Here is a 57,671-nt window from a genome sequence, read left to right on the forward strand (position 1 = left end):
AGAAGAAGCGAAAAAATAACACAAACGATTTCCCTACAACGCCTAGCTGTAAAATCGTAATGATTGAAAGTGCAAAAAGAGCCAAACCGACGATTTCATAATATAGAGTTGGCTTTATCGTACGTCTTGCCTTTGCCTTCGTCCCTCTTTGCTTTTGTTTTGCCATTTCTTCACCTCGTGTTCTACATATAAATAAGGACAACCTCTAAAAAAACTCTACTTATATGTCTGTTTTCTCTATTCTTTCAGGTCTTTATCTCTTCTATTTTTACACTTCTTGTAAAATGTTAAATAAACAGAAGAAAGCAGCCCCCTACTCATGGCTGCTCAACCGTCTTGTTTTTTATATTATACCATAGCTTCTGAACAAAATCCTTCTTTTTGCTAAAAGGTTATTTTCTGACCAGGCTCATACTCTAAGTAGTGAAATGGATTCGTACTTAACACACGCACAATAGAATAACACCCATGTTCCTCTTCAGAAACCATCAATTCAACACCATGTATATTTACAACTTTTTGACTTTCACATTGCGAATAATCGGCAGGGTATACAAGTTGCTCTGGCATAATTGTATATAGAATCATTGTAGCATCGTTCCTTCTGCATTATCATCTGCGCGAGCCTCTATTAATTCGTTTAGTTTTTGAAGTGCACTCCCAATGCCACCCACATCATCAATAAGACCATACTTCACTGCATCTCCACCAATTACATTCGTCCCAATATCTCGGGTCAAATTCCCTTTCGCAAACATAAGTTCTTTAAAACGATCTTCCGTTACTTTCGAATGTTTCGTCACAAATCGAATGACTCTTTCTTGCATTTTATCCAAATACTCAAATGTTTGCGGCACACCTATAACAAGACCGGTTAAACGAATTGGGTGAATCGTCATCGTCGCTGTTTCTGCAATAAATGAATAATCAGTCGAAACTGCAATTGGTACACCAATCGAATGCCCTCCGCCTAAAACAAGAGATACCGTCGGTTTCGAAAGCGAAGCTACCATCTCAGAAATCGCTAGCCCTGCTTCAACGTCTCCTCCAACTGTGTTTAATATTAAAAGCAAACCTTCAATTTTCGGATTTTGCTCAATCGCGACAATTTGCGGGATAATGTGCTCATATTTTGTTGTTTTATTTTGCGGTGGCAACTGAACATGACCTTCCACCTGTCCAATGATTGTTAAACAATGAATACGTGATTCATTCATTTGCGGCACATTCGTTTGTCCAAGCTGTTGAATTTTCTCCACTATTGAAGCTTCTTTCGGAACTTCTTTCGGCCCAGCTTCTTTTTCTTCATTTGTATAACGATCACGTTCTGTCATATCGCATCCCCTTTCACTCGTATATAACTATTATTTCTTAAGTTATAAATTTCATTCGATAGGGTTTAAAAAGAAAAAAGATCACCCGTAAAGGTGATCTTTTTTACACTTCCATAATAATCGGTAAAATCATAGGTTTTCTCTTTGTCTCTTCGTACAAGAACTGCCCTAATAATTCACGAATATTTTGTTTTAACATAGACCATTCAATTGAATATTCTTTAATTGATTGCTCAACAATCATGCGTACAATCTCTGTAGATCGCTCAATTAATGCTTCTGATTCACGAACATATACAAAACCACGTGAAATGATTTCTGGACCAGAGATAATTTTCTTCTCATCTTTACCAAGTGTTACAACAACTACTAATATTCCATCTTGAGATAACATCTTTCTATCTCGAAGAACGATATTACCAACGTCACCTACACCTAATCCATCAATTAAGACATTACCAGCTTGCACTTTACCAACTAAGTTTGCTTCATTATCACCAAAAGCAATTACATCGCCTTTTTCTACGATAAAAATATTTTCTCTTGTAATACCTACATCTTCAGCTAAATATGCATGTGCTTTTTGCATACGAAACTCACCATGTACGGGTACAAAATACTTAGGTTTCATTAAATTTAACATTAGTTTTAATTCTTCTTGACTACCATGACCTGAAACGTGAACTTTTCTTTCACCGTAATAAATAACTTCAGCTCCAGCTCTAAATAACAAATCAATAATTTTCGATACAGATATTTCATTCCCCGGAATTGGAGAAGCTGCAATAATAACAGTATCACCTTTACGAATTGAAATTTGTTTATGAGCTTGCTTCGCCATTCTAGAAAGTGCTGCCATCGGTTCCCCTTGACTACCTGTCGTTAAAATAGCTACCTTTTTCTCTGGGAAGTTGTCTACTTCTTGTAATGAAATAACCATACCTTCTGGAACATCTAAATAACCAAGACGTCTTGCAATGTCTACTACTTTCACCATACTACGTCCTACTACCGCTACTTTTCTTCCTGTTTCGGCAGCCGCGTCAAATACTTGTTGAATACGATGTACGTTCGATGCAAATGAAGCAACGATAATACGACCTTCTGCACCGTAGAACACTTTAGAAATTTCTACACCAACTTCTTTTTCCGAACCTGTATAGCCTGGACGCTCAGCGTTTGTACTATCAGATAATAAGCAAAGTACGCCTTCATTTCCGATTTGTGCCATTTTCCCAAGATCTGCTCCATTATTTCCAATTGGAGTTTGATCAAATTTAAAGTCTCCTGTATACACTACAGCACCTTTTGATGTATGGAAACAAACACCAACAGAATCCGGAATACTATGTGTCGTTCCAAAGAATGACACTGTTGTAGTATTAAACTCTACTGTTGAATTTGAATCGATTGTTTTTAAGTCCACACGGCCTAACATGCCCGCTTCACCAAGTTTTTCTTGTATAAGTCCTACCGTTAATTTCGTTGCATACACTGGAATAGATAATTTACGAAGTACATAAACAATTCCACCAATATGATCTTCATGACCGTGAGTAATAAATAAACCTTTTACTCGCTCTTGATTTTCCACTAAGTATGTAATATCAGGAATAACGATATCAATCCCAAACATTTCATCTCCTGGGAACATTAATCCTGCATCTACAATAAAGATTTCAGAATCAATTTCAACACAGTACATGTTTTTCCCGATTTCACCTACTCCACCAAGAGCAAATACTTTAACAGACTCATTCTCTTTTCTCTTCATGTTGTTGCCTGGTTTAAAAATCTTGCAAACACTGATTTCACTAAAATTGTAGAGACACCAGGGGAAACTCTACAACCACCATATATTCACCGTCCAAGACGAATGTCCTTACCGTTATGCGATATCATGTCCTTGTATATTTTTTAAACCAGGTTTCACCTCTCTTTCATTATATAAATCAAATATCTTATTCGATATGATATGAAAATTTAATTAAATTATAATTTCTTCCAATTTTGCTAAGCATACCCGTACTAAGCTACTTAGCCATATTATACCTGATACAAGAAATAGAACACAAGTTAAATTATATGAAAGACTATATAAGAAGCTAAATTGAGGTTGTAATTTACGAGGTTTTTTTCCACATACTACCTATTATTTTTTCTACTTATATAAGATATTAATGGAAAAATATACATGTGTGTTCTGTATATAAATATAAAGCACTATTCACTAAAAACACATGATCTCTATAATCAATTTCTAACCAATATTATGCCGTCCCCTTCTTATTACACCTCATTAACTATGCTGTTTTTACCACTCACGTATATTTAATCTAAATAAAAATGACCTAGTTTCACACTAGGTCATTTCTTATTAACGAGGAATAGATTGCATTACAGATTGTAACGTTACTCTTTCTTCTTCTGTTAATGGAAGAAGCGGTAAACGTACAGAACCTACATCTAATCCAACCATTTGTAACGCTGTTTTTACTGGCGTTGGGCTTGGCGCCATAAATAATGAATCCGTTACTCTTACAAGTAATTGATGTAATTTTTGCGCCTTCTTAAACTCTCCCGCTTGGAATGCTGTAATCATTTCTTGCATTTCATCTCCGATAACATGAGATGCTACTGAAACGATACCTTTCGCTCCAACCGCCATAGCCGGTAACGTTAAACCGTCATCACCGCTGTATACTGCAAAGTCGTCCGCTGTTTTTTCAATGATTGCTGTCATTGTTAGTACATCGCCGCCTGCATCTTTAATCGCAACAATGTTTTCTATTTCTGATAAACGAACAACTGTATCAACGGAGATTTGTACAATAGATCGTCCTGGAACGTTATATAGCATAACCGGAAGTGGCGTGCTTTCAGCAATCGTTTTAAAGTGCTGATACATTCCTTCTTGACTCGGTTTGTTATAATACGGCGCTACTAGCATAACTGCATCAACACCAACTTCTGTTGCCTTTTTAGTTAAGTCAACAGAGGCATGTGTATTATTGCTACCTGTTCCAGCGATTACGGGCACCCTTTTATCGACAACAGATACGACATGGCGATATAACGCTACTTTTTCTTCTGAAGTTAATGTAGGAGATTCACCTGTCGTTCCTCCTACCACGATTGCTGTTGTACCGTTATCAATTAAATAATTTACCAATTTCGTTGTCTTTGCAAAATCGATATTCCCGTTTATATCAAACGGTGTTACCATCGCAGTTGCAATTGTCCCAAAATCTATCATGGTCTCACTCCTTATTGTTCCAGTTGCTTTTCTTTTGAAAGCTCAAACGCACTATGTAATGCATTTACAGCCTCCACTAAATCAGTTTCTTTTACAAGAACCCAAATTGTCGTATGACTATCTGCCGATTGCAGAATTTGAATACCTTTTTCTGCTAAAGCTGTAACGATTTTCGCAGTAACCCCTGGGATTCCTGCCATTCCAGCTCCAACGATAGATACTTTGGCACAATGCTCTGTCACAATTGGCTCATATCCAAGTTGTTTCAACACTTCGACAGCACGAGCTGATACATTATCATTTACTGTGTAAGCTACACCAGTAGGAGAAATGTTAATTAAATCAACACTAATGCCTTCGTTTGCCATTTCTTTAAATACATGTTGTTGCAAATCATATGCCGTTTCTTTTGCAAGTACTTTAATTTGCGTTACGTTTGATACGTGGGCAATACCTGTAACAGGACGTTCTTCTACATCCTGCCCTTTTGTAGCACCATCGTATGCTGCAATAAGCGTACCTTCGCTATCAGAATACGTAGAGCGTACACGAAGCGGTACTTTTGCATGCATCGCAATTTCAACCGCACGTGGATGAACGACTTTTGCACCTTGGTAAGCCATATTACAAATTTCGTTATACGTTACCGTTTGAAGATGACGTGCATCTTTTACAATACGAGGATCCGCAGTCATAACACCTTCTACATCTGTGAAGATATCAATAAATTCAGCATGAAGCGCAACACCTAATGCTGAAGCTGAAGTATCGCTACCTCCGCGTCCAAGTGTTGTCGTATCACCTTTTTTCGTTTGCCCTTGGAATCCTGTAACGACGATTACATCTAGATTTTCTAATTCTTCATGTATACGATCGCAATTCATTTCAACGATTTTCGCATTCGTAAAGTCATCATTTGTTACAAAACCAGCTTGTGCACCATTTAATGCCGCTGCTTTTATACCGTTCTCATTTAACATATTAGAGAAAACAATTGCAGAGATTAACTCTCCACATGATAATAATAAATCTTGCTCACGTTTAGAAATAGTAGATTCCTCTTGATTTACAAGACTTAATAACGTATCCGTTGCATACGGTTCACCTTTACGGCCCATAGCAGATACGACAGTAACTACTTTATATCCAGCAGCTAACGATTTTTTTATATGATGAAGCGCATGCTTACGTCCATTTTCATCACGTACTGATGTGCCACCAAATTTTTGAACAATTATTTTCATATTTTGCACCTTCTCTTAGCCGTTTACACTAATTGTAATTTTACTAAGCGCTCTGCAATTTGAACAGAATTCCATGCAGCGCCTTTTAATAAGTTATCAGATACGACCCAAAGATGGAATCCTTTATCGTTATTTAAATCTTTACGGATTCTTCCAACGAATACTTCGTTTTTACCTACTGCAGTAGCTGGCATTGGATATAACTGCTCTTCTGGATTATCTTGCAGAACAATACCTTCTGCATTTGCAAGTAAGCTCTTTAATTCTGCTACTGTTACGCCTTCTTTTTCTACTTCGATGTAAACAGACTCAGAATGCCCTGATACAACTGGTAAACGTACGCATGTTGCCGCTACTTCTAATTCAGGCATATGCATAATTTTTTTCGTTTCATTAATCATTTTCATTTCTTCAAATGTAAATCCATTATCTTGGAACTTATCAATCTGTGGAATCGCATTAAAAGCAATTTGGTAATGTTTTTTATCACCTGATACAGGTAAAACATTCGCCTTAGCTTCTTCGCCATTTAAGATTGCTTGTGATTGTTCATGAAGTTCTTCAATCGCTGCCGCACCAGCACCTGATACAGCTTGATATGTGGAAACGATTACTCGTTTTAAACCATATTGCTGACGAACTGGCTCAAGAGCTACTACCATTTGAATTGTAGAACAGTTTGGATTTGCAATAATACCATTATGTTCTTTTAAGTCGTTTTCATTTACTTCAGGTACAACAAGTGGCACGTTTTCTGTCATACGGAATGCACTTGTATTATCAACAACAATCGCACCGCGCTTTGCTGCTTCTGGCGCTAATTGTTTCGATACAGATCCACCAGCACTAAATAGTGCGATATCTACTCCTTCAAAACTTTCAGGAGTCGCCTCTTGAACTGTAAATTCTTCGCCTTTAAATACAAGTTTCTTACCTGCAGATCGTTTAGATGAAAGTAACGTTAATTTCCCGATTGGAAATTCTCGTTTCTCTAAAGTATTTAACATTTGTTCACCAACTGCGCCGGTTGCTCCAACTACAGCGACATGAAAAGTTTTTTGCTTTTCCATCACTATGCCCCTTTCTAGATACCAATCCTTCTATAACTTAGAATTAGAAGGAGTATACAATACCCCTTCTAATCTTAATAACGTTAATTTTATCATATTCTACAGTAAGAATGATGGTTTCATCAAAAATTGTCCGTTTTTTTTCGTTTTTTAATTCATATATCTGAATTTTTCTACGACAACCGGTTGCAATTGTTTTCCTTGTAGCGCTTCTAATACTGTATCTTCCAGTAGCTCCATACGAGCTACCATTGAGTTCGGTTTTTTCTCTGGTGCGTCTTGGCCGAATGGGACGAAGTAGATGTTTTTTGTGGCCATTAGGCGCATGAGATTTACCCCGTTTAATCCTAAAGCATCATTCGTCGAAACCGCCAATACGACAGGCTTACCATTTCTCAGCGTCGCTTTTGCTGCCATTAATACTGGAGAATCTGTCATTGCATTTGCAAATTTACTCATCGAATTTCCTGTTAGTGGTGCAATTACCATACAGTCTAATGGAATTTTAGGTCCTAGCGGTTCTGCGCCAACGATTGAATTAATTGCTTTAAATCCTGTTGTTTCTTCAATCTTTTTAATCCACTCTGCTCCCTCACCAAATCTCGTATTTGTTGATTGAACAGTGTAAGAAACAACGGGACGTATTTCTGCTCCCTCAGCAATTAATTTCTCTAAATGAGGCATCACTTCTTCATACGTACAATGTGAACCTGTAAACCCAAATCCAATTCTTTTCCCTTTTAAATTCATTCCCCATTCTCCTTTCTTGCTATTACGTCTTCTGCTAATAACTGAGAAAGAACGTTCGCTAAAATTTGTCCTGCTGTTTTCGGAGCAACAATCCCTGGCAATCCAGGTGCTAATAGCGCTTTAACTCCTCTTTTTTCTGCGTATCTAAAGTCGGTACCACCTGGTTTAGAAGCTAAATCAATTACTAACGTATGAGCTGGCATTTTTGAAATAACATTCGCTGTCACAACGAGATGTGGAATTGTGTTAATCACAATATCCATATTTCCTACTTCTTTCTCAATGTTTTGCATATGAAAAGGAGAAAACATCATCTCTGTAATACGTGCAATATGTTCCGATCGTCTTGCTCCAACTTTGACGTGGGCTCCTAATGATTGAAATGCTCTGGCAACACTCATCCCTGTTCTACCAAATCCTAAAACCATTACATTGGACCCATGAATTGTATAGTCGGTATGTTGAATTACCATCATTAATGTGCCTTCTACAGTCGGAATAGAATTGTAGATTGCCACATCATCACGATCAAATAATTTAACAAGTTTTCGGTTTGTAGTAGATACGAGATTTTCCAAGTAAGGCGTACCAATACCTGAATATATAGTAAAGTGTTCTGGTGTATTTTCAATTTGTTCTTTCGTTATAGCAACTTTTTCATTTGAAAAAATAGTATCTACTTCTCCTTTGGCATTTGTACCTGCAACTGGCAAAATGATTGCATCTACAGAAGTAAAATCTAAATTTTGTATACTTTCTTTTGCTGCCCCTGTGAAGCCATGATCCAACTGATCAAACCCTATCAATGAAAGTTTCGCATCCAATTCAACTAGTTTACGAATTACTTCTAGCTGCCTTGCATCTCCTCCTATGACAGCAATATGCATCTCAGTCAACATTCCCTAATTCACCTTCTTTTTCTGTCATTTATAAGAAAAGTGCCTACTTTTTCTTTTTCCTCCACATCATATGTAATGTACGAGTTTGAGGTGATTGAAAAACAAAAAGCACATATGATTTATCAGCTTTATATATACAAAAAAAGACGGCCGAAATGGCCATCTTTCACTCCGGATTTGAATGGTCAGATATATCACAAAGTATCATGTCATGCCCCACTTTCTTAACATCTCTCCATTCCACCCTTACCTCTTGTTGTCCTTTTTTAAAACCTCCCCATTTTGTAACAGGTATGATAAGCGCTTGTATTTGTCCATCGCTCTCATTAATTTCTAAATCTAGATGCCCTAAAACCCCCATTTTTTCCGCTCTTTCTAAATCTACAATTTCTTTACCACTTAATTCACTTAATCGCATACACTCTCCCCCTACCGAATTTTCAATTTAAGTTATCCATTATTAGTACCTATTCTGTATGTCTAAAAAAAATAACCGTATCTCATTTAAAAGAGATACGGTTATTTTCGAGTACATCACAAAAATCAATTATAGTTTTATTCCTTTTGGAAGTTTTCCATCTGGACTAATAAGTGCAGCAGAGAATTCATCCGTAAACATATTGCGGATTAACTCATCTACATTTTGTTTTGTTACAGTGTTTACACTTTCAATAATCTCATCAAGTGAACGATGCTTACGAAGCAGCAATTCATTTTTACCGTTACGGCTCATACGACTATTCGTACTTTCTAAACTTAACATTAAGTTTCCTTTTAATTGCTCTTTACTATTCATAAGCTCTTTTTCTGTAATACCTGTATTTTTCAATGTTTCTAGTGTTTCTTGCATCGTTTCATACAGTGTATCTAATTGTTGGCTACCTGTTCCACCGTACAGTGTTAACATACCTGTATCTTCATAAGAAGAGTGATAAGAAAATACCGAGTAAGCTAACCCACGTTGCTCACGTACTTCTTGGAATAAACGGCTACTCATACTACCGCCTAAAACGTTATTTAATACGATTAAGTTATAAATATCTTCGTGTCCCATTTGTAAGCCTTTATATCCTAAACATAAATGAGCTTGTTCTGTTTCTTTTTTACGTGCTACCTTATTAAAATGGAAAATTGGGCTATGTACTTGTTCACGGTTTGTTGTTCCTTCATAACTACCGAAATATTGCTCTACTGTTTGTAAAAATGCTTCATCAATATTTCCTGCAACTGAAACAACTACATTTTCAGGTGTATAATGATCTTTTATATATTGACGTAGTGTATCACCTGTAAACGTATCAAGCGTTTCTTCTGTTCCTAAAATAGGATATCCAAGCGGATGCGTTTCATATGTCGCTTTCGTTAACATATCATGCACAATATCATCTGGAGCGTCTTCGTACATTTTAATTTCTTCACATACGACATTCTTCTCTTTTTTCAGTTCTTCCTCATCAAATGTTGAATTAAAGAACATATCTGCTAAAACATCTAAAGCATATTTAGCATGCTCATCTAACACTTTTGCATAGTAACATGTATATTCTTTTGAAGTAAAAGCATTTACTTGCCCACCAATGCTATCAAATGATTCCGCAATTTCGCGCGCACTACGTGTTTCCGTCCCTTTAAAGAACATATGCTCTAAAAAGTGGGAAATCCCGTTATTTTTTTCATTTTCATTTCTTGATCCTGCATGGATCCAAATACCAATCGCAACCGATCTTACAGTTGGTATGTTCTCCATAACTATTCTTACACCATTTTTACAAGTATATTTTTTAATCAAAAACTTTCCTCCTACTACCAGTTTCTCTAAATTAACGCTATTATTTAATGATAACAAGTTTAAGGATGAATGTCATGCAAATGTATTTAATCCACACGTTTTTCATCCAGTAATTCTGTTATATTCCCCACTCTATATCCTTGTTCCTTCAATTTTGTAATCATTGTATCTAATGCTTCTGCTGTAGATGAAGTAGGATGCATTAATACAATGGCACCTGAATGTATTTTTCTCATTACTCTCTGCAATAATACGTCTGGCTCTGGTCGCTTCCAATCAATTGTATCTACTGTCCACATAATCGTTCCCATTTGGAAATCATCTGCAATTTGTACGACTTCATCTCGAAAACTTCCACTAGGCGGGGCAAACCATCTTACTTTTTGATTCGTGGCTGCTTCTATCATTCGATTTGTTTTTTGTAACTGTTCTCGTATTTCATCAGACGATAATGTTTTCATATTAGGATGTGTGTAAGAGTGATTTCCAACTTCTTGATTTGCATCGACAATCATTTTTGCAAATCGTAAATTTTCTTTCACCCAACGTCCTTCCAAAAAGAAAGTTGCCTTCACATCATGTTTTTTCAATATCTCTAATATACGAGGCAAATACTCATTTCCCCATGCCACATTTATTGTTAATCCAACCATCTTTTTATTTGGATGTCCCCTGTAAATTGGGGCTGGTGATAAATCTGCTAAATGGACACTCGGTGATACTTCCTTGAATTCAAGATGTTTTTGATCAAATTTCTTTAGCTTCTTCATATTGTTATAGGATGCTTCAATATCGACTTGTCTTCCATTATATCCAGGTGTTGCTTTCCATATCTTATCAATGATCGCATTTTGAGGTGCAATCTCATATTGTTTTGCATGTTTTTGAATTTCTTCATACAAGTTATCCTGTGCAAAAACGGAATAAGAGCCTAAACTGACATATAAAAAAAATACACATATGTATGCCAATATACGAACTTTCATATAAACCCTCCCATTAACTAAATAAAAAATATTTTTCTTCTTATCTTTGTTAATTTGAGCGTTATAATGAAAACTATACCTATACTGACATAAAAATATGTGTACATCATGTTTTTTACATAACAAAAAAGCCAGTTGAACTGGCTTTTACTTATTGCTGCTCTTGTTTGTTTTCTTCTTTAGCAGCTTCTTTTTCTTGCTCTTCTTTTAGCAATACTTTTCTAGATAGATTTACGCGACCTTGCTTGTCAATCTCGATAACTTTAACTGTAATTACATCACCGATTTTCACAACGTCTTCTACTTTACCTACACGCTCAAGTGCAAGTTCAGAAATGTGAACTAATCCATCTTTACCGCTGAATAATTCAACGAAAGCACCGAATTTCTCAACACGTTTCACTTTTCCTTCGTAGATTTCACCTACTTGTACTTCGCGAACAATATCTTCGATAATTTTCTTAGCTTTGTCATTCATTTCTTGATTTATTGAAGAAATAAATACTGTACCATCTTGCTCGATGTCAATTTTAACTCCAGTTTCTTCAATAATTTTATTAATTTGTTTACCGCTCGGTCCAATAACGTCACGGATTTTATCTGGATTAATTGTCATTGTAATAATCTTTGGAGCGTAAGCTGATAATTCAGTACGTGGCTCTGCAATAACAGATAGCATATGATTTAGAATGTGCACACGACCAACTTTCGCTTGTTGTAATGCCTCTTCTAAAATTTCACGAGATAAACCATCGATTTTAATGTCCATTTGCAGTGCAGTTACACCTTGTGCTGTACCTGCTACTTTAAAGTCCATATCACCTAAATGATCTTCCATACCTTGAATATCAGATAAAATTGTGTAATGCTCACCAGATTTAACTAGACCCATTGCAATACCAGCAACTGGGGCTTTAAGTGGAACACCAGCATCCATCATTGCTAAAGTACTACCACAAATACTTGCCTGTGAAGTAGAACCATTTGATTCTAACACTTCAGATACAAGACGTACTGTATATGGGAAATCTTTTTCAGATGGAATTACAGGCTCAAGAGCACGTTCTCCTAGTGCACCGTGACCAATTTCACGACGACCTGGTCCACGCATCGGTCTTGTTTCACCAACACTAAACGATGGGAAATTGTAATGGTGCATGAATCTTTTTGATTCTTCTACACCAAGACCATCTAAAATTTGCACATCGCCTAAAGCGCCTAATGTACAAATACTTAATGCTTGTGTTTGTCCACGTGTGAATAAACCAGAACCGTGTGTACGAGATAAAATACCAACCTCTGATGCTAAAGGACGAATTTCATCACCTTTACGGCCATCTGGGCGGATTTTTTCAACTGTAATAAGACGACGTACTTCTTCTTTTACAATTTTATATAAAATCTCATTTACTTGTCCTAATGTGTCAGCGTCAGCTTCCTCAGCTTCGTAATGCTCAATTACACGCTTTTTCACTACGTTGATTGCATCTTCACGTGCATGTTTCTCATGTACTTGAATTGCAGAATGCATATCCTTCTCAGCCATCTCACGTACAGCTTGGTTAAGATCAGCATCGACTTCATATAGTTTTATTTCTAATTTCGCTTTACCTACAGCTTGTACAATCTCTTCTTGGAATGCAATTAGACGTTTAATTTCGTCATGTCCAAACATAATTGCTTCTAACATTGTTTCCTCAGGTACTTGATCTGCTCCTGCTTCAACCATGTTAATTGCATCTTTTGTACCAGCTACAACAAGGTGAATATCACTTTGTTCTTGCTGTTCTACTGTTGGATTAATAACGAATTCGCCATTAATACGACCAACTGTTGCACCAGCGATTGGACCTTCAAATGGAATATCTGAAATCGATAACGCTAATGAAGAACCAAGCATAGCTGCCATTTCAGAAGAACAATCTTGATCAACACTCATTACAATGCTGACAACTTGTACTTCGTTACGGAAACCATCTGCGAAAAGCGGACGAATTGGACGGTCGATTAAACGACTTGCCAAAATTGCTTTTTCACTTGGACGACCTTCACGTTTAATAAAACCGCCTGGAATTTTTCCGACTGCATATAAACGCTCTTCATAGTTTACTGTAAGTGGGAAGAAATCTACATTTTTAGCCTCTTTTGATGCAGTTGCTGTAGATAGAACCGCTGTATCGCCATATCTTACTAATACTGCCCCGTTCGCTTGTTTTGCAAGCTGACCAGTTTCAACTGTTAGCTGGCGACCAGCTAAATCTATCGAGAAGACTTGCTTTTCTTGACTCATTTAAGTACCCCTCTCAATTTAAAGTATTCAATTCTTCTATGTAAATGGATAGTATATCACAATATTCTACCTCTAGTATTGCCGAAAATTAAGTAAGCTATAAAGCGTAGAAGATATATTTTTACCTAACAAAAAAGCGGGAATATTCCCGCTTCTTTGACTATCGACGTAAGCCAAGCTTTGTGATTAATTCACGGTAACGTGTGATATCGCTATTACGAAGGTAAGTTAGTAAGTTACGACGTTTACCAACCATCTTTAATAGACCACGACGTGAATGATGATCTTTCTTGTGAGTACGTAAGTGCTCGTTTAGAGTGTTAATTTGCTCCGTTAGGACAGCAATTTGAACCTCTGGAGAACCAGTATCAGTCTCATGAGTTCTAAATTGTGCAATGATTTCATTTTTACGTTCTTGTGTTAAAGCCATCCTATTTCACCTCCTATTAATTAAACCCCCAATTACCGAGCAAGCGTCGGTGAGTCGCAATGCCAAGCAATGGTTGTCATAAAGTACATAACATAGAATACTACTTTTCATTTGAAAAAGCAAGTATATTCTTTTCACTCGCAAAATATTCTTGTGCTGTTTTCTTATCTTTTGCGATTTGTTCAACTAGCTCATCAATACCATTGAATTTCTTCTCTTCTCTTATACGCATATGCCACTCAACTGTAACACTTTGATCATATATGTCTTTGTTGAACTCAAATAAGTGTACTTCAATAGATAATTGACGCTCATTTTCTTTAAAAGTTGGTTTATATCCAATATTACATACACCATCGTACCATTCATCGTGAACTTTTAATCTCACTGCATAAACACCTACAGGTGGCAATAAATACTCATCACTTAAACCTACATTAGCGGTTGGAAAACCAATTTGTCGTCCACGTTTATCGCCATGTACAACCGTTCCTCCCACTGTATAGGCTCTACCTAAAATAGATGGAATTTGTTCCATTTCACCATTTCGAATTAACTTTCGTAATGCTGTAGAACTTACCTTCTCTTCTTGAAATTCAACTTTTTCAATCACAGTTTGTGTAAACTCCCCTCTTGCATGAAATGGTAAAGTCTCCATCTTCCCTTTTCCTAAACGTCCATATGAATAATCAAACCCTGCTACTACATGCTTTACATTTAAACCAATAATATAATCATCTACAAATTGCTGTGGCAATAAACCTGCAAACGATTCATCAAATTTAATAACATATAATATATCGATTCCTAAGTTTTCGACTATTTTTTCTTTATCATGCATCGGTGTAATATACTCCACATGCGCTTCCTTTTTCCCTAAAACAACAGATGGATGGGGATGAAATGTCATAACTGCACTTTTATATCCGCGTTCATCCGCTATTTGTTTCGCAGTTCGAATCACACACTGATGCCCTAAATGAATGCCATCAAAAAATCCTAATGCCATTACAGTAGGTGGTAATTCTAATTTTTTTTGTTCATGTGGATGAGTTAAATGAATAAGTTTCACGCTTGAATTCACCTTTTTCTGTAATAATCCTTCCAATAATTCATTATAGCTTTAGTTCTTGATTATTCACAAGTACTTTCATTGGCTTTAGCATACCAGGGTGTTTTGGATGATGCTCATAAATTGCTAAGCAACGGTAATTTTTATCAAATACTGTAATGAATGGTGCTGTTATTTCTAATTCATTCTTTAAGAACATACCATTTTTTATTTTTTCTGCTTGCTTTTCATCTACAACCATTTTTGGGAATTTACTTAACGCTTCATCAATTGAAATGAAGATAGACTCTACTGTTCCATTTTGCACGTTTTCTTCAATTTCTTCAAATGATATGCAATCTTCTAGTAAAAATTCACCAGATGCCGTTCTTACAAGATGGGACATGTGTGATGGAAAACCTAGTTTTTCACCAATCATTACTGCTAGCGTTCTTACATATGTCCCTTTACTACACGTTACACGGAAACGGAATGAAATGTTTTCCCCTTCAAACATTTCACGGTCATCAAGTAATACGAATTCATGAATTGTAATGGTACGAACTGGACGTTCAACTTCTTGTCCCGCTCTTGCATATTCATATAATTTTTTTCCGTTAACTTTTACAGCTGAAAACATTGGAGGCGTTTGTTCAATCGTACCTGTTAATGCTGCGAGAACTCCTTCTACTTCCTTACGAGTAATACTACGATCTACATTTGTCGTTTCAACAACTTCACCAGAAGCATCTTCAGTTGTTGTTGAAAATCCTAATGTTACTTCACCTTCATATGTTTTTGTTTCACTCGTTAAAAACTGTGCAATCTTCGTTGCTCGTCCAACACAAATCGGTAATACCCCTGTTACATCTGGATCTAATGTTCCCGTATGACCAATTCGTTTCTCACGTAATATCTTTCTTAATTTAAATACACAATCATGTGATGTCATGCCTTTTGGCTTATGTAATAATACTACACCTTCCATATATGTTCACCTCATCATAATTCTTTCATAATAATTATCCAAACTTATTTTTCATTGAAAAAATGGATAGACAAATGTCTATCCATTATTCTTCACGTTTACCGTCTTTATTAATTTCATGTAAAAGTGTATCAATTCGATGACCATATCCGATAGACTCATCAAATTCGAAAGAAATTTCCGGTGTTTTACGAAGACGAATACGTTGGCCGATTTCTGAACGAATGAAGCCTTTTGCCTTCGCTAAACCTTTTAATGTACTTTCTTTCTGTTCATCGTCACCTAAAACAGAAATATACACTTTAGCGATTTGTAAATCTCCACTCACTTGCACATCTGTTACTGTAACAAATCCGACACGTGGATCTTTAATTTTACGACTGATAATGTCGCCTAATTCTTTTTTCATTTGCTCGCCTACACGGTTTGCACGTAATTTCATAACTCTTCACCTCATTCAGTACCATTCCAATTGTGTTATCGTACGTTCAATTTCAGGAAATGAATCGATGTACTCAAGTACACGATTCATTTCTTTTTCACAGATAACACGATTTGAGGATACGGAAACAATTGCAATTTCTGTACGTTGCCATACATCTTGATGCCCTACTTCTGAAACAGCTACGTTATAACGCTGCTTCACACGAGTGAGCACCCTTTGCAAAATTGCTCGTTTCTCTTTTAAAGAATGCACATCGTAAATCATACACTCGAATGAGAGTGAAGCGATAATCATCGCTTCACTTCTTCCATAATGTATGCTTCAATGATGTCCCCTTCTTTAAGATCATTATATCTCTCAATTGTAATACCACACTCATAGTTTTGTGCAACTTCTTTTACGTCGTCTTTGAAACGTTTTAACGTATCAAGTTGTCCTTCGAAGATTACTACGCCATCACGGATAATACGAACGCCACTATCACGTGTGATTTTACCGTCTATTACGTAACAACCTGCAATTGTTCCAACTTTTGTTACTTTGAACGTTTGGCGTACTTCCGCTTGACCGATTACTTTTTCTTCGAATTCTGGATCCAGCATCCCTTGCATTGCTGATTCGATTTCTTCGATTACTTTATAGATAATACGGTGTAAACGAACATCAACGTTCTCTAATTCAGCTGTACGCTTCGCATTCACATCAGGGCGTACGTTAAATCCAATTACAATTGCATTAGATGCAGAAGCTAAAATAATATCAGATTCTGTAATCGCACCTACACCAGTGTGAATGATTTTTACTTTTACGCCTTCAACATCGATCTTACGAAGTGATGCAGCCATTGCTTCAACAGAACCTTGTACGTCTGCTTTCACAATTAAGTTAATTTCTTTTACATCGCCCTCTTGGATTTGTTGGAATAAATCTTCAAGGCTTAATTTAGATTTTTCACCACGTTGAGCAACTAACGCTTCTTGTGCACGTGATTCACCGATTTGACGAGCTTTCTTCTCATCAGCGAATGCCATGAAACGATCTCCCGCTTGTGGTACTTCATTTAAACCTGTAATTTCAACAGGAGTTGATGGACCAGCAACTTTTACTCGACGACCAATATCACTTACCATTGCACGAACACGACCGAATGATGTTCCAACAACAATTGGATCTCCAACTCGAAGTGTACCGTTTTGAACAAGTAATGTCGCGATAGTTCCTTTACCTTTATCAAGCTGCGCTTCAATTACAGTACCAGTTGCATAGCGATTTGGATTTGCTTTATATTCTTCTACTTCACTCACAAGAAGAATCATTTCTAGCAAGTTGTCAATTCCCTCGCCTTGAATTGCAGAGATTGGTACGAAAATTGTGTCTCCGCCCCATGCTTCTGGAACCAATTCATATTCTGTTAATTCTTGCATTACGCGATCAGGATTTGCCGCTGGTTTATCCATTTTATTCACAGCAACAATAATTGGTACTCCAGCTGCTTTCGCATGGCTAATTGCTTCCACTGTTTGTGGCATAACACCGTCATCAGCTGCAACAACAAGAATTGTAATATCCGTTACTTGTGCCCCACGAGCACGCATCGTTGTAAATGCTGCGTGACCAGGCGTATCTAAGAATGTAATTTTCTTATCGTTTACTTCAACTTGGTATGCACCAATATGCTGAGTAATCCCACCAGCTTCGCCAGCAGTTACTTTTGAATTACGAATAGAGTCAAGTAAAGTTGTTTTACCATGGTCAACGTGTCCCATAATTGTAACAACAGCTGGACGCTCTTTTAAGTTTTCTTCATCATCTTGCTCATCGATGAATGTTTCGAATTCAGTTTCACTTACAACTACTTCTTCTTCTACTTCAATACCGTAATCAGTAGCAATTAACTCAATTGTATCTTTATCTAAGTCTTGGTTAATTGTTGCCATAATTCCTAGCATGAAGAGCTTCTTAATAATTTCAGACGGCTCTTTGCTTAATTTTTTAGCAAGCTCACCCACTGTAAGGCTTCCAGAGAAAGTAATTTTATCTGGTGTTTCTACAATTTGCGTTTGTTGTCTTCCAGCAAAGTTATCTTGACGCTTGTCTTCGTTATCTTTGCCTTTTTTCTTCTTCTTATTACTGTTCTTTTTACTGCGAACAACTTTCTCTTCTACTTCAAACTCATCTGCAACAGAAGGTTTTTCTTCTTGGTACTCATTATCTAATTTGTTTACTACTTCATCGTCTAACATTGTCATATGATTCGAAACCTCGATATTCATTTCTTTTAGTTTTGTCATAAGATCTTTACTTGAGATATTATGTTGTTTTGCATATTCATGCACTCGAATTTTACTCATACCTTCACCCCCGGTAATTTGTATCGAGCATGCTACGCAGCTTTTTCGCAAAGCCTTCATCTAACACAGCTACAACGACTCGCTCATCTCTCCCAATCGCATGCCCTAATTGTTGTCGATTTTCGACCTTTCTCATTGGTACGTTGTAATACGTCGTTTTATCCGTCATGCGTTTTGTTGTATTCACTGACGCATCTTCAGATAGCAACACAAGCTTTGCTTTGCCACTTCGTACTTCTTTTAAAACAAGTTCTTCACCCGAAATAATTTTCCGAGCCCGGTTTGCTAGTCCTAAAAACGATTTCCAATCGGACACTTATTTCGACTCCTTCTCAACAAGCTCAAGAAGCTCTTCGTATAGAGAACCGTCGATTTTCGCTTTTAGATGATGTTCCAAAACATTTTTCTTTTGAGCTTGAAGAATACTTTCTTTATCTTTTGATAAATAAGCACCTCGTCCTGATTTCTTTCCAGTTAAATCAATGGACACTTCTCCCTCTTTGGAACGAACAATGCGAACGAGCTCTCGTTTTGATTTCATTTCTTGCGTTGCAACACATTTTCGTAACGGAACTTTTCGATTGCTCATACTCATCACCTCTATTCGATTTCGTCTTCAACTGAATCGAATCCGAATGCGATTACGCTATCTTCTTCTGTTACAATACCTAGTTGTTTCGCATCAGACTCACTCTTAATATCAATTTTCCAACCTGTTAATTTAGCTGCAAGACGTGCGTTTTGTCCACGCTTACCGATAGCTAATGAAAGTTGGTGGTCTGGAACAACAACAGTTGTTGCTTTTTCTTCTTCATCTACAAGTACTTTAACAACTTGTGATGGGCTTAAAGCATTTGCAACATATTCTACTGGATCATTTGACCAGCGAACGATGTCAATCTTTTCACCTTTTAATTCATCTACAATGCGTTGTACACGTTGTCCTTTCGGTCCTACACAAGAGCCTACTGGATCAACATCAATGTTCTCTGCATGTACAGAAATTTTAGAACGATCGCCTGCTTCACGTGCCACAGAACGAATTTCAACAGTTCCATCATAAATCTCAGGAACTTCCATTTCGAATAAACGTTTTAAAAGACCAGGATGTGTACGTGATACGTAAATTTGTGGTCCCTTCGTTGTTTTTTCTACTTTCGTAATGAATACGCGAATGCGATCATGTGGTTTGTATTGTTCGTTTGGCATTTGCTCACTTACAGGTAATAAAGCTTCTACTTTCCCTAAGCTTACATAGATGAAACGAGCATCTTGACGTTGTACAATACCAACCATGATGTCTTCTTCACGGTCACTAAACTCCGAGTAAATAACACCACGCTCTGCTTCACGCACTCGTTGTGTTACAACCTGTTTTGCAGTTTGTGCTGCAATGCGGCCGAAATCTTTTGGTGTTACTTCAATTTCTAGTACGTCACCATCTTGATAGTTTGGATTAATTTGTCTTGCTTCTTCAACAGAAATTTCAAGACGTGGATCAAACACATTATCAACAACGTCTTTACGTGCTAAAACTTGAATTGTTCCCACTTCTGGGTTAAAGCTCACACGAACGTTTTGTGCTTGGTTAAAATTGCGTTTATAAGCAGAGATTAATGCTGCTTCAATCGCATCAATAATAATATCTTTGCTAATTCCTTTTTCTGACTCTAATACGAGCAAGGCATCTAACAACTCAGTGCTCATGAAGATCCCCCTTCTAACTAAAACGTAACAGCAAGTCGCGCATTTGCAACTTTATCCATTGGAATTTGGATTTCTTTTTTACGTGTTTTAATTGTTAATAATAGTGTAATTGTAGTACCATCGTAGGAAAGTAGCTTTCCTTCAAACATTTTTTCACCATCAATCGGCTCATATGTTTTAATTGCCACTTGTTTTCCTACCGCTTGCTGGAAGTCTTTCTCTTTCTTTAATGGGCGTTCTGCTCCAGGAGATGATACATCCAAAAAGTAAAGATGAGGAATTGGATCCTCTTTATCTAAAGCTTCGCTTAAACGTTCACTTACCGCACCGCATTCTTCAATGTCGACTCCCTTTTCAGAATCAATGAATACGCGTAAGAACCAGTCCTGTCCTTCTTTCACATACTCTACATCTACAAGTTCAAGATTTAACTCTTCAACGATCGGCTGCGCAAATGCTTCTACAACTTCTGTGACTTTCTTATCCATAAACAGCCTCCTTCCTGCCGCCATGTACCATTTACAAGAAAAGATTCCGTCCATAAAAACGGTCTATCTTATTCTTTCTCGTTAGCTAACAAAAGCCCCTGCCGTTAAGCAGGGAATATCTGTCTTAGTATTACCAAATTTAAGAAGTAAAACTTGTAACAAAATATGTATATACGACAGAAATTTCTTACCTCTCTACATCAATAAAACGTAGATAGTAACACGAAAGAGTGGGTTTCCCCACTCTTTTTTTCACACAATATACATGACATGGTTATCTCGGTTAATAGTATACCATAGCAAATACTGATTTGCAAAGACTTTTCCTACCTGCTAGAACAGTGATAATTGGTTTTGATCAGGTAGATCACCTAAGCAACCTTGACTATCTAAATACTCAATAATCGTTTTAGAAACCTTACTGCGCTGCTGTAAATCTTCTTTTGATAAGAAATCTCCATTTTTACGAGCTTCTACGATACTTAAAGCTGCGTTTGTACCAAGACCAGGCACCGCATTAAATGGAGGAATTAATGAGTCTCCATCAATAATGAATTCTGTTGCATGCGAGCGATATAAATCAACCTTTTGGAATGAGTATCCACGCTCACACATTTCAAGTGTCATTTCTAGTACCGTTAATAAACTCTTCTCTTTCGGCGCTGCATCTAATCCTTTTTGCGCAATTTCATCAATCTTTACACGTATAGATGCTGAACCTTTTGCCATCGCCTCTACATCAAAGTCATCTGCACGAACCGTAAAGTATGCCGCATAGAATAAAAGTGCAAAATGTACTTTAAAATATGCGATACGTACAGCCATAAGTACGTAAGCAGCCGCATGGGCTTTAGGGAACATGTATTTAATCTTCTTACATGAATCAATATACCAACCTGGTACATTATTACTTTTCATGTCCTCTTCCCATTCTTCCGGTACACCTTTACCTTTACGAACCGACTCCATAATTTTGAAGGCTAATGATGGATCTAAACCTTGATAGATTAAATATACCATGATGTCATCACGACAACCGATAACTTCACTCAGCGTACATGTACCGTTATAAATTAACTCGTTTGCATTACCGAGCCATACGTCCGTACCATGTGATAGTCCAGAGATTTGGACTAACTCTGAGAATGTCGTTGGTTTTGTCTCTTCTAACATTTGTCTTACGAATTTCGTACCGAATTCCGGTATACCAAGTGTACCTGTTTTACAGTTAATTTGTTCTTCCGTTACTCCTAATGATTCCGGACCTGAGAAAATTTTCATTACTTCCGGATCATCTGTTGGGATTGTTTTCGGATCAATACCACTTAAATCTTGTAACATACGAATAACTGTCGGATCATCGTGTCCTAGTATATCAAGTTTCAATAAATTATCATGAATTGAGTGGAAATCAAAGTGTGTCGTTCTCCACTCAGCCCCTATTGAATCTGCCGGATACTGTATTGGTGAGAAATCAAAGATGTCCATGTAATCTGGCACAACGATAATACCACCTGGATGCTGTCCAGTTGTACGTTTTACACCGGTACACCCTGCTACTAAGCGGTCAATCTCTGCATTTCGTATCGTTAAATTATGATCATTTGCATAACCTTTTACATATCCATAAGCCGTTTTTTCTGCAACTGTACCAATCGTTCCTGCACGATATACATAATCTTCACCGAACAGTATTTTCGTATAGTTATGGGCACGTGGTTGGTATTCGCCGGAGAAGTTCAAATCGATATCGGGTACCTTATCTCCTTTAAATCCAAGGAACGTTTCGAACGGAATATCATGTCCATCTTTTACATATGAAACATTACATGTTGGACATTCTTTATCTGGTAAATCAAAACCAGAACCTACCGAGCCGTCATTAAAGAATTCTGATTGCTTACACTTCGGACATACATAATGTGGTGGTAATGGATTTACTTCTGTAATTTCCATCATCGTTGCAACGAATGATGAACCTACAGATCCACGCGAACCTACTAAATATCCGTCTACTAACGATTTTTTCACCAGCTTATGTGAAATTAAATAAATTACAGCAAATCCATGTCCGATAATACTTTTTAATTCTTTTTCCAATCGGGCTTCTACGATTTCTGGTAGCTCTTCCCCATAAATGCTACGCGCCATTTTATAACTCATATCACGCGTTTCATCATCAGCACCTTCAATTTTCGGTGTGTATAAATCATCTTTTACTGGATGAACATCACCAATTAATGACGCAACCTTTTGTGTATTCGTTACTACAATTTCTTTCGCTTTGTCTTCACCTAAAAATGAAAAACACTCTAACATCTCATCTGTTGTACGGAAATGTACCGGCGGTAATGAATGTCGATTTAACGGATTTGCTCCGCCCTGCGAACTCACTAAAATTTTACGATACATAGCATCCTCTTGATCTAAATAATGCACGTTCCCTGTAGCGACAACCGGTTTATCTAACGTCTCACCCAGTTTTACTAAGTTAGAAATAATTGTTTTTAATTGTCCTTCATCTCGAACAAGTTCACGTTCTACTAAATGACGTAACACCTCTGGAGGCATTACTTCAATGTAATCATAGAATTGCGCAATTTCTTCTACTTCTTCAGGTGCTTTTTGCATCATTGCCTCAAACACTTCACCTTTATCACAAGCCGTTCCTACTAAAATTCCTTCACGATATTTTTTTAATAGTGACCTTGGTACACGTGGCACACGGTAAAAATAATTCAGGTGAGAATATGAAACAAGTTTATATAAATTTTTCAATCCAACATCTGATGTAGCAAGTAATGTCATATGACTTGGACGCCCACGTTTATACGCATCCCCTTGTCCCATACTATCATTTAATTGATCATGATATTCAAATCCCTTTTCAATTACATCTTTTAGCATTTTCACAAGTAAGTATCCCGTTGCTTCAGTATCATAAATCGCACGGTGATGTTGCGTTAATTCAATATCAAGCTTTTTACACATCGTATTTAATCGATGGTTTTTCATTTCCGGGAATAAGAACCGCGCAAGTTCTAACGTATCAATAACAGGGTTATTCGTTTTTGCTAGCCCTGCCTTTTTAAAACCTACGTTAATAAAGCCCATATCAAAGCTTGCGTTATGAGCAACAAGTGTATGGTCACCCATCCATTCCTCAAACTTTTTAAACACTTCGTCCACTTCTGGTGCATCAGTTAACATATCATCTGTAATACCTGTTAATTCAATAATCGTCGCAGATAATGGTTGATGCGGATTTGCGAAAGATTCAAAACGATCAATGATTTCGCCACCTTTTATCTTTACGGCAGCTAACTCAATGACTGTATCGTATACAGCTGATAAACCTGTCGTCTCAACGTCGAAAACAACATACGTTTCCTCTGCAAGTAAACGATGCGCTTCGTTATATGCGATCGGTACACCATCATTAACTAAATTTGCCTCTACACCGTATATAACTTTAACCCCAGCCTTTTTACCCGCAGAGTATGCTTCTGGGAAAGACTGAGCAACAGCATGGTCTGTAACTGCAATAGCCTCATGTCCCCATTTACCAGCTTGAGCAACAAGCCTAGAGACAGGCGTAACAGCATCCATTTGACTCATTTGGGTATGAAGGTGAAGCTCTACACGTTTTTCACCTTCTGGCGCCTTATCTTTACGAGATGGTCCTGTTATTTCATTAATATCGTTTGCAATCATTACTAAATCTCGAACAAACGTATCATTTTGAACAGAACCACGTGCTTTCACCCACATTCCTTTTCTCAAGGATTGCAGCATTGGAATATCTTCTTTGTCACGCGAAAACATTTTGATCATAATAGAATCCGTATAGTCCGTTATTTTTAAAGTTAATAACGTACGCCCACTACGAAGCTCTTTTGTTTCTACATGGAATACATACCCTTGAACCGTTTTTCTTCGTTCTTCATCTTGAATTTCTCGCATCGGTGTAATCTCTTCATCTGGCTTAATAAGATATCCGAGTACAACCGGTCCTTCATGCACAACGCTACTTTCTTCAGCTTGCTTCTTCGCCATTTCTTCCATAGCTTGTATTACACGCTCACGGTCTTCTTGCTGAGTTTGCTCACGAAACTTTTGCATTTCTTCTGCATTTTGCTTTATATGTGTGTCTAACTGAAAACGTGGGAATCCAAAAGCTTCGTATTGATCACCTACTGGTTTCGTAACATTTTTCTTTAAAGCAGTAGATTCTAACTCGTTATTCACATTTATTAACAACTTCACTCCATTTACCTGAGGTAGTTGCTTCTTTAAGTAAGCAAACATAGGTGAAAATGTAATTCGCTCCGTACAAAGCGGCCAATATGCCTTCACTTCTTCTTCTGTAAATTGTTTATTCTCTGCTTGTAATGCAAATGTTGTTCTTGCAATATGAGAAAATGATTGCTTAAGCTTCACTTCTAGCAATTCATATAATTCTGTCGGCAAAATACGTGGCACTTGTAAGTCAAAATGCCAACCTTTATTCGCTTTATCAATAACTAGCTTTTCAATACCACCGCCCTGTAAATATTGATTTATAAGGTCTTCTGGTATTTGCAACTGCTGGAGCAAAATTTGAAATCGCTCTTGTTGTTCATTTGTTAATGACATAAGCACTCTCCTTCCATTTGCTATTATAAATTGAAACGTACTACAAAGAAAGATGTCTCCCTTCTTCTTTTACAAAATACGTTTACAAAGAAAGAGAAGGTACCTCATTACGAGGTACCTCTTCTTATTTTAAAATATTAGCAATATATGTTTGAAGTTCTTCTACTTTCACTTCTTCAGACTCGCCTGTAGCACGTACTTTCACTTCTACAATACCTTCATCTGCTTTTTTACCAACCGTAACGCGAACTGGAAGGCCAAATAAATCTGCATCTGCAAATTTAACACCTGCACGTTCTGCACGATCATCTAGTAATACTTCATATCCTTGCTCTTGTAATGAGTTGTAAATATTTTCACCCATTTCACGTTGTGCATCAGATTTCATATTTACTGGAATTACATGCACATGGAACGGTGCTACAGCTTTTGGCCAAACTAAGCCGTTCTCATCATTAAACTGCTCTGCAATTGCTGCCACTGTACGAGATACACCGATACCGTAACAACCCATAATAAGTGCTTGTGTTTTCCCGTTTTCATCTAGGAATGTTGCGTTCATCGCTTCACTATAGCGAGTTCCTAATTTAAATACATGACCAACTTCAATTCCGCGTGCGAAAAGAATTGTTCCGTTTCCATCTGGAGATTGGTCTCCTTCTTGGATGAAGCGTAAATCTGTATATTGACTTACTTTAAAGTCCCGTTCTGGATTTACATTTACATAATGGAACCCTTCTTCATTCGCTCCTGAACATCCGTTTACAATTGATGCTACAGCATGGTCAGCAATAATTTCGATATCACCTGTTACACCAATCGGTCCTAATGAACCAACTTCACAATTTAATAATTCTTTTACTTCTTCATGAGAAGCAAGCTCAACAACTGAAGCGCCGTATACATTTTTCACTTTTACATCGTTTACTTCATGATCACCACGAACAAGTACAACTACTAATTTCTCGTCTACTTTAAATACCATAGACTTAATACACTGTTCTGCTTCAATGTTTAAGAATGCAGATACTTCTTCAATTGCTTTTTGATCTGGCGTTGCTACTTTTTCAAGTGCCTTTTCTGCTTCGTCACTCTTCGTATACGTAGCTACAACAGGAGCCATTTCGATGTTCGCTGCATAATTGGATGTATCCGAGTATGCAATAGTATCTTCACCAACATCAGATAATACCATAAATTCATGTGTATCTTTTCCGCCCATTGCTCCAGAGTCAGCAATAACCGCACGGAAATTTAAGCCACAACGAGCAAAAATGTTAGAGTATGCTTTATATAAGCGATCATACACTTCATCTAAGCTCTCCTGCGTAGCGTGGAAAGAATAGGCATCTTTCATTAGAAACTCTCTTCCACGTAATAAACCGAAACGAGGTCTTTGTTCGTCACGGAACTTTGTTTGAATTTGGTATAGCGTTAACGGTAATTTTTTATATGATTTTACTTCATCACGTACAAGATCAGTAATTACTTCTTCATGTGTCGCCCCTAAAGCAAATTCACGAGCGTTACGATCTTTCATACGCATTAATTCAGATCCGTAAGAATACCAACGGCCTGATTCTTGCCATAATTCTGCAGCTTGCATCGCTGGCATTAATAATTCTACAGCTCCTGCGCGTTCCATTTCTTCTCGAACGATACGTTCTACTTTGTGTAGTACTTTTAAACCAAATGGTAGAAAACTATAAATACCAGAAGCATTTTGACGCATAAAACCTGCGCGAAGTAATAATTGATGACTCTTAATTTCAGCATCAGCTGGAACTTCACGTAATGTAGGACTGAATACCATACTTTGTTTCATTTATTCGCACCTCTTCATTTTACTCTTACACGCAGTAAAACCCCTCACCTCGGGTTAGGTGAGGGATTTTATTCTACGAGCTCTATTTCATTATAAGTTTCACTTTATTTTACAAGAAAAACTTACGAATGTCATTCCATGTTACAACTAACATTAGTAACATTAATAATGCAAAACCAATAAAGTGGACCATTCCTTCTTTTTGACGGTCAATCGGTTTTCCTCGTAACGCTTCGATTAAGAAGAAGAATAAACGTCCACCGTCTAAAGCGGGGACTGGTAATAGATTAAATAAACCAAGGTTTATACTTAAAACTGCCGCTAAACTTAGCACACGCGTAAATCCATAATCTACGACTTGATCTGTTAGATTGTAAATTCCTACTGGACCTGACAACTCATTAATAGAAAATTGACCAGTTACTAATTTCACAAGAGACTCAAAAATTAGTTTCGTCCATTCGTACGTTTGTTCAAATCCTGATTTAATCGAACCCATCACTGTTTTCTCTACAGGAGAGTAAACACCAATTCTACCAACTTCTTCTTTACCTTCTTTATCGAGTGTTGGAGTTACTTTTACATTAAGCTGTTCATTATCACGCTTTACTTGTAACGTAATTTCTTTATTCGGGTTTTCACGTACAATGGCAACAACATCTTTCCATGTACTTGTACTTTTCCCATCAATTGCTTGAATTGTATCGTTTTCTTTTAATCCAGCTTGCTGCGCTGCACTATTTTCCATTATTTTTCCGACCATTGGTTTGTCAATGGGAACCCCTTGTACAAATCCAAGAATCACAAAAATAACAAATGCTAAAATGAAGTTCATTGCAGGACCCGCAAAGATTGTTAAAGCACGTTGACCCAATTTTTTAGAGCCAAATTGCCTGTTATACGGAGCAATTTGAATTTCTTCTCCAGCAGTAATGATACGAGCCTTTTCATTCACTCGGAATGTTTGAAGCTCTTCCTCATACTCTTCATAGCCTGAAATCGTTAGATTATGCTCTAAATCGGCTTGTTCGACTTCAATAACACGAACATTTGGATATTTTTCATATCCATCAAAAACTAATTTCACAGCTTCGTCTTTTTCATTTAGCACAAGGCCAACCTTTTTCCCTGGCTTTAACTCAACTGTGTCCGCATCCTCGCCAGCCATTCTTACATAGCCACCAAGGGGCAGTAATCGAATCGTATACACCGTTTCATTCTTTTCAAATGAGAATATTTTCGGACCAAAACCAATCGCAAACTCGCGGCATAAAATGCCTGCTCTTTTCGCGAAATATAGATGCCCTAGCTCATGGAAAAATACGAGTGCACCGAAAATTAATATAAAGGCAATCGCTGTATTCAATTCCATAACCACCTTTGCTAAATTTGTTCCATCACAAACCGTCTTGTGGCTGCATCAATTTCCAGAATTTCCTCTAAGCTCGGACGTGCAATGACATTGTGATGGTTCATTGCTTTTTCAATGAGGTCTTCCACTGTTAAGAAACCAATTCTCTTTTGTAAAAAAGCTTCAACAGCTACTTCATTTGCAGCGTTCATTACAGCTGGCATACTTCCACCTGTTTTCCCAGCCTCATACGCAAAACGTAGACAACGGAAACGTTCTTGGTTCATTTTTTCAAAATGCAATGTTCCCATTTCCCATAAGTTTAACTGTTTTGTATCTGAAAGAGGTAATCTATCAGGATATGTAAGCGCGTATTGAATTGGTACTCGCATATCAGGTGAGCCAAGCTGCGCCATTACACTACGATCTTCAAATTCAACCATAGAATGAATTATACTTTCTTTATGTAAAACAACATCAATTTGCTCATAAGGGATACCAAAAAGCCAATGTGCTTCAATTACTTCTAGTCCCTTATTCATCATTGTAGCAGAATCAATTGTAATTTTCGAACCCATTGACCAGTTTGGATGTCGAAGCGCATCTTCTACGGTCACATGATGCAATTCATCTCTCGTTTTATCACGGAAACTTCCACCAGAAGCCGTTATAATGAGTCGAGAAATTCTTTTTTCATTTTCACCATTCAAGCATTGAAAAATAGCTGAATGTTCACTATCTACCGGAAGTAACGAAACATTATGTTTTCGCGCCGCTTCCATTACTAGATGCCCTGCAGTTACTAACGTTTCTTTATTTGCAATTCCAATTGTTTTTTTCGCCTCAATTGCACGAAGTGTTGGTAACAACCCTACGCTACCTACAACGGCATTTACTAAAATCTCCGCATCTGGATGTAATGCTACTTCTAAAAGACCTTCACTACCATACACAACTTTTGTATTACCAGAAACAGCTTGTAATTTTATAACATCTTCTGCTCTTTGCACAGAAACGATTTGCGGAGAAAATTCTTGAATTACTTTTACTGCGTAGTCAATATTTTTCCCTACAGAAAAAGCAACGAGACGGAATTGGTCTGGGTGCGAGCGTAACACATCTAAAGTTTGTGTACCAATTGATCCGCTTGCACCTAATAAACTAATGTTTTTCATGACTCCAACCCCTCGTTCATTTATTAATTGTATTGCAATAAGAAGTAGAGAATTGGTAACACAAATAACCAACTATCTGTTCGATCTAATATACCACCATGTCCAGGTAAAATTGTACCTGAATCTTTTACGCCATAATGACGTTTAAATGCAGATTGTACTAAATCACCAATTTGTCCAAAAATAGAAATGATAATTGTCAGCACAATTAAAATTACTACATTCGATTCAACTGGGAAGAACACGTTGTATACAAGTGCCACAATAATTCCACAAACGATGCCACCTACTGAACCTTCAATCGTTTTATTTGGACTAATTTCTGGCCATAATTTTCTTTTTCCTAATGCTTTTCCTACGAAATATGCACCTGAATCAGTAGCCCATATAACAAATAATGCGCAAAACACATATTTAATTCCTAATATTCTCGTTTCATTCAGATATAAGAATCCCATTGCAACATATGTTGTTGCCATAAGTAAAAATGAAGCATTATCAAAAGTAAATGTATTCTTAGAAAGGACTGTATATGATAAAAGTAATAAAACAATCACAAACGTAATTTCTAATTTACCTAATCCAATCCACCTAAATAGTTCTGATGCACTACTTGGAACTAAAATAGTCCATAATAATACCGCAGCTAAAACTGTTGGTACTGAAATAAGCGTAAGCTTATTCATTCGAATTAACTCATATAAACCTATAGAAGCAAGTGCATACACTAAAACCGTAAAAGGCACGCCACCGTAAATTACGATGGGAATGAATAGCGCGGCAGCAACCACTCCAGTAATAATTCTCTGTTTCACTACCAAACCCTCTCTTTCTACACGCCTCCGAATCTGCGCCCTCTATGTTGAAAGTCTGTAATCGCACTAAGCAAATGTTCTTCCGTAAAGTCTGGCCAATACACATCCGTAAACCAAAATTCCGAATATGCAATTTGCCATAACATGAAATTACTAATACGTAGCTCTCCGCTTGTACGAATTAACAACTCTGGATCAGGTAAAGAACCCGTCATTAAGTAGGAAGAAATCATTTCTTCACTTATCTCTTCAGCACGAATTTTTCCTTCCTCACTATCTTTCATCATATGTTGCACAGCAGAAACGATTTCATCTCGACTTCCATAGTTTAACGCGAAATTGAGAATTAATCCCGTATTCTCTTGCGTATCTTCCATGGCTTTTTCCATCGCTCTGCGTGTATGCGTAGGAAGACGATCTTTTTGCCCTATTACTCGGACTTGTACGTTTTCTTCAATCAATTCTGGTAAAAATGTACCTAGAAATTCTTCTGGAAGCCTCATTAAATAGTCAACTTCCTTTTTCGGTCTTTTCCAGTTCTCAGTTGAAAAAGCATAAAGAGTTAACACTTTCACATTAAGCTTACTTGCAAATTTTGTGATTTTCTTTACAACTTGCATACCTTCATGATGTCCCGCAATACGAGGCATAGCTCTCCTCTTTGCCCATCTTCCATTACCATCCATAATGATGGCAATATGTTCTGGTATATACCCTTTTTTCACTTCTTCAACGAGATGATCAAACGATGCGTCCTTTTTACTTTTAAAAAAAGGAAAGTTTTTAAACATCATTCATACCCTCCAGCAAGCAGACATATGCCTAAAAGTGTAAAAAGACCCCCTTAAGAAGAGGGTCATATTTGCGAAGTTATCGCTATTACACTTCCATGATTTCTTTTTCTTTGTTTTTTGCGATTTCGTCAACTTTTGCAATATATTTATCTGTTTCTTTTTGGATATCTTCAGTATATCCTCTTAAATCATCTTCCGTAATCTCGCCAGCTTTTTCAAGCTTCTTAAGATCATCGTTACCGTCACGACGTACGTTACGAACCGCAACTTTTGCTTCTTCAGCATATTTTTTCACAACTTTTACAAGATCACGACGACGCTCTTCTGTTAATGCAGGGAATGCAATACGAATTACAGTTCCGTCATTAGAAGGGTTTAAGCCTAAATCTGCTTTTAAAATTGCTTTTTCAATATCACCGATAGAAGTTTTATCATACGGTTGAATTACAAGCAAACGTGCTTCTGGAACTGTAATGTTCGCTAATTGCACAACTGGTGTTGGTGCACCATAGTAATCAACTTGTACCTTATCTAATACAGACGAGCTTGCACGACCAGCGCGAACTGTTGCTAATTCACGAGAATAAGCAGCAACTGCTTTTTCCATTTTTTCATTTGAAGACTTCAATACTTGTTGTCCCATAATTATTTCCCCCTTACGACTGTTCCGATATTTTCGCCTAAAACGGCACGTTTAATATTACCTTTTTCCATAACTGAGAATACAATTAATGGAATATCATTATCCATACATAGAGAAGAAGCTGTAGAATCCATTACACCTAAACCTTCTTTTAATACATCTAAGTAAGTAAGCGTTTCGTACTTCGTAGCAGTTGGATCAATAGATGGATCTGCACTATATACGCCATCCACATTATTTTTCGCCATTAAAATAACGTCCGCTTCGATTTCCGCTGCACGTAATGCTGCTGTCGTATCTGTAGAGAAGTATGGGTTACCAGTACCTGCGGCAAAGATAACAACACGTTTTTTCTCTAAGTGACGAATTGCTTTACGACGAATGTAAGGCTCTGCCACTTGACGCATCTCAATTGAAGTTTGAACGCGAGTTTGAATTCCAATATTCTCTAAACTATCTTGAAGAGCTAGTGAATTCATAACTGTCGCTAACATGCCCATGTAATCTGCTCCTGCACGATCCATGCCCATTTCGCTTCCAATTTTCCCACGCCAAATGTTACCGCCACCAACAACAACAGCAACCTCTACATCAAGTTCTGCAATTTCTTTCACTTGTTCCGCAACTGACTTGATAACAGCTGGGTTAATTCCAAATCCTTGCTCGCCAGCTAAAGCTTCTCCGCTCAGCTTTAAAACGACACGATTATATTTCGGTTTACTCATAATGAACCTCCAATTGCTTACATCTTTATTTTAAAAAAGGGAACACAATGTGTTCCCTAATCTGTATTAGTTGTTACCTTTTACTTGGTTCATTACTTCTTCAGCAAAGTTGTCTTCGCGTTTTTCGATACCTTCACCAACAGCGTAGCGAACGAATCCTTTTAATGTTCCGCCTTTAGACTCAACGAATTGACGAACTTTCATATCAGGGTTTTTAACGAATGCTTGGTCAAGTAAGCAAATTTCTTCGAAGAATTTGCCAAGACGGCCTTCTACCATTTTTGCAACGATTTTTTCAGGCTTGCCTTCGTTTAAAGCTTGTTGTGTTAATACTTGACGCTCATGCTCAACTTCTTCAGCTGTTACAGCATCACGGTCAATGTATTTAGGGTTAACTGCTGCAATGTGCATTGCTACATCTTTAGCAGCTGCTTCGTCAGTAGAACCTTCAAGAACTGTTAATACACCAATACGTCCACCCATGTGTAGGTAAGCGCCGAATGCATCAGCATCCGTTTTTGATACGATTTCGAAACGACGAAGTGTAAGTTTTTCACCAATTTTAGCAATTGCTTCATTGATGTGCTCTTCTACTGTTTTACCGCCTTCAATTGTTTGAGCCATAGCTTCTTCAACGTTAGCTGGTTTGTTAGCTAATAAGTGAGCAGCTAATTCTTTAATTAAAGCTTGGAAACCTTCGTTTTTCGCAACAAAATCAGTTTCAGAGTTTAATTCTAAGATTAAACCGTCGTTACCGTTTGTTTCGATGAAAGTTAAACCTTCAGCAGCGATGCGGTCAGCTTTTTTAGCAGCTTTCGCAATACCTTTTTCACGTAAGAAGTCAATTGCTTTCTCCATGTCGCCGTTTGTTTCAGTTAAAGCCTTTTTGCAGTCCATCATACCTGCGCCTGTTTTTTCACGAAGTTCTTTTACCATTTGTGCAGTGATTGCCATGTTTTTCATCCTCCTAAAATATGTATTTATACCTTTTAAAAAGGTTTTTATACCTTAAAAAAGGTGATAAAAGGCCGAACCCCTTATCACCTTTCCAAATTTGTTACGCAGTAACAGTTTCTTCACCTTGTTTTGCTTCAAGGATCGCGTCTGCCATTTTAGATGTAAGAAGTTTTACAGCACGAATTGCATCATCGTTTGCTGGGATAACGTGATCGATTTCGTCTGGATCACAGTTTGTATCAACGATACCGATGATTGGAATGTGTAATTTGCGTGCTTCAGCAACTGCAATACGCTCTTTACGAGGGTCTACTACGAATAATGCACTTGGAAGACCTTTCATATCTTTAATACCGCCTAAGAATTTCTCAAGACGCTCTAACTCTTTTTTAAGTTGAACAACTTCTTTCTTAGGAAGTACTTCGAAAGTACCATCTTCTTGCATTCTTTCGATGTCTTTAAGGCGCTTGATACGCTTTTGGATTGTTTGGAAGTTTGTTAAAGTTCCACCTAACCAACGTTGGTTAACGAAGTACATACCAGCACGAGTTGCTTCTTCTTTAATAGCTTCTTGTGCTTGTTTTTTAGTACCTACGAATAAAATGTCTCCGCCTTCAGCAGCGATGTCGCGCATCGTTCTGTAAGCTTCCTCAACTTTTTTCACAGTTTTTTGTAAGTCGATGATGTAGATACCGTTACGCTCTGTGAAAATGTAACGCTTCATTTTTGGGTTCCAACGACGTGTTTGATGTCCGAAATGAACACCAGCTTCAAGCAATTGCTTCATAGAAATTACTGACATAATATAGTTCCTCCTAAATGGTTTTTGATATCCTCCGTTTACTTCATCTCTAAGCGAAACTACAACCGTAGCACCAACACTTAAATCAGTAAACGTGTGTACTTTGTACTGACACCACTACTTACTATATCATACTGAAATATTACAATCAAGTCGAAAATGCGAACAATGTAAAACTTTCTTTATTCACACTCGAATTCTAGTATTACCAACCTGTATTTCTTTTAAGCGAAAAAATAAAATTCAATTCATAGTTTTCCAAAGAACACGATTATGGCGCTTTTCACAAACAACATCAATCTCTTATATACAAAAAACTCTCCTCATTTGAGGAGAGTTTTTATAAATTAGTTTGTTTTTAATTTAGCAAGTTCATGTAAAAATTTGTCGTTTAATACTTTAATGTATGTTCCTTTCATACCTAAAGAACGAGACTCGATTACACCAGCACTTTCTAATTTACGTAGTGCATTTACAATCACAGAACGAGTGATTCCTACACGATCAGCAATTTTACTTGCAACAAGTAGACCTTCTGTTCCGTTTAACTCTTCGAAAATGTGCTCAATTGCTTCTAACTCACTGTAAGATAATGAGCTAATCGCCATTTGAACAACAGCTTTACTACGTGCTTCCTCTTCGATTTCTTCTGCTTTTTCACGTAAGATTTCCATACCTACTACAGTTGAACTGTATTCAGCAAGGATTAAATCATCATCTAAGAACTCTTGACCAAGACGAGCTAACACTAATGTACCTAGACGCTCACCGCCACCAACGATTGGTACGATTGTAGTTAAACCTTGACCGAATAATTCTCTATTTTCTACTGGGAATGCTGTGTAAGCACTGTTTACATCTAAGTTTGAAGATGTTTCCGTTACATTGAATAAGCTTTGCGTATATTCTTCTGGGAATTGACGCTCTGCAAGCATTTGTTTCATACGCTCGTTCTCGATTTGTTGGTGAATTGCATAACCTAGTAATTTACCACGACGACTTACTACGAATACGTTCGCTTCGATTACTTCACACATTGTATCAGACATTTCTCTAAAGTTTACAGGCTTTCCTGCTGCGCTCTGTAATAACGCATTTAATTTTCTTGTTTTTGCTAATAATTCCATTTCAAAAGTTCCTCCTACATGTTACTCACATATTTTTTCATCACTTGGAAACTAGGGCGAGTCACCTGATGACACTATTACAAAATAAACTGGCTCACATCTTTATTTTTAGCAATTGTTGCTAATTTCTCCTCAACGTATTGAGGTGTTATCGTTATTTTCTCTAACGTAATTTCAGATGCTTCAAACGATAAATCTTCAAGGAGCTTCTCCATAATCGTATGGAGTCTTCTGGCTCCAATATTATCTGTATCCTGATTAACTTGATAAGCAATCTCAGCAATCTTACGAATAGCTTCGTCTGAAAATTCAATTTCTATACCTTCAGTCGCTAATAATGCCATATACTGTTTAATTAACGCATTGTCAGGCTCGATTAATATTTTAACAAAATCATCTGTCGATAATTTTGTTAATTCTACTCGAATCGGAAATCTCCCTTGCAATTCCGGAATTAAATCCGACGGTTTAGACATATGAAACGCTCCAGCTGCAACGAATAAAATATAATCCGTTTTTACTGATCCGTATTTTGTCGCAACATTCGATCCTTCTACAATTGGTAAAATGTCACGTTGCACACCTTCACGTGATACATCTACGCTATTCGACTGCTTACCAGCAATTTTGTCAATTTCATCGATAAAAATAATCCCGAGCTGTTCAGCACGATAAACAGCCTCTTGTGTAACTTCATCCATATCAATTAAGCGCTGTGCTTCCTCATTTGTCAAGAGTTTTCTTGCTTCTTTTACAGAAAGTTTACGTTTTTTCGTTTTTTTCGGCATAAAACTTCCTAATGCATCTTGGAAATTCATTCCCATTTGTTCCATACCAGTTCCTTGTAACATATCAAACATTGAAGACTGTTGCTCAGTCACTTCAATCGATACAATTTCATCTTCAAGAAGTCCTGCAGCAAGCTTTCTTTCCACGTCTTGACGTTTCTTTTCGATTTCAACATCTTCTTGCTCATCGGATGTTTGATTCGAATTTTGAGCACCGCCAAAAAGCATTTCTAATGGATTTTTAAATCCAGATTGCTTCTCCGGACTTGGCACTAAAATTTCAACAAGACGTTGGTTCGCTTGCTCTTCTGCTTTATCTTGAACTTTAACTACCATTTCTTCTTTCACGATGCGTACTGACGTTTCTACAAGGTCACGTACCATCGACTCTACATCTCTACCTACATATCCAACTTCTGTGAATTTAGTAGCTTCAACCTTAATAAAAGGTGCTCCAACGAGTTTCGCCATTCGTCGTGCTACCTCTGTTTTACCAACACCTGTCGGTCCAATCATTAAAATGTTTTTAGGTGCAATTTCATCACGTAAATTTTCAGCTAGTTTACTGCGACGATATCGATTTCTTAAAGCTACAGCAACCGCTTTCTTTGCATCTTTTTGACCGATGATGTATTGATCTAATTTTTCCACAATTTGGCGCGGAGTAAAATGTAAATGCATATAAAATGCCTCCCTTACGATTCTACAATTCTTCAACAATTATGTTGTGGTTCGTATAAACACAAATATCGCCTGCAATTTCTAGACTCGCTTTCGCAATCTGCTTCGCAGTTAAATGTTCACTTGCATATTGTTTTAAAGCACGACCTGCAGAAAGTGCATAATTTCCACCAGATCCAATTGCTAAAATACCATCATCCGGTTCAATTACTTCTCCTGTGCCCGAAACAAGGAGCATAGTTGTTTTATCCATGACAATGAGCATCGCTTCTAACTGACGCAGCATTTTATCCCCACGCCATTGTTTCGCCATTTCAACTGCAGCACGCTGCAAGTTCCCGTTATACTCTTCTAATTTCCCTTCAAACATTTCAAAAAGAGTAAATGCGTCCGCAACTGAACCTGCAAAACCAGCTAAAACTTTCCCTTGGAAAAGTCTACGAACTTTACGAGCTGTATGTTTCATTACAACAGCATTCCCCATCGTTACCTGGCCATCTCCAGCCATTGCACATTCTCCATTATGATGAACTGCAAATATCGTTGTAGCGTGGAAATTTCCCATAGAAAAAACTCCTTTATATGTTTTTATAGCTTTAAAAGCAATTTATGCCCGCGGGTGATGCTTCATGTAAACAGAACGCAATCTTTCTTTAGAGACATGCGTATAAATTTGTGTCGTCGACAAATTTTCATGACCTAACAGCTCCTGTACAGTACGTAAATCTGCCCCTTCATCTAACATGTGTGTAGCAAATGTATGCCTTAACATATGGGGACTTATCCGCATTGTCAATGAAGCCTTCTTAATGAGTTCGTTTAATACATAGCGCACACCACGACTTGTTAGCGGCGTACCTTTCGCATTTAAAAATACCATATGAGATTGTTCTTCAGTCTTGTTAGCTAACTGTTTTCTCCCGTTCTCCATATAAGTAATTAAAGCATCTTGTGCATAACTTCCGAACGGAATATACCTTTGTTTTTTTCCTTTTCCCATCACTAAAATTGTTCCCACTGCAAAGTCAATATCGGTAAGTTGTAGGTTGACACATTCACTCACACGGATCCCCGTCGCATACATCAACTCTAATAAAGCTTGATTCCTTTGACCTAGCGGCGTTTCCGTATCAGAAACTTCAAATAATTCCTCTAATTCTTCAGCATATAAAAACTTTGGGATTGACAATTCTTTTTTGGGGAGTGACGCAAGTGCAAACGGGTTATCTTTCCGATAACCTTCACGCATTAAAAAACGATATAAACTTCGTAAGCTTGACACTTTTCTTGCGACAGATTTACGGGCTAACTTTTCATCGTGCAACGTCGTTAAGTACAAACGAACATCCGCGTATGTAACATCTAAAAAAGAGGATATGCCTTCTCGCTCCATAAATTGCACAAAATGTTCTAAATCATTTTGATAACTTGCAATTGTATATTTTGAATAATTTCTTTCAATTTGTAAATATCCAACGAATAATTGTAACAATTTCTTCACATTCACATAACTCACCTCAATAAAGGCTACTAAATCGTATCACAACTTAGTAGCCTTTGCAAGAAATTTAACTAAATATTTACAAAATTTTGAATTGTTTCTAAAGCACGTGTAGCATACGCTTCATTTCGTTCTGCCTTCTTTTTGATCTTCTTCTCTAACGGTGCAAATAGACCGAAGTTTGCATTCATAGGCTGGAAGTTTTTCGCATTTGTCGCAGTAATATAATTTGCCATACTTCCCATTGCAGTTACAGGTGGTAATACAACTGGCTCTTCGCCTTTTACAAGTCGAGCAGCGTTAATACCTGCTAATAACCCTGATGCCGCCGATTCAACATATCCCTCTACTCCAGTCATTTGACCAGCAAAGAATAAATCATCACGTTGTTTATATTGATACGTCGGACGAAGTAAATTAGGCGAATTAATAAACGTATTACGATGCATTACACCGTAGCGTACAATTTCTGCGTTCTCCAGTCCTGGAATTAACTGTAACACTTCTTTTTGTGGTCCCCACTTTAAATGCGTTTGGAAACCTACGATATTGTATAACGTTCCCGCTGCATCATCTTGACGTAACTGAACAACAGCATATGGCGTTTTCCCTGTTTTCGGATCTTCTAATCCAACAGGTTTCATTGGTCCAAATACTAGCGTCTGTCTTCCTCTGCTTGCCATAACTTCCACTGGCATACAACCTTCAAAGAAAATTTCCTTTTCAAATTCTTTTAAAGGTACTGTCTCAGCAGCAATTAAAGCCTCATAAAAACGATCAAATTCTTCTTCTGTCATAGGACAGTTTAAATATGCCGCTTCTCCTTTATCATAACGAGACTTTAAATATACTTTGTTCATATCAATGCTGTCTTTTTCAACGATTGGTGCTGCTGCATCGTAGAAATAGAAATAATCTTCACCTGTTAGTTCTTTTAATTGTGCAGCAAGATCAGGAGATGTAAGTGGACCTGTTGCAATAATTGTTGGTCCTTCTGGAATTTCAGTAAGCTCTTCATTCACTACAGTTACATTCGGATGATTCTTTACGTATTCAGTCACTTTAGCTGCAAACTCATGACGGTCAACTGCTAAAGCTCCTCCAGCTGGCACAGAGCACTCATCAGCTGCACGAATAATGACAGAATCCATTAAACGCATTTCTTCTTTAATAACTCCAACGGCATTTGTTAATGTGTTTGCACGTAATGAGTTACTGCACACTAATTCAGCAAACTTATCTGTGTGATGAGCTGGCGTTTGCCTTACTGGTCTCATTTCATATAATTTTACTTGGACACCACGTTTTGCAATTTGGTAAGCTGCTTCACTTCCTGCAAGACCTGCGCCAATGACGTTTACTACTTGTGTTGTCATATATATCACCTTTCCTTTTCTTCCCGAAAAAAATGTGAGCAGTTACGCTCACATTTGTTGTTCTTCTTCATAATCACACGAAATACATTGTACTTGCACGCCTTTTTTCAACTTCTTCTCTACAAGCATCCCTTCACACTTCGGACATTTACGGCCAATCGGCTTATCCCAAGATACAAAGTCGCATTCTGGATACGTACCGCATCCGTAGAAAAGACGTTTCTTTTTGTTACTACGACGTTCAATAATTTGTCCTTCTTCACACTTCGGACAAATTACACCGATTTCTTTCACAATCGGTTTTGTATTACGACAATCAGGGAAATTCGAGCAAGCCATAAACTTCCCATATTTACCCATTTTAAAGACCATTGGATGACCACATAATTCACAGTCTTCCCCAGCTGGTTCATCTTTAATTTCCACTTCACGCATTTCTTTTTCCGCTTTTTCTAAGCGCGGTTCAAATCCTACGTAGAAATCATCAACAATTTTCACCCAATTCGCATTTCCTTCTTCCACTTCATCAAGGCTTTGCTCCATGTTAGCTGTGAATTCAATGTTAATAATTTCTGGGAAAAACTCTAAAATAAGTTCGATTACTATTCCACCCAATTCAGTTGGAACGAAACGTTTATTATCTAAAGCAACATAACCGCGTTTTTGAATTGTTTCAAGTGTCGGCACATAAGTGGATGGTCTTCCAATCCCAAGTTCTTCAAGTGTTCTTACTAAACGAGCCTCTGTATAACGTGGCGGTGGTTGGGTATAGTGTTGTTTCGGCTCTATATCTTTTGAAAATACCGTTTCTCCCACTTCTAACGGTGGCAACATCTTATCCTTTTCTTCCGCACCATCATCTTTTGACTCAACATACACTTTCATAAACCCCGGGAACTTTACAACCGAGCCACTTGCACGGAACTGAACATTGTTATTAATGAGTTTCGCTGTAACAGTATCCATTATAGCAGACGCCATTTGACTTGCAACAAATCGCTCCCAAATCAATTTATACAACCGAAGTTGGTCACGACCTAAGAAACTTTTTAGTTCCTCTGGCTTTCTCATTACCGAAGTAGGACGAATTGCCTCATGCGCATCTTGTGCATTTGATTTTTTCGTTTCTTTCTTCTTCTCTGTTCCTATGTATTCCGCACCATACGCCTCAGTAATGTAAGTGCGAGCCTCTGTTTGAGCTGTTTCTGAGATACGCGTTGAGTCAGTTCTCATATACGTTATAAGACCCACAGTCCCTTGTTTCCCAAGATCTATCCCTTCATACAGTTGCTGTGCAAGCATCATTGTTTTCTTTGCTCGCATATTTAACTTACGTGCTGCTTCTTGTTGCAAGGAAGATGTTGTAAACGGTAAAGCGGGATTACGTTTTCGCTCTTTTCTCGTTACATTTTCAACTGAAAACGCATTATCTTTCATCTGTTCAATTATTTCATTCACTTGCGTTTCATTCGTTAATTGAACCTTTTCACCATCTACACCGTAAAAGCTTGCTTCAAATGTATCTTTCCCTTTTACAAACTCTGTTTTAATTGTCCAGAATTCTTCAGGCTCAAAGTTTTGAATCTCCCTTTCACGTTCGATAATTAAACGAACTGCTACAGATTGTACACGACCTGCACTTAATCCTTTTTTTACTTTCTTCCATAATAAAGGACTAATATTGTAACCAACTAGACGATCAAGTATACGTCTTGCTTGTTGTGCATCTACTAAATCCATATTAATTGCACGAGGATGTTTAAATGATTCTTTTATTGCATCTTTTGTAATTTCATTGAAGACAACTCGACAATCTGATTCAACATCCACATTTAACGTATTCGCTAAATGCCAAGCAATTGCTTCTCCTTCACGGTCTGGATCGGCCGCGAGATAGACTTTCTTTGCTTTTTTTGCCGCTGATTTTAAATCTTTTAAAACGGGACCTTTACCACGAATGGTAATATACTTCGGGGTGAAGTTGTTCTTTACTTCTATCCCCATTTGGCTTTTAGGTAAATCGCGAACATGTCCCATGGACGCAACGACTTTGTATTTTTTCCCTAAATATTTCTCAATGGTCTTCGCCTTAGAAGGCGACTCCACGATTACGAGGTAATCTGACATGCTAGTGCCTCCTTAAGAGGTGGATTCAAGTCTTCATTAATCTTATTGATTTCTCTTGTTTTTGTCAATCAAGAATGAATATACCATACAGTGCCAATCTACCATTTGTCAATAATTGTTTAATAAAAACATAAAAATATAAGGTTAATTTATTATTTCTTCAAAGATATCCTCTGCATTTCGTACTAGTTTTGCACCTTGTTGAATAAGCTGATTCGTTCCCGATGCACTATCAATAAATATTGGTCCAGGAAGCGCAAATACCTCTCTATTTTGCTCTAATGCAAGGTCTGCCGTAATAAGTGACCCACTTCTTGATTTTGCTTCTACAACTAAAACCCCTTTACTTATCCCGCTAATAATTCGATTTCTTTTTGGAAAATACCATTTTTTCGGTGCATAGTGCGGAGGATACTCTGTTAATAGCAATATATATTCCTCCCACTTTTCATATAAACGTCTATTCTCTTTCGGATACATATAAGATAATCCGTGTCCCAATATCGCAATAGTCGGACGATGTTTCTTTACTGTAACTTCATGAGATATTGTATCTATCCCTTTTGCAAATCCGCTCACAATAAGCCATTCTCTTTCTAATAAAGGATGTAAAATAAACTCCATACTCTCACGACTGTATAACGACGGTTCTCTCGTTCCAACAACCGCTAATTTATTTACTTTATTTAGAAAATTCTTCTCTCCTTTTCCATATAAAACAAAAGGAGGGTCTTGTATTTCGCGTAATAATTGCGGGTAATTTTCATCCCATATAGTCACATAAAAGATTTGATTTCTCTCTAAATAAGATATATATTGCAAAAGGTTTGAATTTTGGAGGAAATGTACTAGTTCTGCAGATTTTTTCGGGGATATTCCAGTGTAGTTTTCCATTTGTTTTTGGTTAAAATTGTATATTACCTTCAATTCTGGATCGACATATAGCAGCCTCTCCATCGCCTTCCAATGATCCGCTAACACGTAATGAAGATGTAATAATCGCTCTCTTTTCATCCTAATTCTCCTTACCCATAATTTTTATTATGTAAACAGAAAAATTGTAAAAAGACACCCTCAAATAAGAAGGTGCCTTTCAAAAAGATTAATAGTTTTTACAAGTTTCAAATAATCCCTTTTCTTTTAAAACAGAGATTAACGTTTCACCCATAACAGCTGGTGTTTCAGCCACTTTAATACCACAAGCTTCCATTGTTTTAATCTTTTCAGCAGCAGTTCCTTTGCCGCCAGAAATGATTGCCCCCGCATGACCCATACGTTTGCCTTCAGGCGCTGTTTGGCCACCAATGAAGCCTACAACTGGTTTTGTCATATTAGCTTTTACCCATTCAGCTGCTTCTTCTTCTGCCGTACCTCCGATTTCACCAATCATAATTACAGCATGTGTTTCTTCATCTTCATTAAATGCTTTTAACGCATCAATAAAGTCTGTACCGTTAACAGGGTCCCCACCGATACCTACAGCAGTAGATTGGCCAATACCTTCTTGTGTTAACTGGTGTACAGCTTCATATGTTAATGTACCAGAACGAGATACGATACCTACATGACCTTTTTTGTGAATGTATCCTGGCATAATACCGATTTTACATTCATCAGGTGTAATGACACCTGGGCAGTTTGGTCCAAGTAAACGTGTATGTTTACCAGCCATATATCTCTTTACGTTAACCATATCTAATACAGGAATTCCTTCAGTAATACATACTACTAAATCAATCTTCGCATCAACTGCTTCCATAATTGCATCAGCAGCAAAAGCGGGTGGAACGTATACAACTGAAGCGTTTGCGCCTGTTGCTTTCACAGCATCTTCTACTGTATCAAATACTGGTACACCTTCAATATCAGTGCCGCCTTTACCAGGTGTTACACCACCGACAATTTTCGTACCGTATTCAATCATTTGTTTTGTATGGAATAATCCTTGAGAACCAGTAATACCTTGAACAATAACTTTTGTATCTTTATTAACTAATACGCTCATTTTTCTCCCCCGCTTTCTATTAGCCCACTAGTGAAACAATTTTCTGTGCACCGTCTGCCATAGATTCTGCTGCAACAATATTTAAGCCAGACTCATTTAAAATTTTCTTACCTAATTCTACGTTTGTACCTTCAAGACGTACAACTAAAGGTAATTCAAGACCTACTTGCTTCGTTGCTTCAATAACACCTTCTGCGATAACATCACACTTCATAATGCCACCAAAAATGTTAACGAAGATACCTTTTACATTTTTGTCAGAAAGGATAATTTTGAATGCTTCTGTTACTTTTTCAGCCGTTGCACCGCCACCAACATCTAAGAAGTTAGCTGGGTCACCATGGTAATGTTTAATGATATCCATTGTAGCCATCGCTAAACCTGCACCATTTACCATACAACCGATATTTCCATCTAAAGGAATGTAGTTTAAGTCATATTTAGATGCTTCAACTTCTTTTGAATCTTCTTCATCAAGATCACGAAGCTCTAAAATGTCTTTATGACGATATAATGCATTAGAATCAAAGTTTAATTTTGCATCTAACGCCATTACTTTACCGTCACCTGTTGTAACAAGTGGATTAATTTCAGCGATAGAGCAATCTTTTTCAATAAACGCACGATATAAGCCCATCATAAACTTCACAGCTTGTCCTACAAGCTCTTTTGGAATATTGATGTTAAATGCGATTCGACGCGCTTGGAAACCTTGTAAACCTACTGCTGGATCAATATATTCTTTAAAGATTTTTTCAGGTGTTTTTTCTGCTACTTCTTCAATTTCTGTTCCACCTTCTTCAGATGCCATTAAAACAACTTGAGAAGTTGCACGATCTAACACTAGACCTACATAATATTCTTTCTTAATATCGCAACCTTCTTCGATAAGTAAGCGTTTTACTTCCTTACCTTCAGGACCTGTTTGATGCGTTACAAGTGTAGTCCCTAAAATGCTTTCTGCATATGTACGAACTTCTTCTAAATTTTTCGCAACTTTTACACCGCCAGCTTTGCCGCGTCCACCAGCGTGAATTTGCGCTTTAACTACACATACATCCGTTCCTAATTCTTTCGCTGCTTCTACAGCTTCTTCTACTGTAAATGCAACTTTCCCGTTCGGAACGCTAACCCCATAGCTTTTAAGGACTGCCTTACCTTGGTACTCATGGATATTCATGGTCCCATCCTCCCCTGTTTTCCTGTTTTACTCGAAAAGTTTTTTAATGTTTAAAAAACATTACATTGCCATTGTATAAGATGATTGGCACGCTGTCTACAATAAAGTGTCAGAAAACTGAAATCGCTTTATTCTTTTTCGAAAATAATAATGTTCATATACCAAAATAAAAAAATAAGCTGTATATTCACAGCTTATTTTTGAATCATATCTTTAATTGGCGCAAATGATTTCCGGTGTTCCTCTAATACTCCATGCGCTTCAATCGCTTCTAAATGCTGTTTCGTTCCATACCCCATATGTTGTCCAAATCCATATGCAGGATACTTTTCCCCAAGCTCTTTCATCATACGATCTCTCGTCACCTTCGCAATAATAGATGCAGCTGAAATAGAAACACTTTTCGCATCACCTTTAATAATGGATGTTTGTGGAATTGATGTAGGAAGCTTCATCGCATCAATTAATAAATATTGTGGTGTACAAGATAAATTCGCAACAGCATCTAACATCGCTTGTTTCGTCGCTTGATAAATATTTATCTCATCTATGACTTGCGGTGATACAATTCCAACTCCAATCGCAATTGCTTGTGCTTTTATTTCATCATAAAAACGCTCTCGCTTCGCTTCACTCAGCTTTTTTGAGTCATCTAACCCTGGAATATAAAAATCATCTGGAAGAACGACAGCTGCCGTCACAACGGGCCCAGCTAATGGTCCACGCCCTACTTCATCAATGCCAGCAATATATGTGATTCCTTTTTCACGTAACGCATTTTCATACTTAGACATTTCTAGAAATTTTTCTTTTTCCTTTTGTGCTAACTCTTTTTGTTTGTACCATTTCAAAATAAGTTTTTGAATGCCCTTTCGTTCATCTTTCATTAACATTTGAAAGCGATCATCTTCTTCACTCATAATTTCTTGCAGTAAATTCTCCGCTTCTTGTATTGTCATTTTTTGCATATAAGTACACTCCTTTATAAACGTATACAAAAAGAAAAGACGTACAAACGCACGTCTTATACTTCTTCTATTTTCTCTACCTCTTCTACTTGCTCCACAAACTCTTCTGGTGTTTCAAACGTCATTTTACCAAGTTTTCCACCGCGAAGTTCACGAAGTACCAGTTCAGATGTTTTATCATAATCAATCATTCCGCCGCCCATTAAACAGCCTCTGTATTTTCCAATTGCATCAAATAACTCTACAATATCTTCTGGAATTTCATCTAAATTATATCGCTCTTTTAAACGTTCTGGATAGTGTTTCTCCATAAAACGTAATGCATAAACAGCTACATCTTGTAAATTTAAAATTGAATCTTTAATTGCACCCGTTGTCGCTAAACGAAGACCCACTAATTGATCTTCAAATTTAGGCCACAAAATACCTGGTGTATCTAACAGTTCCATTTCTTTCCCAACTTTAATCCATTGTTGAGCTGTTGTCACACCTGGACGATCTCCTGTTTTAGCAATGTTTTTCTTCGCCAATTTATTAATTAACGTAGATTTACCAACATTCGGTATACCGACAATTAAAGCACGAATTGCTCTCGGTCTAATCCCTTTCGCAACCATCTTATCAAACTTCTCTTTAACAAGCACTTTACAAGCCGCAGTAATTTCCTTCATACCTTGTCCAGCTTGCGCATTAATTGAAATTGCCATATGCCCTTTTTCTTTAAAATATGCAATCCATTCTTTCGTTAGACGATCATCTGCCATATCCGCTTTATTTAAAACAACAAGCCTTGGCTTATGTGTAATAATCTCATCAATCATCGGGTTTCGAGATGATAATGGTAATCGAGCATCTACAAGTTCAATTACAACATCAATTAATTTTAATTTTTCTGTTACTTGGCGTCTAGCCTTAGCCATATGCCCTGGAAACCATTGAATTACCATGTTGCCACCTTCTTTTTCATTTATTTCACAATACGTGCATCTTTTAACGGCCAATATAGCATATTGGCTTTACCAAGTACTTGATCCATTGAAATCGTACCAATCGAACGGCTATCTTTACTAAAACGACGATTATCCCCTAAAACAAATAATTGATCTTTTGGAACAGTTTTCTTTCCCGTCATTTCTTCAAGAGTAAAATCATATGTAAGTGGTCCATCAGCAAGCTGTTTTTTCTGCTTATCTAAATACGGCTCCTCATAAACCTTTCCGTTAACATATAGTTTGTCATTCCGATACTCTATTTCATCGCCTGGCAGGCCAATAATACGCTTAATATAATCTTTATCTTCCGTTGCGCGGAATACGATAATATCGAAGCGTTTTGGGTCTCCTATGTGATAACCAATTTTATTTACAATCATTCGATCTCGATCATGTAAAGTTGGCGCCATTGATACCCCATCTACGAGAATTGGTGCAAAGAAAAACTGTCTAATAACACCAGCTAATACAACAGCAATCAAAATTGCTTTGATCCATTCCCAAAGTGAACTCGTCTCTTTTTTCATGTATTTCCCCTCCACGGTTATGTAAGCTGCTCGTATTATACCAAAATTTTATATAGATTGGAAAAAGGGAGCTTGCGCATTTACAAGCTCCCATACATGTCTTATCGAATTTCTTTAATACGTGCTTTTTTACCGCGAAGGTTACGTAAGTAGTATAACTTAGCACGACGTACTTTACCACGGCGAAGTACTTCGATGTTCGCGATTCTTGGCGTGTGAACTGGGAATGTACGCTCAACACCTACACCGTAAGAAATCTTACGAACTGTGAATGTTTCACTGATTCCGCCACCACGACGTTTGATTACAACACCTTCGAAAAGCTGAATTCTTTCACGAGTTCCCTCAACTACTTTTACGTGTACACGTAAAGTGTCTCCAGGACGGAATGAAGGAAGGTCAGTTTTTAATTGGCCTTTTGTAATTTCTGCGATTAATTGTTGCATATTAAATTCTCTCCTTTAAACAGATGCTCTTATAAAGTCTTATTAAATTACAGCGGAACATCGTTAATACGGCTACTGATTTCAGTAGCACAAATGTTATAATAGCATATTGCTAGGACTGTTGCAATAGAAAATATATGAAGCCCTTATTGTTCTTCTTTAATCTGTTCCAACCATTTCTTTTCTTGCTTAGATAATTCTCTTTCTTCCAATAAATCCGGTCTACGTGTGTACGTACGACGCAAAGATTCTTTATGGCGCCATTCATCAATATTTTTATGATTTCCTGACATTAAAACATCTGGTACCTTCATACCACGAAAATCAGCAGGACGTGTATAATGTGGATGTTCCAATAACCCTGTACTAAACGAATCTTCCACTTGTGAAGCATGATTTCCTAGTACTCCTGGCAGGAGACGTACTACACTATCAGTAATAACCATAGAGGCTAATTCTCCACCTGTTAATACGTAGTCACCAATAGAAATCTCATCAGTTACGAGATGCTCACGAATCCGTTCATCATACCCTTCATAATGCCCACATACAAAGATTAAATGTTCTTCCTCTGCAAGCTCTTCCGCTTTCTTCTGAGTAAATCTTTCCCCTTGCGGACACATTAAGACAACTCTCGGCTTACGCTCTGTTTCTTTCGTTAAATCTTCCACCGCATCAAAAATAGGCTGAGGAGTAAGCACCATACCAGCACCTCCGCCGTAAGGGTAATCGTCTACACTATTATGCTTACTCGTTGTATAATCACGAAAGTTAACAACACGAAGGCTTACCGCTTCTTTTTCTTGCGCCTTCTTTAAGATGGAAGACCCAAATACACCGGTAAACATGTCTGGAAACAACGTTAAAATATCAATTTTCATTATAGTAGCCCTTCCATTACATGAATGGTTACTAATTTATTTTCAATATTAACTTGAAGTACAACATCATCAATGTAAGGAATTAAAAGATCTTGGCCCTTTGGACGTTTAATTACCCAAACATCATTTGCACCAGGAGATAGAATCTCTTTAATCGTTCCTAACGCTTCTCCTTCTTCCGTTACAACACTACAACCAATAATTTCATGGTAGTAGTATTCACCTTCAGCAAGTTCGCCTAATTGCTCTTCTGGTACTTTTATTAAAGAACCTTTAAACTTTTCTGCTTCATCTACATTGTTGTATCCTTCAAATGTTAATAAATCAAATGTCTTATGTTGACGATGAGAAGTTACCTTCACCGGAAGGAAGTCTGTACTTTTCTCATTCGATATGTATAGAGTGTTTCCTACTTTATATCGCTCTTCCGGAAAATCAGTACGAGAAATAACACGAATTTCTCCTCTTACGCCATGAGTATTTACAATTTTCCCTACATTAAACCATTTTGTCATAAATAGTATGTCACCCCTGGTTTCTATATAAATTAAGCATCTCCATTTCACATATGGAACATGCAACTTCTCTTTAAATGTTAAAAAAGGGAGAGGATATAACTCCTCGCCCTTTTTACGTTTATTGAATTTCCAGTGTTACTTTTTCATCATTATGATGTCCCACTGAATACAAGAGCATTCGAATCGCTTTCGCAACTCTCCCTTGCTTACCAATGACTTTTCCAACATCCTCAGGATGTACAGTTAATCGATACTTTATCTCTCCGTTGTAAAGTTCCTGTGTAACTTTTACATCTTCAGGATGATCGACAAGAGGCTTGACAATCGTCTCGACTAACTTCTTCATAGTCATTGCCTCAATTACTTACCTTGTTTAGATAAGTGGAATTTCTCCATGATACCTTGGTTAGAGAATAAGTTACGAACTGTATCAGATGGTTTAGCACCGTTTCCTAACCATTTTAATGCTGCTTCTTCGTTGATCTTAACTTCAGCTGGTTGAGCAACCGGATTATAAGTACCGATTTCCTCAATGAAACGTCCGTCACGAGGAGAACGAGAATCTGCAACAACTACACGATAGAAAGGAGTTTTTTTAGCTCCCATACGTTTTAAACGAATTTTAACTGCCATTTTATAAAGCACCTCCGAATTTATTTCACACAGATAATTATATTAGCAAAAAGACTATTGCTTTGTAAAGTATTTTTTCTTAACAGAGCCATCTTTTTTTCTTACATGAATGGAAACTTCATTCCACCTAGTCCTTTTTTCTTACCTTTTTGCATTCCAGTCATCGTTTTCATCATTTTCTTCATATCATCGAATTGCTTGATTAGACGATTGATTTCTTGTACGGTTGTACCGCTACCTTTTGCAATGCGTTTTTTTCGACTAGCGTTAATTATTTCCGGTTGTTCACGTTCTAATTTAGTCATAGAACGAATAATTGCCTCAATATGCCCAATTTGCTTTTCATCAACTTGCGCGTTTTTCAGCCCTTTAATTTTATTTGCACCAGGAAGCATCCCTAACAATTCGTCAAGTGGTCCAAGTTGACGCACTTGTCCAAGTTGTTCTAGGAAATCGTCAAGTGTAAACGAAAGCGTACGCATTTTTTGCTCAAGTTCTTTTGCTTTCTCTTCATCAACTGTAGCTTGCGCTTTTTCAATTAATGTTAAGACGTCGCCCATCCCTAAAATGCGGGATGCCATACGTTCTGGATGGAACGCTTCAATCGCATCTAGTTTTTCACCCATACCAGCAAATTTAATTGGTGTATTTGTTACAGCCTTAATAGATAATGCCGCACCACCGCGCGTATCACCATCTAGTTTCGTTAATACAACACCCGTTAACCCTAACTGATCATGGAAACTTTGTGCAACATTTACCGCGTCTTGTCCTGTCATCGCATCGACAACAAGGAAAATTTCATCCGGATTCGCAACTTCTTTCACTTTCGCTAATTCATCCATTAGTTCTTCATCAATATGCAGGCGACCTGCTGTATCGATTAAAACATAATCGTGATGATCTTCTTTTGCCTTTGCAATCGCTTGTTTCGCAATTTCAACAGGACTTACTTGATCTCCTAAAGAGAAAACAGGCATGTCCAATTGCTTCCCTAATGTTTCAAGCTGTTTAATCGCTGCTGGACGGTAAATATCCGCTGCAACAAGCATCGGTTTACGATTATGCTTTTTACGAAGCAAATTCGCAAGCTTACCTGTTGTCGTCGTTTTACCCGCACCTTGCAGACCAACCATCATTATAACAGTCGGTGGCTTATTAGCAACAGCAATTTTGCTTTGCTCTCCGCCCATAAGTTCTGTAAGTTCTTCCTGTACAACTTTAATTACTTGTTGTCCAGGTGTCAAACTTTTCATTACATCTTGTCCGACAGCACGCTCAGACACACGCTTTACAAAATCTTTTACTACTTTAAAGTTAACATCCGCTTCTAAAAGAGCTAGACGAACTTCTCTCATCATTTCTTTCACATCGGCTTCAGAAACTTTTCCTTTGCCGCGGATTTTTTGCATTGTCTGTTGAAGTCGGTCGGCTAATCCTTCAAATGCCATATTGCCGCCCTCCTAATCTAATTTTTCGATAGCTTCAACAACTTGTTTCATTTCTTCATTCACATGCTCTTCTTCGCTGATTAGCTGTTTTAGCTTTGCAACAAGTCGCTGTCGCTCTTGAAACTTTTGAAGTAATACTAATTTATCTTCATATTCTTCAAGCATCGCTTCAGTCCGTTTAATGTTATCATACACGGCTTGGCGACTTACATCAAATTCTTCCGCAATTTCACCAAGAGATAAATCATCTAGATAATAAAGCGACATATAACTTCTTTGTTTTTGCGTTAACAACGATTGATAAAAATCAAATAAATAGTTCATTCTCGTTGTTTTCTCGAGCATGTTGGATCATCCTTTGTTAAGTGATTTCCCTTTACATCAATTAGTTTACATGGAGTATAAAAGAGTGTCAAGTTTTTTTCTTAACATCACTTATTTTTTATAGAAAAAGAAGCGGTAATACCGCTTCTTTCATTTATACTTCTTCTGTTTCCACTAAATTTGCAAATAAACCATACACATATTGTTCTGGATCAAACTGCTGCAGATCATCCATTTGCTCTCCTAAGCCAACAAATTTCACCGGTACATCCATTTCGTTACGAATTGCTAATACGATACCACCTTTAGCAGTTCCATCTAACTTCGTTAAAACAATACCAGTAACATTCGTTGCTTCACGGAATGTTTTCGCTTGACTTAAACCGTTTTGACCTGTTGTTGCATCAATAACTAGTAACACTTCATGAGGAGCTCCTGGTACTTCACGCTCAATTACACGCTTCACTTTCTCTAACTCTTTCATTAAGTTCACCTTATTTTGCAAACGTCCTGCTGTATCACATAGTAATACATCTACTTTACGCGCTTTTGCAGCTTGTACAGCGTCATACATTACCGCTGCAGGGTCAGAACCAGACCCTTGTTTAATGACTTCTACACCAACGCGATCGCCCCATACTTCTAATTGTTCAATCGCGCCAGCACGGAACGTATCTCCTGCTGCCAATAGGACTGACTTACCTTCTGATTTAAATCTATGTGCCAGTTTACCAATTGTCGTCGTTTTCCCTACACCGTTAACACCTACAAATAAAACAACTGTTAATTGATCTTCTTGCATATTGATTTCATTACTAAAGTCGCTGTCACCTTTATAAATGCCAACTAACTTTTCCGAAATAACAGCTTGTACTTCTTTTGGGTCCTGAATATTTCGGCGCTGCACTTCTTCTTTCAACTGATCAATTAATTCCATTACAGTCGAAACCCCTACGTCTGCGCCGATTAAAATCTCTTCTAACTCTTCAAAGAAATCTTCATCCACTTTACGGTAACGATAGACTAAATCATTTACTTTATCCGCAAATGAATTTCTCGTTTTTTCCAATCCGTGTTTAAATTTCTCTGTTACTGTATCCGTTTGTTTTGAAATTTTTTCTTTAAGTTTTTTAAAAAAGCTCATGCTTCCCATCCTTCCTATTTACTCGCCACAAGTTCTTCCCCGTCATCTAAACGAACAGAAACAAGCTTAGATACACCTGATTCTTGCATCGTTACACCATACAATACATCAGACTCTTCCATTGTACCTTTCCTGTGTGTAATTACAATAAACTGCGTCTCATCACTAAATTTCTTTAAATATTGCGCAAAACGAGCAACATTCGCTTCGTCTAGAGCCGCTTCTACTTCGTCTAGTACACAGAATGGTACTGGGCGTACTTTTAAAATACCAAATAAAAGCGCTATTGCCGTTAAAGCACGTTCTCCACCTGACAGTAAACCTAAGTTCTGCAATTTCTTTCCTGGTGGTTGTGCAACAATATCAATACCAGTATTTAATATGTCTCCAGGATCCGTCATTACTAAATCCGCTCTACCGCCTCCGAATAATTCAGTAAATACAGATTGAAACTCCGTTCGAATCCCTTCAAAAGTAGTGGAAAAACGTTTTTTCATTTCTTCATCCATCTCAGTAATAAGTTGGTGCAATGTCGCTTTCGCTTCTTCTAAATCATCTCGTTGCTCTAGTAAGAACGTATGACGTTCCGCTACTCGCTCGTATTCATCAATTGCACCCAAGTTTACTGTACCTAACTCTTCTATGGATAGTTTTATTAATTTCACCTTTTTACGCGCATCTTCTGCAGGCATCATCATTGTATACTTCAGTTTTGCTGCTTCAAATGAAATCGTATATGTTTCACGTAAATGTTGCAATCTATTTTCCAACTCAACATCAAGTCGGTTAATTTTCACTTCTTGATCTTTCAACAACTCAAGAATATATTTATGCTTGCCTAACGTTTCCTTCACATTACGTTCTAAATGCTCCACTCTCTCTTGTAATGATACACGTTGTTCACGGCGAGAGCGAATTAATTCTGAAGTTTGATTACGATCATATGCTTTTTTCTCAATCATATTCGTAATTTGTTCTTCACCACTTGAATTAGATGTCATTTCTTGCTTTAAGAATGCTAAATCTTCTTTTGTTTTTACAAGTGTTGTATCAGTTTCTTCTTTTTCCTTCGTTAATCGTTCAACTTTTTCTTTTTGATTAGACAAACGTTGTTGTTGTTCAGCCGCTTGTACTTTCAGCTCAGTCATTTCCTTCTGAACTTTTTCTTTTGAAGAATGTTGCTCACTTTTTTGTTTCGTTAACGCGACGATTTTGCTATCTAATTCCGAAATCTCTGCTTGAAGAGTTGCTAAAATCTTTTCTAACTCTCCTTTACGTCCTTGCATTTTCACTTGATCTTGTAAAAATCCTTCTATCTCTAAGTCGTATATAGATAAGCGATCATTAATTCGATGTTCTTCTAATTCTAATTGATTAATTTCTTCTCTTAATTTTTGTTCATCTGCACGCTCAGTTTCTACACCTTGGCGTAGTTCGCGTATTTGTACTTCTTTTTCTTGAATCTCTTGCTTTACTGCTTTAACAAAGTTTTCTAGCTTCGTTGTTTTTTCTTCCATATCAGTGAGCTTTTTAGTCCATTCTTCAAGTTCACGCTGACGTCCTAATAAAGAAGATTTCGCCTGTTTTACAGCTCCACCAGTCATTGAACCCCCAGGATTCACTACGTCACCTTCAAGTGTTACAATACGATAGCGATATTGTAATTGTTTCGCTAATTCATTTGCACCGCGTAAATCTTTCGCAACAACAACTGTACCTAATAGGCTCGAAACGACATTCTCGTATTTATTATTGTACTGCACAAGTTCTGCCGCTACTCCTACAAACGATGGATGTTGATTCACAACACGTAACTGTTCAAATGATAACGATCTACTTTTAATAACAGCTTGCGGTAAAAACGTTGCACGTCCATGTTTATTCTGCTTTAAAAATGCAATTGCATTACGAGCATGTTCCTCTGTTTGTACAACGATATGCTGCATTGCTGCACCTAGAGCAATTTCCATTGCAACTTCATATTCTTTCGGTACCGTTAACAGTTCCGCAACAGCACCCTCGATACCTTGCAACCTATTTTCTCTAGCTTTCAATACTTCACGTACACCTTGGTAGAAACCAGAATAGTCCTCTTGCATCTCTTCTAGCATTTCTTTTCGTGAGCGCGCCTGTTGTACAAATTGATATGCTTGATACAGTTTTGTTTCATTTTCACTATACTGCGCCTTACATTTCCCGAGCGCCGCTTCTGTTTTCTGTATGTTCGAAATGATACCAGCTATTTTTTCTTTCACTTGTTCATAACTTTCAACAAGTTTCGTCTTTTTCGCTGTGATTTCCATACGCATTTCTACATATTTCGCATTCTCTTCATCAAGACGTTCATTTTTAGAGTTTTGCTGTTTAGACTGTTCTTCAATCATAGATAATTCATTACGCTGACTAGCTTGTTGATTTAAAAGTTCAATATAATCCCCTTTTAAATTCTCAATCTGTTCCTCTAAATTATCCGCAAAAGTTGCAAGCAGTTGTTCATTATCAAGCAAATTTCTCTCCAATTCTTTTACTTGATCTACAAATTGCATTAACACTTCTGTACTTGATTCAATTTCACCATCATAACTTTTAGCTTTTTCTGTCAATTCAACAATTAACTGTTCAAGTTGTGCACAATGCGTCGTAGCATTTTGCTTCCTCTCTTTTAACAGCTCACGTTGTCCTTCTAATTTTTCTAGCTCTTTGCTAGAAAGAAGAAGAACTTCTTGCAAGGAATCTACAGACTCATCTACCGCTTGTAATTGTCCACGTAACTCCTCAAGCTCTTCTTCACTTTTTTGTAAATGCGTTGACATTTTAGCTTCTTCGTTTTTATTATGCCCAAACTGACTTCGAAGCGCTTCCCATTTCTCATGCAATTCTTCAATTTCATGTACAATAAGCGCAGCTTCTACTTTCTCTAACTCTTCTTTTTTCTCGAGATAATCTTTCGCAATAGAAGCTTGTCTCTCTAACGGTTCTACTTGAATACTCAATTCATGAATAATATCTTGTACACGATTTAAGTTTTCTTGTGTATCCGCTAATTTCCCTTCAGCTTTCTTTTTGCGAAGTTTGTATTTCAGCACACCTGCCGCTTCTTCAAATACACCGCGACGTTCTTCTGATTTACTACTTAAAATCTCTTCCACTTTCCCCTGACTAATAATTGAAAAGGCTTCTCTTCCCATGCCAGAGTCCATAAATAAATCGATAATGTCTTTCAATCTACAAGATTGTTTATTTATATAAAAGTCACTATCACCTGAACGAGATACACGGCGCGTTACACTCACCTCGTTATATTCAATCGGTAAACGTTGATCTTCATTATTTAAAGTTAATGTTACTTCAGCTACATTAACCGCTCTCCTCGTTTCACTACCGGCAAAAATAACATCCTCCATCTTTGCACCACGTAATGATTTTGCAGATTGTTCACCAAGTACCCAGCGAATTGCATCAGTAATATTACTTTTCCCGCTCCCATTAGGCCCTACTACAGACGTAACACCTGGAACAAAATCGACAGATACACGCTCAGCAAAAGATTTAAATCCTGCTATTTCTAATCTTTTTAAAAACACGAAAGGTCTTCCTCCTATTCTCCGTTGTTATATACGTTGTCTGTACGAAACCAAGCTATAATACGGATTTACTTTCCTTTCATTTATTTACAAAAGAAAAGTTTCATTCTATGCATAAGGAATCCCCCTATTCAAAGGGGGATTCCTTATAGTTGTTCTTTTAATTTTTTCAATGCTTCTGCAGCAGCTTGTTGCTCTGCTTCTTTTTTCGACTTACCACTACCAAGACCTAACGCTACATTATTTAATGTAACACGTGATACAAATTCTCGATTATGGGCTGGTCCTTTTTCTTGCAAAATTTGATACTCAATGTTGCCACTACCATCACGCTGGATCAATTCTTGCAATTGACTCTTATAATCCATCACATGAGAAAAAGCACCTTCATTAATTTTCGGATACACAATTTCTTTTAAGAATCCCCAAACTGTTTCTAGCCCTTGATCAAGATAAAGGGCACCAATAAACGCTTCAAAGACATCCGCTAATAAAGCTGGTCGTTCACGTCCACCTGTCATTTCTTCACCTTTCCCTAATAAAACAAGGCTTCCAAATGACAGCTCATTTGCAAAACGAACAAGAGATGGCTCACATACAATAGCTGCACGTAGTTTT

At 37.3% G+C, this 57,671-nt stretch carries 55 protein-coding genes (2 of these 55 only partly in view); all 55 read right to left on the reverse strand.

The genetic code is table 11. The features are described 5' to 3' along the window. Nucleotides 1–166, reverse strand: the 5' end (the start) of a protein-coding gene (locus MHB70_RS17260; protein ID WP_061529564.1) for a DNA translocase FtsK. The gene continues 2,219 nt to the left of window position 1, outside the view; 166 of the gene's 2,385 nt are visible here — the first part of the coding sequence; its start codon is at nucleotides 164–166; its stop codon lies off the left edge, out of view. Nucleotides 167–384: 218 nt separating this feature from the next. Then, complete coding sequence (locus tag MHB70_RS17265) at nucleotides 385–588, reverse strand: YlzJ-like family protein (RefSeq protein ID WP_000605018.1); 204 nt, start codon at nucleotides 586–588, stop codon at nucleotides 385–387. Further along, the gene (tepA, locus tag MHB70_RS17270; RefSeq protein WP_000139820.1) at nucleotides 585–1,334 is read right to left on the reverse strand and encodes a translocation-enhancing protein TepA; all 750 of its coding nucleotides are present in this window, start codon (nucleotides 1,332–1,334) and stop codon (nucleotides 585–587) included. The genes MHB70_RS17265 and tepA overlap by 4 nt, the downstream gene beginning before the upstream one ends. Nucleotides 1,335–1,437: 103 nt before the next feature. Beyond that, nucleotides 1,438–3,108 carry a ribonuclease J gene (locus MHB70_RS17275; RefSeq protein ID WP_000823093.1) on the reverse strand — a complete coding sequence of 557 codons (1,671 nt, stop codon included), beginning with the start codon at nucleotides 3,106–3,108 and terminating at the stop codon, nucleotides 1,438–1,440. A gap of 603 nt (nucleotides 3,109–3,711) precedes the next feature. Continuing rightward, the gene (gene dapA / locus MHB70_RS17280) at nucleotides 3,712–4,590 is read right to left on the reverse strand and encodes a 4-hydroxy-tetrahydrodipicolinate synthase (RefSeq protein WP_000564769.1); all 879 of its coding nucleotides are present in this window, start codon (nucleotides 4,588–4,590) and stop codon (nucleotides 3,712–3,714) included. 11 nt (nucleotides 4,591–4,601) lie between these two features. Next, a complete protein-coding gene (gene dapG / locus MHB70_RS17285) occupies nucleotides 4,602–5,834 on the reverse strand; it encodes an aspartate kinase (RefSeq protein ID WP_000692465.1) in 1,233 nt (410 codons plus the stop codon). Nucleotides 5,835–5,857: 23 nt separating this feature from the next. Then, nucleotides 5,858–6,904, reverse strand: coding sequence for an aspartate-semialdehyde dehydrogenase (asd, locus tag MHB70_RS17290; RefSeq protein WP_000414844.1), 1,047 nt, complete (start codon nucleotides 6,902–6,904; stop codon nucleotides 5,858–5,860). Nucleotides 6,905–7,054: 150 nt separating this feature from the next. Then, the gene (gene dpaB / locus MHB70_RS17295) at nucleotides 7,055–7,654 is read right to left on the reverse strand and encodes a dipicolinate synthase subunit B (protein WP_001049474.1); all 600 of its coding nucleotides are present in this window, start codon (nucleotides 7,652–7,654) and stop codon (nucleotides 7,055–7,057) included. After that, complete coding sequence (gene dpaA / locus MHB70_RS17300) at nucleotides 7,651–8,553, reverse strand: dipicolinic acid synthetase subunit A (protein WP_000954729.1); 903 nt, start codon at nucleotides 8,551–8,553, stop codon at nucleotides 7,651–7,653. Before dpaA ends, dpaB begins: the two co-directional genes overlap by 4 nt. Before the next feature lie 166 nt (nucleotides 8,554–8,719). Further along, on the reverse strand, nucleotides 8,720–8,971 hold the full coding sequence (locus tag MHB70_RS17305; protein ID WP_061529565.1) for a YlmC/YmxH family sporulation protein: 252 nt from the start codon (nucleotides 8,969–8,971) through the stop codon (nucleotides 8,720–8,722). 129 nt (nucleotides 8,972–9,100) lie between these two features. Beyond that, a complete protein-coding gene (locus MHB70_RS17310) occupies nucleotides 9,101–10,342 on the reverse strand; it encodes a M16 family metallopeptidase (RefSeq protein ID WP_000592990.1) in 1,242 nt (413 codons plus the stop codon). 86 nt (nucleotides 10,343–10,428) lie between these two features. After that, entirely contained in the window at nucleotides 10,429–11,328 is a 900-nt protein-coding gene (locus tag MHB70_RS17315) for a polysaccharide deacetylase family protein (protein ID WP_000868234.1), read from the reverse strand. 151 nt (nucleotides 11,329–11,479) lie between these two features. Continuing rightward, nucleotides 11,480–13,618 carry a polyribonucleotide nucleotidyltransferase gene (gene pnp, locus MHB70_RS17320; protein ID WP_000076735.1) on the reverse strand — a complete coding sequence of 713 codons (2,139 nt, stop codon included), beginning with the start codon at nucleotides 13,616–13,618 and terminating at the stop codon, nucleotides 11,480–11,482. 160 nt (nucleotides 13,619–13,778) lie between these two features. Continuing rightward, a complete protein-coding gene (gene rpsO / locus MHB70_RS17325; protein ID WP_001229392.1) occupies nucleotides 13,779–14,048 on the reverse strand; it encodes a 30S ribosomal protein S15 in 270 nt (89 codons plus the stop codon). Nucleotides 14,049–14,148: 100 nt separating this feature from the next. Further along, nucleotides 14,149–15,120 carry a bifunctional riboflavin kinase/FAD synthetase gene (ribF, locus tag MHB70_RS17330; RefSeq protein WP_061529566.1) on the reverse strand — a complete coding sequence of 324 codons (972 nt, stop codon included), beginning with the start codon at nucleotides 15,118–15,120 and terminating at the stop codon, nucleotides 14,149–14,151. 43 nt (nucleotides 15,121–15,163) lie between these two features. After that, nucleotides 15,164–16,087 carry a tRNA pseudouridine(55) synthase TruB gene (gene truB, locus MHB70_RS17335; RefSeq protein ID WP_061529567.1) on the reverse strand — a complete coding sequence of 308 codons (924 nt, stop codon included), beginning with the start codon at nucleotides 16,085–16,087 and terminating at the stop codon, nucleotides 15,164–15,166. An 85-nt stretch (nucleotides 16,088–16,172) separates the two neighbouring features. Next, entirely contained in the window at nucleotides 16,173–16,529 is a 357-nt protein-coding gene (gene rbfA, locus MHB70_RS17340; protein ID WP_000776439.1) for a 30S ribosome-binding factor RbfA, read from the reverse strand. Between the two features lie 15 nt (nucleotides 16,530–16,544). Then, on the reverse strand, nucleotides 16,545–16,826 hold the full coding sequence (locus tag MHB70_RS17345) for a DUF503 domain-containing protein (protein WP_000582364.1): 282 nt from the start codon (nucleotides 16,824–16,826) through the stop codon (nucleotides 16,545–16,547). Next, the gene (infB, locus tag MHB70_RS17350; RefSeq protein WP_000036352.1) at nucleotides 16,823–18,883 is read right to left on the reverse strand and encodes a translation initiation factor IF-2; all 2,061 of its coding nucleotides are present in this window, start codon (nucleotides 18,881–18,883) and stop codon (nucleotides 16,823–16,825) included. The genes MHB70_RS17345 and infB overlap by 4 nt, the downstream gene beginning before the upstream one ends. 4 nt (nucleotides 18,884–18,887) lie before the next feature. Next, nucleotides 18,888–19,199 carry a YlxQ family RNA-binding protein gene (locus MHB70_RS17355; RefSeq protein WP_001286525.1) on the reverse strand — a complete coding sequence of 104 codons (312 nt, stop codon included), beginning with the start codon at nucleotides 19,197–19,199 and terminating at the stop codon, nucleotides 18,888–18,890. After that, a complete protein-coding gene (gene rnpM / locus MHB70_RS17360) occupies nucleotides 19,200–19,472 on the reverse strand; it encodes an RNase P modulator RnpM (RefSeq protein WP_000071127.1) in 273 nt (90 codons plus the stop codon). A gap of 11 nt (nucleotides 19,473–19,483) precedes the next feature. Beyond that, nucleotides 19,484–20,590, reverse strand: a complete 1,107-nt coding sequence (gene nusA / locus MHB70_RS17365) for a transcription termination factor NusA (protein WP_000102596.1) — start codon at nucleotides 20,588–20,590, stop codon at nucleotides 19,484–19,486. Nucleotides 20,591–20,607: 17 nt separating this feature from the next. Then, entirely contained in the window at nucleotides 20,608–21,078 is a 471-nt protein-coding gene (rimP, locus tag MHB70_RS17370; RefSeq protein WP_000359095.1) for a ribosome maturation factor RimP, read from the reverse strand. Between the two features lie 333 nt (nucleotides 21,079–21,411). Beyond that, complete coding sequence (locus tag MHB70_RS17375) at nucleotides 21,412–25,713, reverse strand: PolC-type DNA polymerase III (protein ID WP_061529568.1); 4,302 nt, start codon at nucleotides 25,711–25,713, stop codon at nucleotides 21,412–21,414. 124 nt (nucleotides 25,714–25,837) lie between these two features. Further along, nucleotides 25,838–27,538 carry a proline--tRNA ligase gene (locus MHB70_RS17380; protein ID WP_000814324.1) on the reverse strand — a complete coding sequence of 567 codons (1,701 nt, stop codon included), beginning with the start codon at nucleotides 27,536–27,538 and terminating at the stop codon, nucleotides 25,838–25,840. 109 nt (nucleotides 27,539–27,647) lie between these two features. Then, a complete protein-coding gene (rseP, locus tag MHB70_RS17385) occupies nucleotides 27,648–28,904 on the reverse strand; it encodes an RIP metalloprotease RseP (RefSeq protein WP_001090232.1) in 1,257 nt (418 codons plus the stop codon). A gap of 17 nt (nucleotides 28,905–28,921) precedes the next feature. Further along, a complete protein-coding gene (gene dxr / locus MHB70_RS17390; protein WP_000790354.1) occupies nucleotides 28,922–30,064 on the reverse strand; it encodes a 1-deoxy-D-xylulose-5-phosphate reductoisomerase in 1,143 nt (380 codons plus the stop codon). A 23-nt stretch (nucleotides 30,065–30,087) separates the two neighbouring features. Then, complete coding sequence (cdsA, locus tag MHB70_RS17395; protein WP_000813595.1) at nucleotides 30,088–30,879, reverse strand: phosphatidate cytidylyltransferase; 792 nt, start codon at nucleotides 30,877–30,879, stop codon at nucleotides 30,088–30,090. 17 nt (nucleotides 30,880–30,896) lie between these two features. After that, the gene (gene uppS, locus MHB70_RS17400; protein ID WP_000971308.1) at nucleotides 30,897–31,673 is read right to left on the reverse strand and encodes an isoprenyl transferase; all 777 of its coding nucleotides are present in this window, start codon (nucleotides 31,671–31,673) and stop codon (nucleotides 30,897–30,899) included. 85 nt (nucleotides 31,674–31,758) lie between these two features. Beyond that, on the reverse strand, nucleotides 31,759–32,316 hold the full coding sequence (gene frr, locus MHB70_RS17405; RefSeq protein WP_000531505.1) for a ribosome recycling factor: 558 nt from the start codon (nucleotides 32,314–32,316) through the stop codon (nucleotides 31,759–31,761). A 2-nt stretch (nucleotides 32,317–32,318) separates the two neighbouring features. Next, nucleotides 32,319–33,041: a UMP kinase gene (gene pyrH, locus MHB70_RS17410; protein ID WP_000042662.1), complete on the reverse strand. Its 723-nt coding sequence runs from the start codon at nucleotides 33,039–33,041 to the stop codon at nucleotides 32,319–32,321. A gap of 66 nt (nucleotides 33,042–33,107) precedes the next feature. Next, nucleotides 33,108–33,995, reverse strand: coding sequence for a translation elongation factor Ts (tsf, locus tag MHB70_RS17415; RefSeq protein WP_001018579.1), 888 nt, complete (start codon nucleotides 33,993–33,995; stop codon nucleotides 33,108–33,110). A 103-nt stretch (nucleotides 33,996–34,098) separates the two neighbouring features. Continuing rightward, the gene (gene rpsB, locus MHB70_RS17420; RefSeq protein WP_000111485.1) at nucleotides 34,099–34,800 is read right to left on the reverse strand and encodes a 30S ribosomal protein S2; all 702 of its coding nucleotides are present in this window, start codon (nucleotides 34,798–34,800) and stop codon (nucleotides 34,099–34,101) included. 347 nt (nucleotides 34,801–35,147) lie between these two features. Further along, nucleotides 35,148–35,927, reverse strand: coding sequence for a GTP-sensing pleiotropic transcriptional regulator CodY (gene codY, locus MHB70_RS17425; RefSeq protein WP_000421291.1), 780 nt, complete (start codon nucleotides 35,925–35,927; stop codon nucleotides 35,148–35,150). Nucleotides 35,928–36,004: 77 nt separating this feature from the next. Continuing rightward, a complete protein-coding gene (gene hslU / locus MHB70_RS17430) occupies nucleotides 36,005–37,396 on the reverse strand; it encodes an ATP-dependent protease ATPase subunit HslU (RefSeq protein ID WP_000550076.1) in 1,392 nt (463 codons plus the stop codon). Between the two features lie 22 nt (nucleotides 37,397–37,418). Continuing rightward, nucleotides 37,419–37,961, reverse strand: coding sequence for an ATP-dependent protease proteolytic subunit HslV (hslV, locus tag MHB70_RS17435; protein ID WP_000526274.1), 543 nt, complete (start codon nucleotides 37,959–37,961; stop codon nucleotides 37,419–37,421). A gap of 42 nt (nucleotides 37,962–38,003) precedes the next feature. Continuing rightward, the gene (xerC, locus tag MHB70_RS17440; RefSeq protein ID WP_001101240.1) at nucleotides 38,004–38,903 is read right to left on the reverse strand and encodes a tyrosine recombinase XerC; all 900 of its coding nucleotides are present in this window, start codon (nucleotides 38,901–38,903) and stop codon (nucleotides 38,004–38,006) included. A gap of 65 nt (nucleotides 38,904–38,968) precedes the next feature. Further along, the gene (gene trmFO / locus MHB70_RS17445; protein WP_000212000.1) at nucleotides 38,969–40,273 is read right to left on the reverse strand and encodes an FADH(2)-oxidizing methylenetetrahydrofolate--tRNA-(uracil(54)-C(5))-methyltransferase TrmFO; all 1,305 of its coding nucleotides are present in this window, start codon (nucleotides 40,271–40,273) and stop codon (nucleotides 38,969–38,971) included. Nucleotides 40,274–40,321: 48 nt separating this feature from the next. Beyond that, on the reverse strand, nucleotides 40,322–42,400 hold the full coding sequence (gene topA, locus MHB70_RS17450) for a type I DNA topoisomerase (RefSeq protein WP_001286961.1): 2,079 nt from the start codon (nucleotides 42,398–42,400) through the stop codon (nucleotides 40,322–40,324). 144 nt (nucleotides 42,401–42,544) lie between these two features. Further along, nucleotides 42,545–43,414 carry a DNA-processing protein DprA gene (gene dprA, locus MHB70_RS17455; RefSeq protein WP_000818053.1) on the reverse strand — a complete coding sequence of 290 codons (870 nt, stop codon included), beginning with the start codon at nucleotides 43,412–43,414 and terminating at the stop codon, nucleotides 42,545–42,547. Nucleotides 43,415–43,502: 88 nt separating this feature from the next. Beyond that, nucleotides 43,503–44,405, reverse strand: coding sequence for a succinate--CoA ligase subunit alpha (gene sucD, locus MHB70_RS17460; protein WP_000115185.1), 903 nt, complete (start codon nucleotides 44,403–44,405; stop codon nucleotides 43,503–43,505). A gap of 19 nt (nucleotides 44,406–44,424) precedes the next feature. Continuing rightward, nucleotides 44,425–45,585 carry an ADP-forming succinate--CoA ligase subunit beta gene (gene sucC / locus MHB70_RS17465; protein WP_001020779.1) on the reverse strand — a complete coding sequence of 387 codons (1,161 nt, stop codon included), beginning with the start codon at nucleotides 45,583–45,585 and terminating at the stop codon, nucleotides 44,425–44,427. Nucleotides 45,586–45,779: 194 nt separating this feature from the next. Further along, nucleotides 45,780–46,553, reverse strand: a complete 774-nt coding sequence (locus MHB70_RS17470) for a ribonuclease HII (RefSeq protein ID WP_001171132.1) — start codon at nucleotides 46,551–46,553, stop codon at nucleotides 45,780–45,782. Nucleotides 46,554–46,609: 56 nt separating this feature from the next. Further along, entirely contained in the window at nucleotides 46,610–47,500 is an 891-nt protein-coding gene (ylqF, locus tag MHB70_RS17475) for a ribosome biogenesis GTPase YlqF (protein ID WP_000236689.1), read from the reverse strand. A 20-nt stretch (nucleotides 47,501–47,520) separates the two neighbouring features. Then, entirely contained in the window at nucleotides 47,521–48,072 is a 552-nt protein-coding gene (gene lepB / locus MHB70_RS17480) for a signal peptidase I (RefSeq protein ID WP_000712442.1), read from the reverse strand. Between the two features lie 101 nt (nucleotides 48,073–48,173). Further along, nucleotides 48,174–48,518, reverse strand: a complete 345-nt coding sequence (rplS, locus tag MHB70_RS17485; RefSeq protein WP_001186517.1) for a 50S ribosomal protein L19 — start codon at nucleotides 48,516–48,518, stop codon at nucleotides 48,174–48,176. Nucleotides 48,519–48,664: 146 nt separating this feature from the next. Next, nucleotides 48,665–49,399: a tRNA (guanosine(37)-N1)-methyltransferase TrmD gene (trmD, locus tag MHB70_RS17490; protein ID WP_000686907.1), complete on the reverse strand. Its 735-nt coding sequence runs from the start codon at nucleotides 49,397–49,399 to the stop codon at nucleotides 48,665–48,667. Then, on the reverse strand, nucleotides 49,399–49,914 hold the full coding sequence (gene rimM / locus MHB70_RS17495) for a ribosome maturation factor RimM (protein WP_000170280.1): 516 nt from the start codon (nucleotides 49,912–49,914) through the stop codon (nucleotides 49,399–49,401). The genes trmD and rimM overlap by 1 nt, the downstream gene beginning before the upstream one ends. 121 nt (nucleotides 49,915–50,035) lie before the next feature. Further along, complete coding sequence (locus MHB70_RS17500; protein ID WP_000737399.1) at nucleotides 50,036–50,263, reverse strand: KH domain-containing protein; 228 nt, start codon at nucleotides 50,261–50,263, stop codon at nucleotides 50,036–50,038. Nucleotides 50,264–50,277: 14 nt separating this feature from the next. Further along, nucleotides 50,278–50,550: a 30S ribosomal protein S16 gene (gene rpsP, locus MHB70_RS17505; protein ID WP_000268750.1), complete on the reverse strand. Its 273-nt coding sequence runs from the start codon at nucleotides 50,548–50,550 to the stop codon at nucleotides 50,278–50,280. A 101-nt stretch (nucleotides 50,551–50,651) separates the two neighbouring features. After that, complete coding sequence (gene ffh / locus MHB70_RS17510; RefSeq protein WP_000863463.1) at nucleotides 50,652–52,001, reverse strand: signal recognition particle protein; 1,350 nt, start codon at nucleotides 51,999–52,001, stop codon at nucleotides 50,652–50,654. A 12-nt stretch (nucleotides 52,002–52,013) separates the two neighbouring features. Beyond that, nucleotides 52,014–52,346: a putative DNA-binding protein gene (locus MHB70_RS17515; RefSeq protein ID WP_000891061.1), complete on the reverse strand. Its 333-nt coding sequence runs from the start codon at nucleotides 52,344–52,346 to the stop codon at nucleotides 52,014–52,016. 133 nt (nucleotides 52,347–52,479) lie between these two features. Next, the gene (gene ftsY / locus MHB70_RS17520; RefSeq protein WP_000007643.1) at nucleotides 52,480–53,469 is read right to left on the reverse strand and encodes a signal recognition particle-docking protein FtsY; all 990 of its coding nucleotides are present in this window, start codon (nucleotides 53,467–53,469) and stop codon (nucleotides 52,480–52,482) included. A gap of 14 nt (nucleotides 53,470–53,483) precedes the next feature. Next, nucleotides 53,484–57,053 (reverse strand): chromosome segregation protein SMC, encoded by a 3,570-nt coding sequence (gene smc, locus MHB70_RS17525; RefSeq protein WP_000479010.1) that lies wholly within the window; start codon nucleotides 57,051–57,053, stop codon nucleotides 53,484–53,486. A gap of 146 nt (nucleotides 57,054–57,199) precedes the next feature. Further along, nucleotides 57,200–57,671, reverse strand: the 3' portion of a protein-coding gene (gene rncS, locus MHB70_RS17530; RefSeq protein ID WP_001146877.1) for a ribonuclease III. Its footprint extends 266 nt past the window's final position; the window shows 472 of its 738 coding nt (coding positions 267–738); its start codon lies off the right edge, out of view; the stop codon is at nucleotides 57,200–57,202.

The sequence above is a fragment of the Bacillus sp. FSL M7-1020 genome (assembly GCF_038050415.1).
Classification (GTDB): Bacteria; Bacillota; Bacilli; order Bacillales; family Bacillaceae_G; genus Bacillus_A; species Bacillus_A toyonensis.

Coding starts and splice junctions, on each gene's coding strand:
- MHB70_RS17265 (WP_000605018.1), bottom strand. CDS start 588: ATGATTCTATATACAATTATGCCAGAGCAACTTGTATACCCTGCCGAT.
- tepA (WP_000139820.1), bottom strand. CDS start 1,334: ATGACAGAACGTGATCGTTATACAAATGAAGAAAAAGAAGCTGGGCCG.
- MHB70_RS17275 (WP_000823093.1), bottom strand. CDS start 3,108: ATGAAGAGAAAAGAGAATGAGTCTGTTAAAGTATTTGCTCTTGGTGGA.
- dapA (WP_000564769.1), bottom strand. CDS start 4,590: ATGATAGATTTTGGGACAATTGCAACTGCGATGGTAACACCGTTTGAT.
- dapG (WP_000692465.1), bottom strand. CDS start 5,834: ATGAAAATAATTGTTCAAAAATTTGGTGGCACATCAGTACGTGATGAA.
- asd (WP_000414844.1), bottom strand. CDS start 6,904: ATGGAAAAGCAAAAAACTTTTCATGTCGCTGTAGTTGGAGCAACCGGC.
- dpaB (WP_001049474.1), bottom strand. CDS start 7,654: ATGAATTTAAAAGGGAAAAGAATTGGATTTGGGTTTACAGGTTCACAT.
- dpaA (WP_000954729.1), bottom strand. CDS start 8,553: ATGTTGACTGAGATGCATATTGCTGTCATAGGAGGAGATGCAAGGCAG.
- MHB70_RS17305 (WP_061529565.1), bottom strand. CDS start 8,971: ATGCGATTAAGTGAATTAAGTGGTAAAGAAATTGTAGATTTAGAAAGA.
- MHB70_RS17315 (WP_000868234.1), bottom strand. CDS start 11,328: ATGAAAGTTCGTATATTGGCATACATATGTGTATTTTTTTTATATGTC.
- pnp (WP_000076735.1), bottom strand. CDS start 13,618: ATGAGTCAAGAAAAGCAAGTCTTCTCGATAGATTTAGCTGGTCGCCAG.
- rpsO (WP_001229392.1), bottom strand. CDS start 14,048: ATGGCTTTAACACAAGAACGTAAAAATGAAATCATTGCACAATTTAGA.
- truB (WP_061529567.1), bottom strand. CDS start 16,087: ATGGAAGGTGTAGTATTATTACATAAGCCAAAAGGCATGACATCACAT.
- rbfA (WP_000776439.1), bottom strand. CDS start 16,529: ATGAAATTACGTGCAAACCGTGTAGGCGAGCAAATGAAAAAAGAATTA.
- MHB70_RS17345 (WP_000582364.1), bottom strand. CDS start 16,826: ATGATTATCGCTTCACTCTCATTCGAGTGTATGATTTACGATGTGCAT.
- infB (WP_000036352.1), bottom strand. CDS start 18,883: ATGAGTAAAATTCGAGTGCATGAATATGCAAAACAACATAATATCTCA.
- rnpM (WP_000071127.1), bottom strand. CDS start 19,472: ATGAGCAATCGAAAAGTTCCGTTACGAAAATGTGTTGCAACGCAAGAA.
- nusA (WP_000102596.1), bottom strand. CDS start 20,590: ATGAGCACTGAGTTGTTAGATGCCTTGCTCGTATTAGAGTCAGAAAAA.
- rimP (WP_000359095.1), bottom strand. CDS start 21,078: ATGGATAAGAAAGTCACAGAAGTTGTAGAAGCATTTGCGCAGCCGATC.
- MHB70_RS17375 (WP_061529568.1), bottom strand. CDS start 25,713: ATGTCATTAACAAATGAACAACAAGAGCGATTTCAAATTTTGCTCCAG.
- MHB70_RS17380 (WP_000814324.1), bottom strand. CDS start 27,538: ATGAAACAAAGTATGGTATTCAGTCCTACATTACGTGAAGTTCCAGCT.
- dxr (WP_000790354.1), bottom strand. CDS start 30,064: ATGAAAAACATTAGTTTATTAGGTGCAAGCGGATCAATTGGTACACAA.
- uppS (WP_000971308.1), bottom strand. CDS start 31,673: ATGATGTTTAAAAACTTTCCTTTTTTTAAAAGTAAAAAGGACGCATCG.
- frr (WP_000531505.1), bottom strand. CDS start 32,316: ATGGGACAACAAGTATTGAAGTCTTCAAATGAAAAAATGGAAAAAGCA.
- pyrH (WP_000042662.1), bottom strand. CDS start 33,041: ATGAGTAAACCGAAATATAATCGTGTCGTTTTAAAGCTGAGCGGAGAA.
- tsf (WP_001018579.1), bottom strand. CDS start 33,995: ATGGCAATCACTGCACAAATGGTAAAAGAACTTCGTGAAAAAACAGGC.
- rpsB (WP_000111485.1), bottom strand. CDS start 34,800: ATGTCAGTAATTTCTATGAAGCAATTGCTTGAAGCTGGTGTTCATTTC.
- codY (WP_000421291.1), bottom strand. CDS start 35,927: ATGGAATTATTAGCAAAAACAAGAAAATTAAATGCGTTATTACAGAGC.
- hslU (WP_000550076.1), bottom strand. CDS start 37,396: ATGCATTTACATTTTACTCCGCGCCAAATTGTGGAAAAATTAGATCAA.
- hslV (WP_000526274.1), bottom strand. CDS start 37,961: ATGGGAAATTTCCACGCTACAACGATATTTGCAGTTCATCATAATGGA.
- trmFO (WP_000212000.1), bottom strand. CDS start 40,273: ATGACAACACAAGTAGTAAACGTCATTGGCGCAGGTCTTGCAGGAAGT.
- topA (WP_001286961.1), bottom strand. CDS start 42,400: ATGTCAGATTACCTCGTAATCGTGGAGTCGCCTTCTAAGGCGAAGACC.
- dprA (WP_000818053.1), bottom strand. CDS start 43,414: ATGAAAAGAGAGCGATTATTACATCTTCATTACGTGTTAGCGGATCAT.
- sucD (WP_000115185.1), bottom strand. CDS start 44,405: ATGAGCGTATTAGTTAATAAAGATACAAAAGTTATTGTTCAAGGTATT.
- sucC (WP_001020779.1), bottom strand. CDS start 45,585: ATGAATATCCATGAGTACCAAGGTAAGGCAGTCCTTAAAAGCTATGGG.
- MHB70_RS17470 (WP_001171132.1), bottom strand. CDS start 46,553: ATGCAAAAAATGACAATACAAGAAGCGGAGAATTTACTGCAAGAAATT.
- ylqF (WP_000236689.1), bottom strand. CDS start 47,500: ATGGTAATTCAATGGTTTCCAGGGCATATGGCTAAGGCTAGACGCCAA.
- lepB (WP_000712442.1), bottom strand. CDS start 48,072: ATGAAAAAAGAGACGAGTTCACTTTGGGAATGGATCAAAGCAATTTTG.
- rplS (WP_001186517.1), bottom strand. CDS start 48,518: ATGCAACAATTAATCGCAGAAATTACAAAAGGCCAATTAAAAACTGAC.
- trmD (WP_000686907.1), bottom strand. CDS start 49,399: ATGAAAATTGATATTTTAACGTTGTTTCCAGACATGTTTACCGGTGTA.
- rimM (WP_000170280.1), bottom strand. CDS start 49,914: ATGACAAAATGGTTTAATGTAGGGAAAATTGTAAATACTCATGGCGTA.
- MHB70_RS17500 (WP_000737399.1), bottom strand. CDS start 50,263: ATGAAGAAGTTAGTCGAGACGATTGTCAAGCCTCTTGTCGATCATCCT.
- rpsP (WP_000268750.1), bottom strand. CDS start 50,550: ATGGCAGTTAAAATTCGTTTAAAACGTATGGGAGCTAAAAAAACTCCT.
- ffh (WP_000863463.1), bottom strand. CDS start 52,001: ATGGCATTTGAAGGATTAGCCGACCGACTTCAACAGACAATGCAAAAA.
- MHB70_RS17515 (WP_000891061.1), bottom strand. CDS start 52,346: ATGCTCGAGAAAACAACGAGAATGAACTATTTATTTGATTTTTATCAA.
- ftsY (WP_000007643.1), bottom strand. CDS start 53,469: ATGAGCTTTTTTAAAAAACTTAAAGAAAAAATTTCAAAACAAACGGAT.